The following is a 56,424-nucleotide window of genomic DNA, read 5'->3' as shown; positions in this document are numbered from 1 at the left end:
CGGGCCGATCCGTAGCGCCGGAAATCCGCCGGGTCCTCGGTGCGGCCGGCTGCGGCGAGCAGGCCGGCGAGCTCGTCGAGGTGTTCGGCGGTCATGGGCTTTTCGATGCAGTCCGCCCCCAGCGATGCAACGGTTCCCCTGACGTAGATCCGGGCCTCGTAGATGGAGTCACCGAGGGCTTCCCCGGCATGGCCGCAGACCACCAGCCGGCCGGCCTGGGCCATGAAGGCTGACATGTGGCCGATGTTCCCGCCGACCACGATGTCCACGCCCTTCATGGAGATGCCGCAGCGCGCTCCGGCGTTGCCGTCGATCACCACGAGACCGCCGTGGCCGGTGGCCGCCGCCGACTGGGAGGCGTCCCCGGTGACGTGCACTTTTCCGGACATGATGTTTTCGGCGAGCCCGACGCCGGCGTTCCCGTTGATGGTCACCTCGCCTTTTTGGTGCATGCCGGCGGCGTAGTAGCCGGCATGGCCGTCAATGGTCACGTCGATGTCGGCGTCGATCCCGACCGCGAGGCTGTGTTTCCCGCCCGGGGTTTTGACGGTCCAGGCCTGGCCGTCGGTGGCCTGGTGCAGGGCCTGGTTGAGGTCGCGGACGGAGCTTCCGGCCAGGTCGATCAGGGTGGCGCCGTCAATCAAGGTGGCGCCGGCGCTTGCGGTGCCTGCTGTGGCTGTCGAGGTGTGGGCGGTTTCGGGGGCTGTCAGAGTGACCATGTGTAGACCTTTCCGGGTTCCGGTTCAAAGATGCGGGCTGTTTCGATGCCGGGCAGGGCTGCCAGGGCGCGGTATTCGGAGGCCATGGCCACGTAGTCGTCTGTTTCGGCGATGATGGCGGGCTTGCAGGCGATCGGGTCCCGGACCACGGCCATGCTGTCGGCGGTGGTGACCACCAGGGTGTAGAAGCCGTCGAAGACCTTGCCGAGGTTGGTGAGCGCCGTTTCGAGGTCGTCGCCCTGCTGCAGGCGGGAGGCGATGTAGCGCGCGCCCACTTCGGTGTCGTTGTCGGAGTCGAAGACGACGCCGTCACGCACCAGGTTTCGCCGGATGGTGGCGTGGTTGGAGAAGGAGCCGTTGTGCACCAGGCACAGGTCATCCGCCACGGAGAAGGGGTGGGATCCTCCGGCGGTGACGGCGGATTCGGTGGCCATGCGGGTGTGCGAGAGACCCTGGCTGCCGGACATCGCTTCCAGCCCGTGCTCGGCGGCGATCTCCATGGGGTGGCCGACGCTCTTCATGACGGCCACGTGTTCGCCGCGGCCAATGATGGTGGCTTGCGGGAGCGTCTCGCTGACGGCCTTGACGAGCAGCCCGGTCCCGACGGCGGCACTCACGAGCGTGGTGTCACCCACCACCTTCACGGCTGCTGCGGCCGACGGGAGGAGGGCAGCCAGCGCTGCCGTGATGTCGGTGACGGGCAGGCCCTGGTCCTTGCCGAGCAGGCTGAGCGTGGCGGTTCCTTCGGAGACCAGGCCCGGGGTGTCGTAGACGGCCAGCCCGGCAGAGTCCGGCCCGCGGTCCACAATCTGGCACAGCATGGATGACAGGAGGCTCCCCATCTGGGGGTGCAGCGAAGGGTTGCGCAGCTGCAGCGCGGCTATTCCACACATTGGTGTGTCCTTTACTTGGTGGTTGGTCAGATCGACGACGGGCTAGATTGAAGTCAAATATGCGCGGATTTCCCAGTCACTGACCTGGTTGTGCCAGCTCAGGAACTCCTCTTCCTTGGCGTCCGCGTAGTACCTGCCGATTTCCTCATCGCCGCTGAGGCTGGCGAGGATGACCGGGTCACGGCGCAGGGCCTCGACGGCGTGCAGCAGCGTCGCGGGAAGAAGGTGGGCCTCCGGCTTCGCCTCGCCGGGGCCGGAGGGCGCTCCCGGGTCGGTGGCGTTCGCGACCCCGTCCAGCCCGGCTTCAATCGCCGTGGCGATGGCCAGGTAGGGGTTGGCGGAGCCGTCCCCGGAGCGGAGTTCGATCCGTTTTTCGTCCGGGACCCGGATCATGTGGGTTCGGTCGTTTCCGCCGAACGAGGCCTTCCGGGGCGACCAGGTGGCGCCGGAGGAACTTGTGGTCGCCCCGGAACGCTTGTAGGAGTTGACCGTCGGGGCCAGGAACGCCTGGAGCGCCGGCGCGTGGTTGAGGATGCCGCCAATGAACGAGTACGCAAGGCCTGACAGCCCGAGTCCCCGTCCGCCGTCGTCCCCGGGAAACAGCGCCTTGGCGCCGGACCACAGCGAGAGGTGGAAGTGCAGGCCGGTGCCGGTCCGGTCGGTGAAGGGCTTGGGCATGAACGTGGCGGTCATGCCGCGCTGCTCCGCAAGGATGTTCAGGATGTAGCGCAAAGTGACCACCCGGTCCGCCGTCGTGAGGGCGTCGGCGTAGTTGAAGTTCTGTTCAAACTGGCCGGCTGCGTCCTCGTGGTCGTTGGCGTAGTTGCCCCAGCCCAGGCCGTTCATCGCCTCCGAGATGGAGCTCAGGTGGTCGTACATGCGGGTGACGCCGCGGGCGTCGTAGCAGGGGCGGGGCGAGTCGTCACGGGCGTCGGCTGTGCTCAGGGAGCCGTCGGGGTTCTTGTTGACCAGGAAGTACTCCACTTCCGCGCCCACCTTGGCCTGCATTCCCTGCCCGGCAAGGCGGGAGAGCGTGTTCTTCAGAATGACGCGCGGGGCATAGGGCCACGGCTTGCCGTCCACGTGCGGATCGCAGTGCACGATCGCCAGGCCCTCGCGGATGAACGGCACGGGCGTGAAGGAGGCCAGATCGGGGACCGCAATGAGGTCGGAGTCCTGCGGCTTCTGGCCGATCAGTCCGGCCGCGTAGCCGGCAAACCCCATGGCTCCGCGCTCGAGCTCGTCCGCGGCCTCGACCGGAACCAGCTTGGCGCAGGGCTTGCCGGTCATGTCGACGAACGTGGCAAGAATGAAGCGGACGTCATGGGCCCTGGCGATGTCCGCCAGGGAAATGTCTCCGGCGTTCGTCGGGACCGCGGCGGTTGATAGCGCAGAGGCACTTGGTAGTGCAGGGGTTGCGAGACTTGTCATCGGAACTGTCCTGTTCAATCGTTGTTACCTGCTGGGAAACCTTGTTGAACCACAGTAGTCAAAATGATGTTACGGACGTGCTCCCTGTTTGTTAAATCCGGATGACGGCCCCGGCGCCCGATTGGAACGCGGAATTAACGCCACCGAAACCCATGGTCGTTCACTGGCGTGAATCATGGTTTCACCCCACTACTCGATTGTGGGGGCCGAAACCGCCCGGGCCCGCCGCACACCGCAGATACCGGGACTCGGTCGCCAGCGGGCTGAGGCTTACCCGCACCCGCTAAACTTCCCCGGCCATTCCGGCCGCCAGAACCCGTTCCCCGATTGGAGAGTTTCCATGAATTCTGGAGATGTCGCCTGGATCCTCGCCGCCAGCGCCTTGGTCTGCATGATGATCCCCGCCCTGGCCCTGTTTTACGGAGGCATGGTGGGGTCCCGCCGGATCCTGAACATGATGATGATGTGCTTCGGCGGCGTGAGCATCGTCGCCGTGCTGTGGGCCGTGTTCGGATACTCGATAGTCTTCGGCAACTCGGTCGGCGGCGCCGGCCTCATAGGCGACGTCACCGAGTATTTCGGCATGGAGCAGCTGCTCGCCGAAGACCCGGCCGCACCCATACCGGCGGCCCTGTTCGCGGCCTTCCAGCTGTTTTTCGCCGGTATCACCACCGCGATCATTGCCGGCGCCGCTGCGGGGCGCATGAAATTCGGCGCCTGGATGACGTTCGCAGCCCTCTGGGCAACGCTGGTCTACTTTCCGGTCGCTCACTGGGTTTTCGCCTTTACCTCGGCAGACGGCAGCGTCACCGGAGGGTGGATCGTCAACAGCCTCAAGGCCATCGACTTCGCCGGCGGAACCGCAGTGCACATGAACGCCGGCGTCGCCGCCCTCGCCCTTGCCCTGGTCCTGGGACGCAGCGCGGGCTGGCCGAAGAGCGAACACGCCAAACCCCACAGCCGGCCCCTCGTCCTGGTAGGCGCCGGGCTGCTCTGGGCCGGATGGTTCGGCTTCAACGCCGGGTCCGCCCTCACCGCGGGCCAGTCCGCATCCGTCGTATTCCTGAACACCGCGGTGGCCGGCGCCGCCGGCCTGCTCGCCTGGACACTGGTGGAACGGTTCAGGCTCGGCAGCGCCAGCAGCATGGGAGCCGCCTCCGGCCTGATCTCGGCCCTCGTCGCTATCACCCCGGCGTGCGGCGCGGTCAGCCCGCTCGGCGCCCTGGCCATCGGGGCCATCGCCGGCGCCGTATGCTCCCTGGCCATTGAACTGAAGTTCCGGCTGGGCTTCGATGACTCGCTCGACGTCGTCGGGGTGCACCTGATCGGCGGCATCATCGGAACGCTCCTGATCGGCCTCTTCGCTACCGACGCTGCCCCGAACAAGGTAAACGGGCTCTTCTACGGCGGGGGCCTGGACCTCCTCGGCATCCAGGCCGTGGCAACCGTGGCCGTGCTCGCCTACTCCTTTGCCGTGACGTGGATTATCGCCAAGGTCCTCAACGTCACCATGGGGCTCCGGATTCACGAGGCCGATGAACTGCTCGGTATCGACATCGCGGCCCACTCCGAGGCCGCCTACCTGATCGATGAAGAACCCGTCGAGCTCGGCTCCCCGCACCGTGCCTAGCCCTTCACAGCCAGCTACACCGCTCCACCAGCGTTCAATCGTTCATACGGACCGCCTGCCCCGAATGCCTTGGAAAAACGGGGCAGGCACCACCCGTGAAATTGCCGTCTTTCCGGCTCCGGGCGAGAACACCGAGATCCGGAGTACCGGGTTCTGGTGGCGCATCAGCGTGGCCGACATCGTTCAAGACGCCGCGTTCTCGACGTTCGACGACGCCGACCGGCAGTTCCTCGTGGCCACCCCCTCAGCCCTGATCCTGGACGTCGCAGGTGCCGAACGCGCGGTGTGTCAGGGCCGGCCCGTAGCCTTCTCCGGCGAGGACGAGGTGGCGGTCAAGGTTGTCACCGGACCCACATCCGTCATCAACCTCATCACGCGCCGGTCCGCGTGTTCGGGGGCGATTGACGTCCAGCTGCAGGACGGACGCGTTGCCATTTCTTCCACCGCCGTCGCCGTGGTCCTCCTGGCCGGATCTGCCCGGACCGGCGAGGGGCGGAAGCTGGTTCCAATGCAATTCCTCCTGCCCGGACCGGAGCCCGAGACCCTGGATTGTGAATCCGCAATAGTGGCCGTGATCCACGTGCACGCCGCGACGGAAGCCGGGTAGCGGAGAGGGATTTCACCCCCTGCGGGTGAGGCCCACGCCCGCATCGAGGCAGACGATGAACATGGCCCGCGATGCTCAGAGCCGACACCCCACTGGTAGAGGAGCTTCCAATGCCGAGACCTCACCCCATCATCTTGGGATCCATCGCGCTCGGGGCCGCCGTCGCACTGCTGACCGGGTGCAGCCCGGCCAGCCCGCCGGCAGCCACCCCCACTCCGACACTGACCGTCTCGAGCCCGCCGGCAAGCACGTCGCAGGTTTGCGCCGCGGCCGATGCCCATGCCGCGGCCCTGGCGAATTTCAAGGCCACGCTCAAGCCCGATGCCACGATCGAGGAGGTCCGCGCTGCCCGGGATGAAGTCACGAAGGCTTACGAAGATCTCGTCAAGGCGGGCGAGAACCTCGCCAAAGAGCGGGCCGATGCCGTCAAAGCGGCCGAGGCCAAGTTCAATGCGGCCGTCGCCGCGGTGCCCGACGACGCCACTTTGACTCAGGCAACCAATTCCCTCCGCGACGAGGCATCCAACGTCGAAGCCGCCATTCGTGACCTCCGGGCTGAGGTCAAGTGCTAGAACCCTGACGGATTTCGGCGCAGGGTTCACAACAGACCGGCCTAGGCTGCGGCGCCTTCCACAGCGAACCCGCCAAGCCGCCATTCCAGCATGCCTTCGTTCAGCCGACGAGCCCGACGGCCGGCGGAATGCAGCAGGTCAACGGCCTCGTAGGCCAGGACGCAGTAGGCACCGCGGCAGTAGGCGACGACCTCCCGGTCCTCGGGCAGCTCGGAGAGCCGGCCCCGGAGCTCCTCGAGCGGGATGGAAATCGCCCCGGGGATGTGAGCGGCCTCGAATTCCTCGCCCGGACGCACATCGAGGACGGTCACGGTACCGGCGCCGGCCCGGGCCAGCAGCTCTTCGCGCGTAATCTCCTCGCCGCCCGCCCGGCCCTGCCCGAGCCCCAGGTAGGCGGCCCGTTTGGCTTCGAGATCGGCCACGCGCTCCTGAGCAACTGACCGAAGCAGGCTGTAGAGCCGAAGGACGTCGGGGCCGGCGATGTCGTAGTAAATCCGGTTGCCGTCCCGTCGCGTGGTGACGAGTCCGGACTGGCGCAGGGCCTGCAGGTGGGCGGAAGCGGTGCTCAGCCCCAGCCCGGCGGCTGCGGCGAGGGTCTCCACGCTCCGCTCGCCCTGGCTGAGGAGGTCCAACAGCTCCAGCCGTTTCCCGTTGGCGAGGGCCTTGCCGACCCGGGCGAATTCCTCGAACAGCTCCGATTTCCTGGTCTTGTCTCCCACGCACTCCTCCAAAAATCCATGTAATACTGGAAAAGATACTATTCCATGTTTCTATGGAATACCACTGAGCCGCCGGAGCTTCACCCGGCGCGCAAGAAACGAAGGTCCTCGCCGCCTTGAATCTGGACAGCCGCACCGGAAAGATACGCGAAGGCACCGGGGACGCAATTGCCCTGGGCCTGCGTCAGAACATCGCCCAGTTCATGCTTCTCGTCGCCGTCAACGCCCTGGTCGGCGGGACCCTCGGCCAGGAACGCACAGTGCTGCCCCTGCTGGCCGGACAGGTATTCCACCTGGACCTCTACACCTCGGCCCTGACCTACATCCTGGCCTTCGGGGTCGCCAAGGCAGGGACCAACTACTTTGCCGGCACCCTCTCGGACCGCTACGGCCGCAAACCGGTGCTGGTCGCCGGCTGGCTGATTGCCCTCCCCGTCCCGCTGCTGCTGATTTTCGGACCGTCCTGGGCCTGGATCGTCGCCGCAAACGTGTTCCTGGGTATCAGCCAGGGCCTGACGTGGTCCACCACGGTGGTCATGAAAATGGACCTTGCCGGCCCGTCCCGCCGCGGCCTGGCGATGGGCCTGAACGAGGCCGCCGGGTACCTCGGCGTCGCCGGCACCGCCCTGGCCACCGGCTACATCGCCGCCCACTACGGGCTCCGGCCGGGGCCCTTCCTGCTCGGCGCCGCCTACATCGCGCTCGGCCTGGGCCTCTCGGTCTTCGCCGTCAAGGAAACCCGGGGCCACGCCCGGCTGGAGGCAGCCGGCCACACGTCCGCCCATGCCGGCGCGCACGGACAGTTGAACAACCGGGAGATTTTCACCCTCACCAGTTTCCGGGACAGGTCCCTCTCCTCGATCAGCCAGGCCGGCCTGGTCAACAACCTCAATGACGGCCTCGCCTGGGGACTGTTTCCCGTCCTCTTTGCCGCTGCGGGGCTGAGCATCGAAAAGATCGGCATTCTCGCCGCCGTCTACCCCGCCGTCTGGGGCGCCGCCCAACTTGTCACCGGCGCACTCTCGGACAAATACGGCCGGAAATGGCTGATCGTCGGCGGCATGCTCGTCCAGGCCGCGGCCCTCGGCATGATCGCACTGGGCACCGGCTTCGGCATCTGGCTCGCCGCCGCCGCTCTCCTCGGGCTCGGCACCGCCATGGTCTACCCCACCCTGCTGGCCGCCATCGGTGACGTCGCGCACCCGCAATGGCGTGCCCGCTCGGTGGGCATCTACCGCCTATGGCGCGACGGCGGATTCGCCGTCGGTGCACTGCTCGCCGGCATCCTCGCGGACGCCTACGGGATCCCGGCGGCCGTCGCCGCCGTCGGTGCCCTCACCGGGGCATCAGGCATCCTGGTCGCCGTCCGGATGCGCGCCACCGACCACCACCCCGCCGGATGAACCAGGGAAACCCGGGAAACCTATGCCTCACACAGAGCCGTCCCGAGCCCGGGCCCGGGCCCGCGGGCAGCTGAACCGGATCCCGACACACTCTCGCTACACGATTGCCTGAATACATCCGCGGCTGTACTTTGAAGTCATGGAGACACTCACGCACGCCCCGGTACTGGCGCGGTTCGGCTATGCCGTCTCGGACCCGACCAGGGCCAGGGTCCTGCTGGCACTGGCCCAGGCGCCGGCCTACCCTTCCGATCTCGCCGACTCGCTCGGGGTCTCGCGGCAGAGCATGTCCAACCATCTCACCTGCCTTCGCGGCTGCGGGCTCGTGGTGGCTGTTCCGGACGGCCGGCGGAACCGCTATGAGCTGGCCGATGCCCGGCTCGGCCACGCGATCGGCGACCTGCTCGGCGTCGTCCTGGCCGTGGATCCTGCCTGCTGCGCTCCCGACGGGACGTGCCTGGCATGACGGGCACCACGGCGGCACCCGATCCCGTCCGCCGCGCCGTGCTGAGCCGCCGCATCCGGCTGTTCGCAGCCGCGACCATCAGCTACAACATCGTTGAAGCCGCTGTCGCCCTCTGGGCCGGGGGCGTCGCCGACTCCTCCGCGCTGATCGGTTTCGGGCTGGACTCGGTGATCGAGGTTGCGTCCGCCGTCGCCCTGTCCTGGCAGTTTTCCGCCAACGATCCGGAGCGGCGCGAGCACCTGACGCTGCGCCTCATCGCCATCTCCTTCTTTGCCCTCGCCGCCTTCGTCACCTTCGACTCCGTGACCTCCCTGGCTGGCGGCGGCGAGGCGCGGCATTCGACGCCGGGCATCGCCATCGCCGCGCTGAGCCTTGTCATCATGCCCGTGCTGTCCTGGCTGCAGCGCAGGGCCGGCCGCGAGCTCGGATCCCGGACGGCGGTGGCAGATTCCAAACAGACCCTGCTGTGCACCTACCTCTCCGCCGTTCTGCTGCTCGGGCTGGTCCTGAACAGCGCGCTGGGCTGGTGGTGGGCGGACGCCGGCGCCGCGCTGGTCATCGCTGTCATCGCTGTCCGCGAAGGAATCAACGCCTGGAAAGGCGACGTCTGCTGCGCCGTCCCGCACCCGGCGGCGTCTCTCGGTGCCGAGGCGGGCGACTGCTGCGAGGGTTGCGGTTCCAACCCGGCACCAACCACCGTCAGCCTGGGTTTGGACCTGGGCCGCCGGGACACCTGAAACGCGTGATTCGATGGTGGCTGGCCCGCCGGCGGCCAGTGGCCGCTCACGAGATTGCTGAAGTCCGGACTTTGCGCGTTTCGCGGGGGCCGGCGGGGTAGCCGCCGCGGCGGCTGGCCAGGATGATCGCGAGGGCTGCCGCCGTCGGGATTGCTGCTGCCAGCGGCACGAACCGGGCGCCGACGGCGCCTAGGGCCACGGCGCCGTACCCGGCGCCGACGGCGATGCCCAGCTGGATGGTGACCACCGTCAGGCCGTTGGCAGCGTCCTTGTGCTCTCCGCCGGCGCGGAGGATCGCCGCCTGGTTGTAGATGCCGATGGCCCCGAACGCGGCTCCCCACAACGTCACCAGCGCAAGTTCCCCCGCCCAGGTGCCGCCCAGTACGGGCAAGAGGGCGAAGGCTCCCACGAGCACGGCCACCGCGGACAGCAGGGAGCGTCGCGGACGCGAATCCGCCGTCAGGCCCGCGATCCAGATCCCGAGAAGGCTGGCGACCCCCACCACGGACAGGGAGATGCCCGTGAAGGCGTCCGGCAGGCCGGAGCTTTGGAGGAAGGGGGCGATGTAGGTGAAGAGGGTGAAGTGCCCCAGAAGCAGGAGCGGCCAGGCCGTGGCCACGGCTATCACGCCCGGCAGCTTCAGGGCTCCGCGCAGCGACGGCGCTGTAGCGCCGCCCCCGTCCGGAGCAGCGGGGAGCACCCAGACCGCCAGCAAGGCGAGCAGGCCTCCGACTCCCGCCAGGACAAGGAAGGAGTCACGCCAGGTCAGCACCGATCCCATGAGCGTGCCGATCGGCGCGCCGACGGCCAGGGCGATGCTGTTGCCGCTGAAGACGATGGCCATGGCCTTACCGACCGAATGCGCCGGAACGATCCGTGCCACGTATGGGGCCATGCTGGACCACAGCATCCCGTGGGCCACGCCGCCCAGAAGCCTGGCGGCAATGGCCAGGCCGAGGACGGGGCTGAGTGCCAGCATCACGTTGCTGACCGCGAACGCGAGGACGGTGGCGATCAACAACGTCTTACGGGGAACCCGCCCGGCGAGCAGCCTTGAGAGTGGAAGCGCGGTGAAGACGATGACGGCCGCGTAGGCGGCCGTCAGGGAACCCACGGCTGATTCCTCCACCCCGAGGTCGCGGCTGATCTGCGGCAGCAGCCCCGACGGCAGGAGTTCGGTGGTGACCGCGGTGAAACCCGCCGCGGCGAGGATCAGCAGGCCGCCCCGCGGAAACCTCGGGGCGGGGACCGTTCCCTCGGGCAGCGACTGTGGTGATGCCGGGTGCGACTGTCGTGATGCGGCGGGCGCCGGTGTTTCGGCGATGGATGACTCTGGCGTCAAGGGTGCGTCCTCATGAGTTGGGTCCGGTGGGGTGCGGCCGTTTAGCGTGTCATGGAGCCGCTGTGGTGGAGTCGGGAATCAGCGCAGCCCTGTCGGGGCACGGCTCAAAACCCGGTTGCTTCGCATTCGCGATCGGACCTGTGGCCGGCATTGGCCGTGTCAGGCATCGTAGGCGAGGCTGCTGGAGAGATCGCGGTGGGCGTCGGCCTGGGCAAGCAGCTCCTTGGCCCGGGTCTCGAAGACCCCCACGGCGTCGGCGCCGGCGGCAAAGCGCAGCGGCGGCTCGTCCAGCTCGGTGAGTTGGATTAGGGCGTCGGCGAGCTTGGCCGGGTCACCGCCCTGCAGGCCGTTCATGCCTTTCCACGCGGTGACCGTCTGCTCGGTCCTCTCGGCATAGTCCTCGATGGTGGAAACGGCGTAGCTGGTGGATTCGGGGGTGAGAAGTTCGGTGCGGAAGAACCCTGGCTCCACAATCATGGTGCGGATGCTGAATGGGGCGACTTCCAGGGCCAGCGACTCCGCCCAGCCCTCCAGCCCGAACTTGGAGGCGGCGTAGGCGGAAAGGAACTCCCCGCCCGCGATGCCGGCGGTGGAGGAGATGGTGACGACCAGCCCGGAGCGCTGGGCCCGCAGGACCGGCAAGGCCTCGCGGGTGACGTTCATGGGCCCGAATATGGTGGTTTCGATCTGCGCCCGGAAGTCCTCCGGGTGATCTCTTCGAAGAATCCGGCGTAGAAGTTGCCGGCGTTGTTGACGAGAACATCAATCTTTCCGAACCGGTCGACGGCGGCCTGCACCGCCGCTCCCGCGGCGGCGGGGTCGGTGACGTCGAGCGTCACAGCCAGCAGATTTTCGTTCTCGCCTATGGCCCGGGCGACCTTTCCCGGGTTGCGGCCGGTGGCAACCACCCCGTGGCCGGCAGCCAGGGCCGCCTTCGCGATGTCGGTGCCCATGCCGCGGCCGGCACCGGTGATGAACCAGACCTTCTTCTCGGTCATGTTGTCCTCTTGCCCTCTCAGGTATTCCTGCCCAGCCATGTGCTCCTGTTCAGTCATGTGGTTCTGTCTTTCCTGGGTGACGTGTCCCCGGTTGCGCGTCGGAACGCAACTCAGGGCCGGTTGCTCCACCGGCGGGATTGCCGGCGACGGTTGTTTCGGGAGGCGAAGCCGCCCAGCTGGCGAGGAACGCCAACGCGTGTTCGGATGCAGAGCCGGGCTCCGCTGTGAAGGTGAACAGCACCTGTCCCTCATCGCCCGGAAGGTGCAACGTCTCGAACTGCAGGGACAAATCCCCGGCGACCGGGTGGTGGAAGCGCTTGGTCCCCGTGGTGTGGATCCGCACGTCGTGCCCGGCCCAAAGCGCGGCGAACATCCCGCTGCGCGTGGCCAGCTCCCCGACCAGTTCGTTGAGCGCCCGGTCACGCGGGTTCCTCCCCGATTCCAGGCGCAGCATCGCCACCGTAGTGGCGGCGACCGCGCGCCAATCGGGATAGAAATTCGCTGCGTGCGGATCCAGGAAGAGGTAGCGCGCCTGGTTGGGCAGCCGGGCCGGGGTGTCCGGGGCCGCCTGCGCGGCGGAGTTGAACACCTCCGCATAGAGCGCACGGCCCAGCAGGTTGGCGGCCAGCACGTCTGAACGGCCGTTCTGCACCAGGGCAACCACTCCGGTCATGGCATCCAGGAGGCGCAGCATGCCGGGGCGGACCCGCTGCTGCGGTGGCCGCCGCGGCGCCCGACGTGCCGGGGTGTTGGCCGTCCGCGCCAGGTCCATCAGGTGCGCCTGCTCGGCCTCATCTAGCTGGAGGGCCGAGGCGACCGCCTCGAGTACCCCGTCTGAGACGCCTCGTATGCTGCCGCGCTCCAGCCGCGTGTAGTAGTCCGTGCTCACCCCGGCGAGCTGCGCCACTTCCTCACGGCGAAGGCCCGGGACGCGGCGCAACTCCCCGTAGCTGGGGATACCGGCCCTGTCCGGGCTGACGTTCGCGCGCCGCGAGATCAGGAACTCACGGATTTCCTCTTTTCTGTCCACGTTCACCACGCTACGCAGGCCGGGCCTTCGGTGGCAGTGTCTGTCAGACACCCCCAAGCCCCCTGAAAGACCGGAGCCGGGCACCACGCCGGGTCTCCGGAACCGCGGGCGGGGCAACGGCGCGGGGCTGCCACAATTGCCACCAGACGGCCGGCCCGCGGACAATAGTCCCCATGACTGCCGTGACCCTGTTCGCCTTTGCCGGGCTGTGCCTGTTGCTCTCCGTCACCCCGGGCCCGGATACGTTCCTGGTGCTGCGGATCTCGCTGCAGAATGCCGGGGCCGGCATTGCCGCGGCGTTCGGCTCGGCTGTGGCATCCATGGTCTGGGCGGCGCTGGTGGGAGTGGGACTCGCCGCCGTGCTGGAGGACTCCGCCGAAGTGTTCCGCTGGCTAAAGATCGCAGGCGGGTTGTACCTGCTGTATCTGGGGATCTCGTCGCTGATCCGGGCCCGCCGTACCGCAACTCCTTCCGCAACGACCGGGCACGCTCCCCGCCGAAACTACAGCCGAAAGACGGGGTTCGGCGCCGGCGCGCTCTCCACGCTGCTCAACCCCAAGGTCGGCCTGTTCTACCTCGCCGTCGTGCCGCAATTCATTCCGCACGGCGGCAACACGCTGGACACCGCCCTGGTGCTGGGTGTCATCGAAAGCGTCATTGGTTTTCTCTATCTGGTGGCCGTGTCCATCGCGGCCGCGAAGGCCATGGCCTGGCTGCAGCGCCCCCGGGTGAGTGCCTGGCTCGAACGCGGCAGCAGCGGCATCATCGCCGCACTCGGCCTGGGCGTTCTGGCCTCCAGCACGACCTCCTAGCCGGCGGGTGCCCGCGCTGGTGTTGCGCGGGTGCCCCCGTCCGGCCGGGGACAATTCGAACATGCGGCGGTATCCCTCGACCGGGGGCCTGGTGGCTCACGGCGCTGACCCACCCGCTCGATGTCACCGTGCCGCGGTTGAAGAAGCGGACCGAAGCTGCGGGCGGCAGGCCGGGCCAGGACGAGGAGCCCAGCAAGGGACAGCAAGGCTCCGGCGATCATCAGTGCCGCCATGGGGACCGCGGTGTCCGAGCCGCCCAAGCCGGCGATCGGTGCGACGATGCCCGCGGTGGTCCATTGCACGAGCCCGAGCACCGCGGAACTGGTTCCCGGGTGCTCCGGCACCTCCGCCGACGCGAGAGCGCCCCCGTTGGTGTTGACGAGGCCCTGCGCGACCATGAGGGCGAAGAAGCTGGCCAAAGCCACCGGCAGCGGCGTGCCAAACCACAGGGCTCCCGCTAGCATGGCCACGCCCGCGGCCAGGGCGATGATCTGGCCGGTGAGGATTACCCGGCGCGTGGATACGCGGCCTGCCAGGCGCGCCGAGACGAGGGCGGCAACGGTCATGCCGCCAGCATTGGCGGCGAACACTATTGAGTACGCCACCGGCGACAGGCCGTTCATGTTTTGCAGGATGAACGAGGACGTGGCGACGTATGCGAACAGGGCGATGAACGCCGAGGATGCCACGACGACATAGCCGACGAATCGGCGGCTGGCCAGCACGGTGCGCGCAGCGTGGCCGAATTCGCGCAGGCCGCCTGCGTGCCGTTTCCCGGGCGGCAGGGACTCTGGAACGACGAACAGGGCGCACAAGGTCATGAGGATGCCGAGGGCCGCGAGTACCCAGAACGTCATCCGCCAGCCGGTCAGCTGCAAGATGACCGCCCCAAGCAGGGGGCTGATGATCGGGGCGACGCCGCCGATGCCCATGACGATGTTGAGCACCCGGACCAGTTGCGGGCCATGGGCGCGGTCGACGATCACGGCGCGGCCGACGACCATCGCCCAGCCGCCGCCGAAGCCCTGCAGGAACCGGGCGATAATCAAGATCCCGACGCCCGGGGCCAGGGCGCAGGCTACCGAGGCGGCCGTCATCAGAATCGTGCCCGCGACCAGGGGCATCCGCCGGCCGCGCTGGTCGCTGAACGGTCCGCCGACGAGCTGTCCGAGTCCCATCCCGGCGAAGAACGTCGTCAGCGTCAACTGCACCGCCGATGCCGTCGTGCCGAATTCCTCCGTCACGCGCGGGAACGCCGGGACGTACATATCGGTCGCCAGCGGCGCGACAGCGGTGAGGAAGATGACCGTGGCGACGACCGACGCCGGGACGATCCCCGACGACGGCGCCCGCGTTGAGATCGCCGACGGGCTCACGGGCCGGGGGCGTTCATGGTCGTTGCGTGCATATGCTTCTCCATCTCGTTGAATGCTGGGGGTTTTCTCCATCAAACAAACGATGGACGCGCCTAGCCACGGCCCTGATGAAACGGGTTACGGCAGACCCTCCCACGGCTTCGCGGTTTCGACGTAACGTTTCCCTATGGATAACAGAGCCGAGGTGCGCGCGTTCCTGGCCTCGCGCCGCGGACGCATCACCCCCGAGCAGGCTGGCCTCGAGCCCATCGGCGGCCGGCGGCGCGTGACGGGCCTTCGAAGAGAAGAAGTCGCCCGCCTCGCCGGCGTCAGCGTCGACTACTACACCCGCCTCGAACGCGGAAATCTCACCGGCGCCTCCGACAGCGTCCTCGACTCCATTGCGCGCGCCTTGGAGCTCGACCGCGCCGAACACGACCACCTCTACAACCTCGCCCGCACAGCGAATACCTCGAGCCGGAACCGCCCCACGACCTCCGCGGCGTCTGCCGTTCGCCCCGTGCTCCAGAACCTACTGGACGCCATCACCGCGGCGCCCGCGTTCATCGGGAACAACCGGATGGATATCGTCGCCGCCAACGCGCTCGGCTACGCCCTCTACTCCGACATGTACCGCGGCACGGCCCGTCCTGCGAACCACTCTCGTTTCATCTTCCTTGACCCGCGTGCCCGCGATTTCTACCCGGACTGGGAGCGTGCGGCCAACGTCAACGTCGCGATCCTGCGACGCGACGCCGGCCGCTTCCCGCACGACAAGCGCATCGCCGAACTCGTCGGCGAACTCTCCGTGCGCAGCGACGAATTCCGCTCACGCTGGGCAGCGCACAACGTCCGCCGCCACTACTCGGGAACGAAACAATTCCAGCACCCGGTCGTCGGACTCCTCGAGCTGAGCTACCAGGTGATGGAACTCGAAGAAGATCCCGGGCACACCCTGACGGTCTATCCCGCCATCCCCGGCAGCCCCTCCGATGAAGCGCTCAGACTCCTCGCCTCCTGGGCAGCGACGGAGGATGTCGCCCAGGCGGCGTCTCTCGACACGGCCTAGGTTCAACCACGCGGAGCAGCGGAGGCCAGGATGGACGCGAACCGACCAGAGATGAGCACTGCCGGGGCCGGTAACGGCCGTGTCAGCGCCGAGCTGGCAACCCAGCTCAGCGACCTCGCTCGGGAGCTGCAGCAGGAACACGACGTCCACGCCGTCCTCTCCGGCATCGTCCATGCCGCCCTGGACCTCATTCCCGGGACCGCGCAGGCATCCATCAGCCTTGTGACGGGCCGGAAGAAAGTTGACTCCGAAGTCGCCTCGGGAGACCTTCCACGCCGTGTCGATGCCCTGCAGAACTCCACCGGCCAGGGGCCCTGCCTGGACGCGGCCTACCAGGAACGGGTGGTTCGTGTCCCGGACCTCAGCCGGGAAGGCCGCTGGCCGGCGTTCTCCCGGGGTGCCGTGGAACTCGGGGCACGGAGCATGCTCTCAATCCAGCTATTCGTTGAAGGCGACCGCCTCGGTGCACTGAATCTTTACGGGAAAGGTCCCAATGCCTTCAACGACGAGTCCGAACAGGTCGGCTTGCTGGTCGCCGCGCACGCCGCCGTGGCTTTCGCCGACTCCCAGAAAATCAGTCAGCTGTCCGAAGCCCTGGTATCCCGGCAACTCATCGGCCAGGCAGAAGGCATCCTGATGGAACGATACAAGATCACCGCAGAGCAGGCCTTCCTCCTCCTCAGCCGTGTCAGTTCCAAATCCAACATCAAACTCCGGGACATCGCCGAGCATCTCGCCCGCAGCGGGGAAATAGTCCCTCCGCGACACACTCCTGCCGACGGCTGATTTCCGTCCTTCAGGACGATCCCACCCCGCCCACGGCTGGAAAGCACTGATTCTGTCCCCGGAGGGGCGGCCTCGCTAGACTTAATTTGCGCCGCAGAAGACGCAGAGTTCGTCTCGGGAAAGGCACGATCATGACCGGCAACAGCGGCTTCGAAGACACTGCGAATGAGGCAGGTTCGGACAAGAAGCCAGAAGAACCAGAACTGCGTGGACGGTACGTCGAAGGCAACTACGGCAAGGCGGGTGCGCAGAGCGGCCGCCATGCGGACGACGAGGAAGGCCAATACATCGAAGGGAATTACGGCGCGGCCGGCAGCGAAGGCGGCCTGCCCGAACCCCTGGGCGACAAGGCCAGGGAATCGGGACGCTATGTGGAGGCGAATTACGGCGATGCCGGGTCGGCACCTGGCCGCACCGCGGAATCCGAAGTCGGCCGGTACTCGGAAGGCGACTACGGCGCCGACGGAACCGTCGGACCCGTGCGGAAATCAGCAGAACGGCCGGCCCCGCCAAAGGCTGAAGGCTGACTCGCCGCCCCGGATGACGCAGGCCGTGGCCTGAGGGCCGAAGTTCCCTCCTGCATCGCGAACCGGGGTGTTGGCGTCTATTCCCGCTCGGCGATCGCCGTCGGGCCCGCCGCCAGGCTGTCCCACATGCCCTCCGGGCGCGTGGCTTCCTGGAAGGCTTTCCCGGTGCCCCGCTCAGCTATGGCCTCTTGCCTGCGGCAGTGCCAGTATGTTGGGAATCAGGCGCAATGCGGGCGCCCGGGTTCCGGGTAGGAAGGACGCACGGTCATGACCTACATCAACAACTTCGGCGATGTGGGACCAGGCGACGTCGCCGCGGCCGGCGGCAAGGGCGTGGGACTGGGCGGCCTCGTTCAGGCCGGCCTGCCGGTCCCTCCGGGGTTTGTACTGAACACCGCAGCTTATGCGGATTTCGTGAAGGCCAACCACCTCGAAGCCGGCATCCAGGAGCTCGCCGCCTTGTCACCGATGGCCGCGCCACAGGACTACGAGGACGCCTCGGAGCGGATCCGTGCCCTGTTCACCGGCGGAACCATGCCGGCCGCGATCGCGGCCGAACTCGACGCCGCCTACGGAGGTCTCGGTAGCGGGGACACGGCCGTGGCGGTGCGCTCCTCCGCCACGGCCGAGGACCTCGCCTCGGCCAGCTTCGCCGGGCAACAGGAAACGTACCTGAACGTCCGCGGGGCGGAGGCCCTAGCCACGGCCGTGATCGACTGCTGGGCCTCCCTATGGACGGCGCGCGCCATGGCCTACCGGGCTCGCGAAGGCATCGGACCGGACACGGTGCGCCTCGCCGTCGTGATCCAGCGGATGGTCGAAGCCGAAGCGGCCGGCGTGATGTTCACCGCCAATCCGGCCAACGGGCGCCGCGACCAGATTGTGATCAGTGCCGCGTGGGGCCTGGGCGAGTCCGTGGTCAGCGGAACGGTGACCACGGATGACGTCGTCGTCGAAGCGGGGACCGGCCGCGTGCTGTCCCGCCGGACAGCTGACAAGGAAGTCATGACCGTCTACGCGGAACACGGGACGCGGGAGCAGCCGGTGCCGGCGGTCCGCCGTCGTCAGCCCGTACTGGTCGACCGGGCGGCGGCCGAGCTGGCCGGCCACGGAACCCGGATTGCCGATCATTTCGGGACGCCACAGGACATTGAATGGGCACGGGCCGGCGGCGAGTTCTTCATCCTGCAATCCCGGCCCATCACCGCCCTGCCCGAACCGGAGGCCGACATCCCGGACACCTGGCCGGTGCCCTACCGGCACGGGCTCTACTTCCGGGCGAGCATCGTGGAACAGTTGCCCGACCCGCTCTCGCCGCTGTTCGCCGACCTCATTGACGGCTCGGTGTCCCGGTCGCTGAGGGCCTTGATGGCCGGCGCCGTCGGCAAGAACGTCATCCGCGAGGACGACGTCGGACTGCCCACCATCAACGGTTACGCCTATTACTATTACCGCAATTCGGGAATGTGGCGGGTGATGGGCAGGTCGCTGACCGCGGTCCGTGCGCTGGCCCGCGGCAAGGCGCACATGGGAGTTGCCGGCTGGCGGGAGTTCTCGCATCCCCGCTACGAGAAGGTGATCAAGGACTGGTCGGCGAAGCCCGTCGTGGAGCTCTCCGGAGAGGAACTGCTGGAGGGTGTGCAGACGCTGCTGGACGCCGGCACCGTCTACTACACGGCCGTGCAGTCCATCATTCCGATCGCCGCGACCAGCGAAATCTCCTTCCGGATGTATTACGACAAGTTCGTGCGGCGCGACGGGGATCCCCCCGCCCAGACGTTCCTCCTCGGCTACGACAGCGAACCCATCCGGGCCGAGAAGTCGCTCTACGACCTCGCCGTCTGGGCCCGGGAAGTTCCGGCGCTGGCGCCGGCGATCCTCAAGGAACCCACGGCGGCGCTGGTCGAGTCGCAGCGCACCGGCGCCCCGCCTGCCGGGATGGACCCGGCACTGTGGCAGCAATGGCATCCCCGCTTCCAGGAGCATCTTGGCCGGTTCGGCCATGCGGTCTACAACCTGGACTTCGTCAGCCCGGTGCCGGCCGACGATCCCTCGCCGCTGCTGGAGACGGTGAAGTTCTACCTGCGCGGACAGGGCAACGATCCGTATGAGCGGCAGCGGCTGTCGGCCGCCCGCCGGGAGGACGAAACCAGCCGAACGGCCGCCCGGCTCGGACCGAACCGCCGGGCCGCTTTCCTCCGCCTGCTCCGGTGGGCCCAGCATGCGGCCCCGATCCGCGAGGATGCCCTGGCCGACGTCGGCCTGGCCTGGCCGCTGCTGCGGCGGATGCTGTTCGAGCTCGGACGACGGCTGGTCGACTCCGCTGTCATCGCCGAGCCCGGCGACGTCTTCTGGCTGCGTCACGGGGAGCTGCGCAGCACCGTCGAGTTCGGCCTTGCCGGGCCGGGCACACCGGCCGCGGTGGCGATTACCGGGGCAGACCGGCCCGTCCGCGCCGGTGCCGTCGCAGAGCGCAAGATGCTATGGCGGGGACAGGCCAAGGCCGCCGCCCCGCAGCTGCTGCCGGAGAGCCGATGGATGGAGCGGGCCTTCGGGTCGATGATGCCGGCGGGCCCGCAGGATCAGCTCGGCGACGTCATCAAAGGCGCCGGCGCCAGCTCGGGCCAGGTCACGGCTCCCGCGCGCGTGCTGAGCGGGCCCCAGGACTTCGGCCGGATGATGCCCGGCGACGTTCTGGTGGCCCGCATCACCACTCCGGCCTGGACCTCACTGTTCGCGATGGCCTCCGCCGTGGTCACCGACGTCGGCGGCCCGCTGAGCCACAGCTCGATCGTGGCCCGCGAGTACGGCATCCCGGCCGTACTCGGCACGGGGGTGGCCACCCAAAGGCTGACCAGCGGGCAGCGGATCCACGTCGACGGCGACGCCGGCATCGTCACGATCGAGCAATCGGCCGCGACGCCGGCGGCGTGACCGAATCACCTCCGCGGTGCCGCGAATCGTTCGCGGCTTGAACGGCTGTCATGCTGTCCGTGTGAGTGCTCAGCCCGCGGTGGCGGCCTCGTGTGCGCGGACGTCCGCCAGGGTCCGAGTGATCTCATCGTCCGAGAGCCCGCGGATACGCAGACTGAAAATCAGGTCTCGTTCGTAGCTCACGGTTGTTCCTCGCGCATCTGTCGGATTCCTGTGAGGGCCTCGCTTCTTCGCCGCCCGGTGCCCTGGCTCGCCGTCGACTCAGCGCAATCAGGAACGCGAGACCCGATGATGAACAACAACCGGAACACGGCAAGGGCGCCGAGCACTGTACGTGTGCTAGTCCGCGGAACCGGTTCTGTCCGGCAGGCTGGCATCCGCCGGAAAGGTCATGAACGCCGGCGTCTCGTACGGATGCGCGGAAAGTGCGGCCTCGAGGACGGCATTGCGTCGGGAGCGAGGGTAGATTGCCTCGATCCGGGTTTCCGGCACCTCTTGGGGGGAATTGACGGTGCCGAAGACCGGGGTCGCACCCGGCAGCGGTGTGAAGCGCCCCGTGCCTTCGAGGCTGAACGAGCAGTGCGAGTAGTTGCCCAGGGTGCCCGCCCCGGCGTCGCCAATGGCCTGCCGGACAGCGTGCGCAGCTTCGGTGGGAACGTAGATGACCAGACAATCAATTGGCTCCATGGCAGAAAGTCTCCCACGGAGCAAAGCCGCACTCCTGCGCTAAGGGGCCGGCCAGGCGCACAGCCAGGACAAAGGTTCCTCTAAGCCCTCAGCAATTCCTCCGCGGGAGAGTGGTTAAAGGAACATCCGCGCCAAGGAGTACCCCCGATGATCATCTACCGCCCCATCGCCCCGCTGACCGCCGGCCGCACCGGACTTAAGTCGGCGCTGGCCGCCATGGCCTTGACCGCTGTGCTGGGCACCACCTGGCAACTCTCCGGCGAAACTCCGGGGACGCAGGAGGGCTGCGGAAACACCGGCAAACTAAACGGCCATCCAGTTGAATCGCCTCTTGACCGACGATATTCACCGATATATCGTTAACTATCGCCGGAAGATCGGCGGCCCTCAGGGACAACGCAACTTAAGTGGAAGGACGATGCCGTCATGAAAGGCATGCACGACGACAAATTCACCGACGGCGGACCCGCCTCGGGACGCTTCGGGCGCGGCAGGAGCCGCCGCGGACCCCACGGACACGGCGCATTCGGTCCGGGCCGCGGGTTTGGGCCGGGTTTTGGTCCGGGCTTCGGCCCTGGCTTCGGGCCGGGCTTCGGTCCCGGCGGTCCACGGCGGGCCAGCAGGGGCGACGTCCGTTCGGCGATTCTCTCCCTCTTGGCCGAATCACCCTCCAACGGCTACGGCCTGATCAAGACCATCGCCGAAAAGACGTCCGGCGCCTGGCGTCCCAGCCCGGGCTCCGTGTACCCGACGCTGCAGCAGCTCGTGGATGAAGAACTCATCGCTCCGCTCGGTGACGGCAAGCGCACCGAGTTCACCCTCACTGAGGCGGGCAGGGCATACGTGGCCGATCACGCCGAGGAGCTGGGGAACGCGTGGAACACAGACACTCAGGGATCCGGCCCGGCATTTCATGAGAGCGTGGGAAAACTCATGGGAGTCATCCACCAGTTCCGCTTCTCGGCGACCGAGGAACAGCGCCTCGCCGCGATGGAAAAAATCGATGAAACCCGCCGCGCGCTCTACCGCATCCTCGCCGACTAGCGACGTCGCCCCGCCCACCCGGGCAGTTTCCCCGACTACCTCGACAGCGAAATTTTTCCACCCTCCTGGCCACCAGCAGGTTCACTCCCCCAAAATGCGTCATTCACGAGATGCAACATGGTGGGGAACATCTTTTGTCGGCCCCTACCGCTACACTGAAAGAATCGAACATATATTCGAATAAAGGTGTGTTGTGGGCGTTGTTGTAGGTCCCCGCGTGATAGACGCGGGCATGTCGCTGTTGTCGGTGCTGATCTCTCCGGTCCCCGTTGCGGCCGGTTATCCCTCGCCGGCACAGGACTACTTCGATCGCCGCATTGACTTGAACGAGCACCTGATCAAGGACATCACCAGCACCTATGTGGTGCGGGTCTCCGGTGACTCGATGGAGGGCGCCGGCATCAGCGACGGCGATGAACTGATCGTAAACCGGGCCCTGGAACCGAAGGACGGGTCCGTGGTGATCGCCGTCCTGGACGGGGAACTGACCATCAAGCGGCTGCGGATCACGGCATCAGGCGTCGTGCTGCAGGCGGAGAACCCCGCGTACCCGGACATCCGGGTCCCCTCAGTCTCGAACCTGGTCATCTGGGGCGTCGCGACCCGCTGCCTACACCATGTTTGAGGCACGCCATGTCTAAGCCCGCCCCGATGCGGCACATGCCGCAGATCGCGCACGTGGACGTGAACTGCTTCTATGCCTCCGCCGAGCGCGCGTTCGACCCGTCCCTGGAGGGCCGGCCGGTGGTGGTCCTGTCCAACAACGACGGCTGCGCCGTCACCCGGTCCCCGGAAGCCAAGGCCCTCGGCATCCCCCTGGGTGAGCCGTGGTTCAAACTCGCCCCACGGGCCAAGGAGTGGGGACTCGTTGCCCTGTCCAGCAACTACGAGCTCTACGGCGACATCAGCGCCCGGGTCATGCAGTTGCTGGGGAGGTACTCGGCATGGCTGGAGGTCTACAGCATCGACGAGGCCTTCCTCGGCGTCAAAGGCACCCCGGAGGACCTGCTGGCCCAGGGCCGGACCATGAAGTCGGCGGTGCGGCGCAACGTCGGGGTACCGGTCTGCGTCGGGATCGCGCCCACGAAGACCCTGGCGAAACTGGCCAACAAGTGGGCCAAGCACAACCCGACGTTCGACGGGGTCTGCCATTGGGGCTCCGTGCCCGCCGCGGACAGGGAATCCCTGATGCGCCGCCTTTCAGTCATTGAGATCTGGGGTGTCGCCGCGCGACTGACCAAGCGGCTGAACGCAACCGGGATTCAGTCCATCCTTGACCTGTCCCGGGCCGACCCGGTCATGATCCGGGACCGCTTCTCCGTCGTCATGATGCGCACCGTCCTGGAACTTCAGGGCACCCCATGCATCCCGATGGAGGAAGAACGGGTCGGCCGGGACCAGCTGATCTTTTCCCGCTCCTTCGCGACCCCCATCACCACCGCGGCCGGGATGCGGCAGGTCCTCTCCGTCTACGGCCAGCAGGCCTCGGCGCGGCTCGCCAAGCACGGACTCCAGGCCAAGGTCCTCACCGCGTTCGCCGGCACCTCACACTTCAACCCGAAAGCCACCTCCTACCCTTCCGTGTGCGTGCCGCTGCCGATGCCCACCGCCGATCCCGTGCTTCTCACCAAGGCCGCCCACGCCCTCCTACCCCATATCCTCGAGGGCATCAGGTACGCCAGGGCTGGCATCATGGTCACCGACCTCCGGCCCACCGGAAACCAGGCACCCCTTGCCCTGTTCGAAAACCCGCACGAGGAACGCCGCGTCGGAACCCTCCTGGAGGATGTCACCCGCCGGTACGGGCGCGGCTCCATCGGCCTCGGCCACGCCGGAATACGCGGCGGCCCGGACTGGACCATGAAACGGGACATGCTCTCCCCCCGCTACACCACCCACTGGGACGAACTCCCCCTCGTCAAAGCCGCCTAGACCCCAACCCATCCGCACCCCGCAGCACGAAAGAACCCACGCATGACTCTCACACCCGAAGCCCCCTCCCAGACCCGCGGCCTGCAGGTCCGAACCGATGCGGCAGGCAAACCTCTTGCCATCCGGCACGACGGCCAAATCTGGCTCGTCGATCCCGGCACCGACCCCCAGCACTGGTTCGGAAGGAACCCTTGGCCGGATACCAGACCCGCAGCCGCCGCAGACGGCGGCGACCTGGGGAACGTCGAGCACTGGCAAGTGCGGGTCCTTGGCTCCAACTCTGCGCTGCGGACTTTCACGCTCCTCCGGGATCCGCACTCCACGCAGTGGCTCCTGGAAGACAACAGAGACGGCGACTAGGCAACGGTGGCAACAAACAGCCGGTCAATCAGCGGTCAGGTATGGGAAGCGATCAGGACCGAATTCACGCTGCCGACCCTCGGGCAGGTGCAACGACGGCTCTCCGAGCTCATGGAGGACCCCGAACCCGTGACGCGGCAACTCGTGCGCGTCTTCATCGACGACGGCACTTTCTGCCCGGGATTCCAGTTCCTTCCGGGCGGGCTGCTCCACCCGGCCGTCCTTGGACTTTTTCGCCGGGCGCTGGAGCTGCAGATCCCGCACAACTACTTCACGATCTGGATGGTCACTCCGTCGAGGGAACTTGCCGGAGCCCGCCCCGTTGACCATCTAAGAGGCAGCCCCGCTCCCTTGCTTCGCGCGCTGGAATCGTACCGCTGGCGCTAGCCTTGTTGCCGGCTCTCCAGTACCCCTCGAGGTGCCTTGCCCGGTTGCGCCCACCTCAATTCCAGGCGCGACGGCACAACCCGGCCAGAGGTCCCCCTCGGTGCTCGACGAGGTCACGTGAGGCACCCAGCAGTACGACCGACGCCGCCGTCACGCTGCAGAGAATATGCAACCGGACCGGGCCGTGGACCTCCTGCGGCAAAATTACGGTCCCGAATCGTCCGGGGCCTCCCCGAAGCTGATGCCCATCACCTGCCGCACAAGTTCGGAGTCTTCCTGGACGGCAGTTCCGACCATCCGCCCCTCGACTACGGCACCTACAGGCCGGTAAAGTTCCCGCAACTGTTCCGGACACTTCTTGGGAGCCATCGTGCTAAAAAGACTCAGCAGGATCTCAGGTGCTGTGGCGGGGCTTGTGCTTTCGCTTGGCATGATCGCACCGTCGGTGACGGCAGTCGCGGCGGTGGGCTACGACATCGATTCCGCCTCCAGCCTGCAGGTGGTGGTCAACAAGCACCGGCAGCTGAACCCGGCCACGTACGTGCCGGGGTCGCTGGTCAGGGTCCAGGGGGAACAGCTGCGGGCACCGGCCGCGGACGCCTACAAGCAGTTTGCCAAAGCCGCCAAGGCGGCCGGCGTGAACATCATACCGATCAGCGGCTACCGTTCCTTCAGCCAGCAGGCCAGCCTCTATGACAGCTACGTGCGCCAGTACGGACAGGCTACGGCGGATACTATTGCCGCCAGGCCCGGCTACAGCGAACACCAGACCGGCCTGGCCATGGACATCGGCAATGCCAGCGGAACCTGCGCCCTGCAGGCCTGTTTCGCAAACACCCCGGCGGGCCAGTGGGCGGCTAAGAACGGCCCGAAGTACGGATTCATCATCCGATACCCGGCCGGGGCCGAGGCCACTACCGGCTACACCTACGAGCCATGGCATCTGCGCTATGTGGGACCGGACCTCGCCCTTAGAGTCACCGCCACCCTTGAGGGTTACTTCGGCCTGGAAGCGGCTCCGGATTATCTCCAGTAAGTACTCAGTTGCCGGATTGGAGCATCATGCGTTCCCCGGAGGATGCCGCCGGTCAGCGGCGGGGTACGTCCATTTGGAAGCCGCACCTGCACCGCAGGACGCGTGTCCGGAGGTAGTCCCCCAGAAAGTCCGGGGTCCCGGCGTGATTGGAAACTGGCCCGTGCGCGCTCCGTCGCTCAGGGTCCACCACGGACATGGGCTCCTGGCAGTGGCGGTAGGCGTCATAGCGGTGCATGCCGCCGCCGCTGCTCCCATTCCGCCCCTGGAGGGTTGCGAGAAACTGCGCAGTCGTCGCCACCACATGAGCGTTGCCGCACATTGTGCAACTGATGGCAGCCGCGAGAGTTTCCTGCTGCAGGTTCATCACGGTGACGGAGTCCACGAGGAGGTGCCGGTCGGTGGCGCATGTCGCGCACCACGGACGACGGCCCCTAGGCTGGTGGGCATCCCGGGGCAGGTACGTGCTGGACGTGGTTGTCATCCGGGTCAAACCAGGCCCGGGTAGCTGGCCAGGATGTAGTCGGCTGCGGCCGGCCCTTTCATGCGGAGGCCCGTGCGCTTGGGATGGATCTGCTTCCTCTTCATGGCCGCCCAGAAGACATCCTCGGGACAGGGTGCAGCCTGGCTCAGGAAGCACCAGCTGGTATAGAGGCCGTAGAGCGGATCCCGGCCCAGGACGTGGTCGGATACAGGGTCACGAGTGGTGGCTTCCTGCAGGAATTGGTCATAGTGAGAAGTTGCCATGAGTGGCTCATTTCCTCGCGGTGCATTCTGTGCCGCCGTGTGGCTACAGCAGCTGTGCTTCAATGCCGTGCACGCGGCGTCGAAGCATGATCCCGGTTGCTGCGTCGCCGCAGACCCGGAGTAGAGCGTGATGCCGGGAATCCACGTGTCGCGGAAGCCAGTCAAAACGATGAATCTACAACGTAGACTCTAGGCGTAGACTACATAATAAGCAACCTGCCGAATATGCGGGAAGCGTGAATTTTCCGAACCGACCCGAACGGAACATGATGTTGCCCGAAGCGAACCCGGCGCCCCAAGCGGCCCCCGGCAAGAAGCAGCGCCTCACTCGGGAGCTTGTTCTGTCAGCGGCGCTTACCCTGGTGGATGCCGAAGGACTCGACGCCCTCACCATGCGCAGGCTCGGGCAGGAACTCGGACGGGATCCCATGGGCCTGTACCGCTACGCCGAGAACCGCGCTGCACTGCTGGACGGAGTCTCGGAACTCGTCCTGAATGAACTGGCCATCATTCCCAACGACCCCGACTGGCAGTCACAGCTCCGCCGCATTGCCCACGACCTGCGGCTTCTGGCGCTCCGGCATCCCAACGTTGTCCCCCTCCTCGTCACCCGCCCACTGTCAACACCCCTGGGGCTCCGCCCACTGGGGACGCTGCGGCCCCTGGAGCAGATCCTGGGCCTGCTGATCGACGCCGGATTCGCACCCGAAGACGCGTTGCACGTCTACCGCGCCTACTACGGATTCCTCTACGGGCACATCCTCAACGAGCTGCAGGAATTCATCGTTGACCCCGACGAAAACGAAGCCCTCCTCCGCCTGGGCCTGCATCGCCTTCCAGCCAAAGACTTCCCCCATCTGCGCACCCTCGCCCCTGTCCTGGCCGACTACGACGGGATGGCGGAACTTGATGAAGGAATCACCATCCTGCTTTCGGGCCTCGCAGCCCGCCTCTCGCTGCCGGGAGCCCCGACCGCACCCTGATCCTGCCCCGCGCACCTGCCCGTGCCCGTGCCCTGATAGGCGTAGGCTATCTGTGCTTGAGCGCCGCATCCATAAAGCCTCACCCATAAAGCCTCAGGGACATACCCACCAGCGCCGCGGAAGCCCAACAACCGGTGAAGGAGCTGGCGTGGACACACGAAAGCTAAAGTACTTTCTGGCCGTCGTCGACCACGACGGTTTCAGCCGCGCGGCGGAGCATCTGTTGATCGCCCAGCCATCCCTTTCCCCGCTCGACGGCTTGTATCCCGGCCCCGCTTACGTGGACGCGGTAGCTCTCGACGGGTACAACTGGGGCACCTCGGCGGCCTGGAGCAGTTGGATCGCGCCCCCGGAGCTCTTCGGGCCCGGCCTGTCCGAACTGAGACGGCTTGCCCCGGGCAAACAGGTGCTTGTGGCAGAGACATCTTCCGCGGAACAAGGCGGCTCCAAAGCTGACTGGAACACGTCCCTGATCAGCTATCTGGCCGCTCAGGCCGACGTCACCGCGGTGGTCTGGTTCAACTTCAACAAGGAAACAGACTGGCGGATCAACAGCAGCACGAGCTCGGCCACGGCACTGGCATCAGCCCTGGCCGCGCGGCCGAAATAGCCGCCGCGCACGGTGTGGGGCTGTTTCCGCCCGGCGGAAACGGCCCCACTTCCGGCAGTCTGTCCCTACAATTAATTGTTGCCCTCCAAGGCATTCACGTCGCGGGGGCGACCAAATAAGGAGGATCATCATGGGCCTGGGTGACAAGATCCACAACGCCGCCGAAAAGCTCCACGGCAAGGGCAAAGAAGCCGCCGGCGACGCCACCGGCAACGACCGGCTGAAGGCCGAGGGCAAAGGCCAACAGATCAAAGCCGACCTGAAGCAGGCCGGCGAAAAGGTCAAGGACGCCTTCAAGAAACACTGAAGTACGCCGCCGGCGGCCGGAGGTGCGGTCCCGTGGAACGCACCTCCGGCCAGGCCTCGCAGCACATCGCTTCCGCCAGCCGACGACCCTCGCCCCGAATCCCGCAAACCCCACGACCCCGGGCTGCGGGAAGCACGCCATCCAGGGATTTCCCTTCGTCAGCGACGCAGGTCGAGCGCCTCGAGGAGGCGCCGGACCGAACCGCCCAGATTCCACTCTGCGGCGAGACGCTCAAGGTCGGCCCGCGAACTGCCGACCACGGGGTGAAGTTGCGCGCCGGCCTCCTCGAGGGTCGGCAGGTCGAGGTCCCGCACGATCTTCACGACTGAAGGCGCAACCGCCAGGTAGTCGGAGGCCGCGGAGAGCTTCGACCGCACGGCAGCGGACAGCCCGCTTCCTGCATCCGCGGCGGCCGTGAGCAGCCGGTCGAGCGTGCCGTACTCTCCGAGCAGCGACGCCGCGGTCTTCTCGCCGATGCCGGCGACGCCCGAGAGCCCGTCGGAGGTATCACCGCGGAGGGTCGCGTAGTCGGCATACTGCGCCGGCAGGATGCGATACTTGCCGACGATGGCCGCGTCGGTCATGATTTCGAGGTTCTTCATGCCGCGCGCTGTGTAGATCACCCGCGCCTGACGGGCGTCGTCGACGACCTGGAAGAGGTCGCGGTCGCCCGTTACCACGTCAATCGGCAGCCGGGCGTGGCTGGCGTAGGTGCCGATGACGTCGTCGGCCTCATGTCCGGCTGCCCCGACGATGGCGATACCGGCGAGCCCGAGCACCCGGCGGATCATCGGAATCTGCGCCTCGAGCGCATCCGGCACGATCTCCACATCAGGGCCGCCGGCCACCACTTCTGCGACCCGATGCGATTTGTAGGTCGGGATGAGGGCGACCCGCCACTGCGGGCGCCAATCGTCGTCCCAGCATGCAATGAGATGCGTCGCGCCGTAGTCGGTCGTCAGCCGTGCAATCATGTCGAGCAGCCCTCGAACAGCGTTCACCGGCGTGCCGTCTGCCCGGCGGATCGAGTCGGGCACGCCGTAGAACGCGCGAAAGTACAGCGACGCGGTGTCGAGCAGCATCAGACGGTCGGCCATAACTGATCCTGACACGGATACGCCCGCTCGCGTTGCATTCCGCAGCAAGGTGGTCGCCGTGCCTGCCCGCCCGGGCCCGGGAGGGCGTTTGCTTTAAGAGAGAGCCGGAGGCCCCAGGGAAACGGCCGGTTACGGCGCGAGTGTGTGGGCGAGGCCGGCAAGAACTGGTTCACGGCCGAGCTCAATATGTGAATACGCCAGCGAATAGGCCAAATCCGGACGGCCCTTGAGGATGGCATTACAGAGTTCCACATGTTCGTCACGCTGCAGCTCATTGCTGCGGTTGTGGGCCAGGCCAAATATCCAGCGCATGCGGCCAAAGAGCGGTTTGACGGATTCGACCAGCAGACGGTTTCCAGAGAGCCGCACTATTTCGGCATGGAATTCGGCGCTGAGACTTGCAACCCTCGCCTCCGGACCGTCGTCGATGGCCCGCCGCGTCTCGTCCACGAGTTCCTGCAGCCTTGCGCCGTCCTGCCCCTCGGCGACCCGGACGGCCGCGGTCCGCGCAGCGAACGTTTCGAGGCAGAGGCGGACGTCGAAGAGTTCGTTGACGTCGGTGAGCGTTAGCCGCCGCACTGCCGCACCCCGGCGGGGAAAAGTCTCAACGAAGCCGTCCTGCTCGAGGCGCTGAATGGCTTCCCGTACGGGAATTCTGGACACGTTGTGAAGTTCTGACAGTTCCCGTTCGCGCAGCCGCATGCCCTGCTCATATTTGCCGGTTACGATCCCCTCAAGGACAAGCTGATACACGTGTTCGGCCCGGACCTCGTCGTCCCGCCCGTTCAGCGCATCCCCCTTCGGTTCAACCACACTCACACCGCCGTTCATCACTCACCCCGTGGCCCTGGCGGACGGTGCCGCTCAGCGTTCCACCTGAGCATACACGTGCCCGGCTGCCGGTTCCGGGCACATTCGATGGCCCCCGCACAGCCAGCCCGGGGTGCCTTCCGTAGAGCACGGCAGGCCGGCCAGCGGGCCGCAGAGCTCAAGCCACGCCGCTTCTGGTATTCCAGATATCATCATTTTGTGATTTACATCGCACAAATGGTGCTCTAATCTATGTTTGGTATACAAAACGATGGAGCTTGCTCCTTGGACCCTGAATCGAGCGTTCCCGATGACCCAGCTCCAGTCCGGTGCCACACCAACTGCTGCGAGTCCGTCGCCCGGCGACAACGGCAGCGACGGAAGAGGCGACGGCGTCAGCCGCCCCTCGTCCCCCGGCGGCCAAGCCGCCGTCAGTGCTGTTCCCGCCCAGGCGCGGTCGCTGCTGGCGACGGCCTGGCTCAGGATCCGCAGGAGCAAGATCGCCCTGCTGAGCCTCTGTGTCGTCGTCGCGATCGTGCTGTTTGCGGCTCTCGCGCCTTTCCTCAGTGCCTGGTCCGGAAATGATCCCTTCACCTCCAACACCAGCCCTGAGGTGCTCGATGATTTCGAAACCCCTGGACTGCCGCTTCCCGGCTACATGTACCCCTCTGAGCAGCACTGGCTTGGCGTAGAACCCGGTCTGGGGCGGGATCTGTTCGCCCGGCTCGCCTTCGGCGGTCAGGTTTCCCTCACCATCGCCCTGCTGTCGACGGCCGTCTCAGTTTTCCTTGGAACTGTGCTCGGGGCAGCGGCCGGCTACTTCGGAGGAAGGACGGACGCGATCATCAGCCGCATCATGGATCTCTTCCTCGCCTTCCCGCACCTCTTGCTGGTCCTCTCACTGACGCCCATCCTTCAGTCCCGGCTGCGCGGCACGCCTTTGGGCCAAGGCAGCTTCCTGCCCATGGCCTCGCTGGTGATCATCCTGGGGTTCTTCGGCTGGGCGTACCTTGCCCGGATCGTCCGGGGCCAGGTCCTCAGCCTCCGGGAGCGTGAATTCGTTGAGGCGGCCCGCTCCTTCGGCGCCTCCCACCTCAGCGTGCTGTTTCGGCAGATCATCCCCAACGTGATGGGCGTCGTGCTGGTCTATGCCACCATGCTCATCCCCACCAACATCTCCGCGGAGGCCGCACTGTCCTTCCTCGGCGTCGGCGTCAAAGACCCCACGCCGTCGTGGGGCCAGATGCTCAACGCCGCCCAGTCCGGCAACTGGTACCTCAGCGATCCGTGGTTCCTGGCCGTCCCCGGCGCCATGCTGATCGTCACCGTCCTGGCGTTCAACCTGCTCGGCGACGCCGTCCGCGATGCCCTGGACCCCAAGGCCTCACGCCACTAGAGCACCCATCACCATCACCGACCCCCATATGAGGAGAACCATGAAATACCCATCCAGAGTTCTGGCACTTGCCGTGCTGATCTCCGTGGCCGCCACCGGCTGTGCCGCGTCCCAGGGCCAGCCGGGCGCCACCAAAACCAGCGGTTCAGCAACGGAGCTGGCCGCGGCGGTCGTGAAGCCCGGCTTCACCGCCAAAGGCGGCAACATCAATGTCCTGATGTCCTCCGACTTCCAGACGCTGGACCCTGGAAACAGCAACTACGTCCAGACGGCCAACGTCGGACAGTTGTACTACCGGACGCTCACCATGGCCAAGGAAACCGCGGGCCAGCCGCCCACGATCGTCCCGGACCTCGCCACGGACACCGGGAAGGCTTCTGCCGACGGCCTCACCTGGACGTTCACGCTCCGGGACGGCGTGAAGTTCGAGGACGGCCGCCCGATCACCGCCGCGGACGTCAAATACGGCATCGAACGCACGTTCGCCCAGGACGTCTACACCCAGGCGCCCCAGGAGCTGAATTCCGCGCTCGACGCCGCCGGCTACAAGGGACCCTACAAAGATCCTGCCGCGGTGCTCCAGGCAGTTGAAACCCCTGACGGGCGCACTGTCGTATTCCATCTGAAGAAGCCGTTCGCTGAGTTTCCGGCGCTGGCCTCGCGGTCCAACACCGCGCCCGTGCCCCGGGACAGGGACAGCAAACTGGATTACACGAACCATCCGGTTTCATCCGGGCCCTACATGGTGGAGTCGTACAGCCGCGGCAAGTCGCTCAAGCTTGTCCGGAACCCGCATTGGGATGCCGCCACGGACCCCAACCGCACGGCGCTCCCGGACTCTTTCAGCTTCTCGCTGTCCACGTCGCAGGCCACCATCAGTCAGCAGCTGCTGGCCAATGCAGACCCCGACGCCATCACCCTGGACTCGAACGGTGCCTTGCAGACCTCGGATTCGGCCAAGCTGGCTGATGCCCAGGTCAAGGACCGGGTCGCCTCGGGACTGCTCGGCTGCAACGACGTGCTGAGCCTGAACACGCAGAAGATCCAGGACCCGGATGTCCGCAAGGCCATTGCGCTTGCCCTGGACCGCCAGTCGATCCTGGTCCAGTACGGCGGACGCCGCTTCGGCGAGCTCACCCAGACGCCGCTGAACGACAAGATGCGCGGATACGTGGCCCAGGAGCTGGAGATCGATCCCAGCGGAAAGCCCAAGCTGGACGAAGCCAAGAAACTCCTCGAAGGCAAGACGTACCCCAAGTCCCTCACCTTCGGCTACGCCAATAACCGGGACGCCTACAAGAACACCGGCACGGTGGTCCAGGAAAACCTCAAGGCCCTGGGCATCGACGTCCAGCTGGTGCCGATTCCGGCTCCGAACTACTACTCCGTCATGGCCAGTGAGCAGCTGCCGGACATCGGACGTTCAGGCTGGTGCGGGGGCGCGGATCCGGCTTCGATCCGGACCTCGGCGGACCCCATCCTTGGCCCGAACAACGATGGCACCAGCTACGGGTTCTCCAACACTTCCCGCTACTTCGACCCCCAGATATCCAAGGCCATGTTTGAGCTGAGGGACACCGCGGGGACCTCGGAGGAGCTGGGCAAGAAGTGGTCCGAGGCGTTCGGACAAGCCCTGAAGACCTACCCGATCATCCCTCTTGTCCGCAGCCACACGAACAGCGTCGTCGGTTCCAATGTCCGCAATGCCCAGGTGGGCTACTTCTTCGGCGGCATCGACCTTTCGATCGTCGGCGTCGAGCACTAACCGGTCCTCACAGAAGGAGGCGCGGGCCGCCCGGATTCAGGCGGGCGGCCCGCAACCACAATGATCAGATTCATACTTCGCCGGACAAGCTCCCTGGTCCTGCTGCTCATAGCCGTCAGCTTCATCACCTTCACGCTGTTCCAGCTGGGTCCGGCCGATCCGGCCTCGGCCGCCTGCGGCCAGGAATGCACGCCGGAACGTGTCGCCGAGGCACGTATCGCCCTCGGCATGGACCAGCCGTTCATCATCCAGTACGCCGATTACATGCGCGGCCTGGTCTCACCGCGCATGATCGGCGCCCCTGGGGCTGAGTCCGTCTGCCAGTGGCCCTGCCTCGGCAAATCGTTCCAGACGAATGAAAACGTCTCGGATATCATCAGCCGGTCCCTGCCCTACACGCTCTCGATGGCCGTCGGCGCCCTGGTCCTTTGGACGGTCTCGGGAGTGGGTCTCGGCCTGCTCGCAGCCCTCAGGAAAGGCAGTGCCACCGACAAATTCATCGTCGGCGCCGCGTCCATAGGCGTCTCGCTGCCGATCCCGGTCACCGGCCTGTTCCTGCTGCTGGTATTCGTCAATCAGCTCCATCTCCTGCCGTTCACCACCAATGAGATCAACAGCCCGTTCGGCTCCCTGGGGCCGTGGGCCTGGGTGCTGAACTATGTGCTGCCGTGGATTGCCCTCGCAGTGCTGTTCAGCGCCTCCTACATCCGGGTCACCCGCACCAACATGATTGAAACGTTCGGCGAGGACTTCATCCGCACGGCGCGGGCCAAAGGACTGGCCCCGCGGACCGTGACGTTCAAGCACGGAGTCCGGGCCGGAATCAGCCCGATTGTGACCATGCTCGGCATGGACATCGGGCTGCTGCTTGGCGGCGCCGTCCTCACCGAGCAGATCTTCTCCGTGCCGGGGCTTGGTTTCACCGCCGTCCGGGCCGCGATCTCCGGCGACCTGCCTGTCACCATGGCCATCACCATGCTGGCCGCCTTCTTCGTGATCGTCGCCAATGTCGCCGTCGACCTCGCCTATGCCGCCATCGATCCCCGAGTGAGGCTCCAATGACCCAGACCTACCCCGGCGCGCCGGCGGCATTGCCGTCCTCCGCCCCAACCCATGGCGCGGACGATGGCGGGGCCGTCGCCTTCCTGGACGTCCGGAACCTGTCAGTCGGGTTCCCCACCGACGACGGCCTGGTCTCGGCCGTCAACGGCATGGATTTCACCCTTGAGCGCGGCCAGACGCTTGGCATCGTTGGCGAATCCGGATCCGGAAAATCGGTGACGAGCCAGGCACTGATGGGCCTGCTGAAAGGCACCTCGGCCCAGGTCTCCGGCCAGGCCCTGTTCCAGGGCAAGGACCTCATCACGCTGTCCGAGTCAGGGATGCGCCAGCTGCGGGGGCGGAACATCGGCATGATCTTCCAGGACCCGCTGTCGGCACTGCACCCGTTTTACACGGTCGGGCACCAGATAGCTGAGGCCTACCTCGTCCACCACGAGGCGAGCAGGAAGCAGGCCCGGGCCGCGGCCATCAACATGCTTGGCCGGGTGGGGATTCCCAGCCCCGAGCAGCGCTACGACGAGTACCCGCACCATTTCTCCGGCGGCATGCGGCAGCGGGCCATGATCGCCATGGCCCTGATCTGCGAACCGGAACTGCTCATCGCGGACGAGCCCACCACGGCCCTGGACGTGACGGTCCAGGCGCAGATCCTGGACCTCATGGCCGAACTCCAGGCGGAAACCAACTCTGCACTGATCCTCATCACCCACGATCTGGGCGTCGTGGCCGAGGTCTGCGATTCCGTCCTTGTCATGTACGGCGGCCAATGCGTCGAGTCCGGACCGGTGGACGAGATCTTCTACGACACCCGGCATCCGTACACCCTTGGCCTCCTCAATTCCATGCCGACGCTCGCCGGAACCTCCGGCCCGCTCAACCCGATCCCGGGCCAGCCGCCGTCGCTGCTGGACCTGCCGTCAGGGTGCATCTTCAGCTCCCGGTGCGACTACGCCGCGCTGGCCGGGGCCGGCGTCTGCCGGGAGCAGCGCCCCGAGCTCCTGGTGGAGGACGGCCATGGCAAGCGCTGCCATCTCAGCAGTCCCCAGCTCATCTCTATCCGGACTTCGCGTTAGGACCCCGCCATGGACAGGCAGCCAATTCTCCAGGTGGAGAACCTTCAGAAGCATTTCCCCGTCAAGGGCGGGCTCTTCTCGTCCGGCGGCGGCCGCGCAGCCAAAACCGTCAAAGCCGTCGACGGCGTCTCGTTCAGTCTCGACCGAGGCCAGACGCTCGGGCTTGTGGGCGAGTCCGGGTGCGGAAAATCCACGACGGGCCGCATGGTGGCCCGCCTGCTGGACCCCACCGGCGGGCGGATCGTCGTCGACGGCGTCGACATCAGCCAGTTGCGCGGTCAGGATCTGTACAACTTCCGGCGCAAGGTCCAGATGATCTTCCAGGACCCGTTCGCGTCACTGAACCCGAGGCAGACGGTCGGCACCGCGATCGCCGCACCGATGGTGGCGCAGAAAATCAATCCGCCCGCAGGACTGAAAACCCGCGTCAAAGAACTGATGGAACAGGTCGGCCTCAAACCCGAACACTACAACCGCTTTCCGCATGAGTTCTCCGGCGGCCAGCGCCAGCGCGTGGGAATCGCCCGCGCCATTTCGTTGAGCCCCTCGGTGATCGTGTGCGACGAACCGGTGTCCGCCCTGGACGTCTCCGTCCAGGCGCAGGTGGTCAACCTTCTGCAGGAGATCCAGCGCGACACCGGCGTCGCGTACATCTTCATCGCCCACGATCTCTCCGTCGTCCGGCATATCTCCCACCACGTGGCCGTCATGTACCTCGGCAAGATTGCCGAACAGGGCCCCCGGGAGGAACTGTTCCGCCTTCCCCGGCACCCGTACACGCAGGCGCTCCTGTCCGCGGTGCCGCTGCCCGATCCGCGCGCAGCCCGGCAACAGGTGAAGATCCGGCTCCGCGGAGATCTACCGTCACCGGCCAACCCACCCAGCGGTTGTGTATTCCGCACCCGCTGCCCGCTGTTCAGCACGCTGCCCGAAAGCCGGCAGCAGCTCTGCATCAGCGACATTCCCTCGCCGGCCGGCCCAGCCGCGCCGGCATGCCACCACGCGGGTCTGGCAGCCGCCTCCCCCGCCGGTGTCCAATAGTCCCAACACAAAGGAGCATTACATTGACTACCCTGATCCGCGCCGTCCGTCCCTGGGGACAGGCGCTGAGCGACGTCCTGCTCAAGGACGGCACGATCGCCGGCGTCGAAGCGCATAACCCGGCTCGAACGCCGTCGGAGTCGTCCGGCACCCCGGGCGAGGCAGCCACAATCGTGGAGGGCCGCGGCCGGCTGCTGCTCCCGTCCTTCTCGGATGTCCATGTTCACCTGGATTCGACCCGCATCGGCCTGCCGTTCCGCGAGCACACCGGCGGTCCGGGCGTCTGGACCATGATGATGAACGACCGGCAGAACTGGCGCAACGCCGAGGTCGCGCTGCAGGAACGCGTCAACAACACCCTGGGCCGGATGATCGCGCGCGGCACCACACGGGTCCGCTCCTACGCCCAGGTCGACGTGGACTGCCGGCTGGAACGGTTCGAAGCCGTCCTGGCGGCCAAGGAACAGTTCAAGGACCGGGCCGACGTCGACATCATCGCCTTCCCGCAGGCAGGCCTCCTGCTCGAGGACGGCACCGTGCCGCTCATGGAGGAGGCCCTCAGGGCCGGGGCAAATGTCATGGGTGGCATTGATCCGTGCAGCCTGGACCGTGACCCCGCACGGCATTTGGATATCGTTTTTGGCTTGGCCGAGAAGTACCAGGTCCCCATCGACATCCACCTCCACGAGCCCGGTGAGCTCGGCGTGTTCAGCACGGACCTGGTGCTGGAGCGGACCCGCGCCCTGGGAATGCAGGGCAAAGTCACCATGTCCCACGCCTACCAGCTGGGAAGTGTCTCCGAGGCCACGACGCGTCGTCTGATCGAGGAGTTCGCGGAGCTGGACGTTTCGATGGCCTCCGTGGCTCCGGCAGTAGCCGGCCAGCTCCCGCTCCCGCTGCTGGCCGAGGCCGGAGTCCGCGTCGGTCTTGGCGAAGACGGCCAGCGCGACTACTGGTCCCCCTACGGCAACACCGACATGCTGGACCGTACCTGGCAGCTCGCCTTCACGCACGGTTTCCGCAGGGATGAGCTGATCGAGCACTGCCTGGCGATCGCCACCGTGGGCGGCGCCAGCGTGCTGGATCCGGCTGCCACGCGGCTGAAGGGCACAGCCCACCGGCCGGGCCTCGAGGCCGGCGATCCCGCCGAGCTGCTGCTGGTCGACGGCGAAACGGTGGCCTCCGCGGTCATGGACCGAGGCACCGACCGCACCGTGATCCACCGCGGACGCGTCGTGGCGGACCAGTTGCAGCTACTTCCTTAGCCCCTGCGACAAAGCGGCAGGTCCCTCTGTGGAGGGACCTGCCGCTTTTTCTGCCTGTTCTCTGATTTAGCTTCCGACGCCGGCCGGCCGGGCCTGCCCGGCAGGCACGGTTGCTTCTTCGACGGACACCACGGGCCCGTTCACCGCGAGGTACCCCGCCAGCGCCAGGAGCATGGCGACTCCCGCCAAAGCCCAGAACGCTGCCTCCCAGCCGCCGGTCACGTCATGAAGCAGTGCGGCTCCCACGGGCCCCAAGGAGGCGAGGGCGAAGCCCAGGCCCTGGCTCATCGCCGAAAGTTTCCCGGCGGTTTGGGGTCCCGTCGATCGGAGCACCACTAGCGCAACGGCCAGCCCGAATCCCGCGCTCTGGACAATCCCCAAGACACCCACCAGGAGGAACTGCAGCTCGGCCGGGCCCGCCAGCACCCCGAGCAACGCGGCCGCCACGAGCACCCCCAATCCGGGCGCCATGATCTTGAGAACCGCCGGCCGGCTGGCCAGCACTGGTGCCAGCAGGCTGGCGGGAAGGCCGGCCACGCTGAACCAGGCAAGGAGCGCCGCAGCGTCGCCGGCGGTGATGCCCTTCGACACGAGGAAGACCGTCAGCCATGAAGTTACGGCGAAATACAGCATCGCCTGGAGACCAAAGAATGCCGCCACCGCCCAGGCAGTTGCCTGCTGCGGCAGTGCGCGTGCGGCGCGGGACCGCGCCTGGGCGTCAGCAGTCGTTCTGCCGGCAACGACGGCGCGGTCGGCGAGAACGGAGGTTCCCGGAGCCGCGGGTTCTGTCCGCCGGCCGCCATGCCTGAGGATCAGTACGGCCCCCAGCACAGCAGGAACAGCCCACACGGCCAAGGCACCCTGCAGACTCCCGCCCAATACGTACTGCAGCGGCTGGATCAGCCCTGCTCCCAGTGCCGCTCCGAGGCCGAAGCCCATGCTGCACAGCCCCGTCCACCAGCCCGAGCCCCCGTTGGCCTTGACGATCTGGGGCAACAGCACACTTGCCGTCATGATGGCCGTCCCGGCCAGGAAAGTCCCGGGGAGCAGAAGGACCGGCAGCAGCACGCGGGCAGTCAGTGCCACGGCCAGCACCAGCATCGACAGGGCGACGGTCCTCCCTGCACCCAGACGCCGGGCGAGCCACGGTCCGCACGGGGCGGAAATCCCGAAGGCGAGCACCGGAAGCGCCGCAAGGAGGGGAATCGTCCGGGCATCTATCCCGAGCCCCCGGTCCAGCTGGCCCATGGACCCGGCGACGGTCGTGATGGCAGGCCGAAGGTTTATGGAAACGAGGCTCAAGGCAATAAGGGTCCATGCGATCTTTGAAGCCGCAGGTGTCCGGGGCCGATTCCAGGGCGCTTGGGGGATTTCTTCCACGGTCGTCTCCTGACAATTATTTGGTATACCAAGAATAGCGCGAGATCTCGCCAGCTACGGCTGGGCAAGGAAATTGGCCCCATCGCATGGTGACAGTGAGCCTTTGGAATACCAAACTGTCGATGCGGCAGAAGACAGGGGCGACGGCATTTTCCGCCGTCGCCCCTCTCGCCTCACTGTCCCGTCATTTCCGGCGTTCAACGCCGGCTCCCTACCTCCCGAGGGCCATCTGCCCCAGTGCGGCCGCCGCAATGAAGGATGCACTGTAGGTCACGAGGGCAACCACGATGATCTTCCAGCTCAGGGACTTCAGCGCCTTGATGTCCCGCCCAACGGTGAGCCCGATCAGGGTCAGCGCCGGCAGCCCTATGAGAATCACGTCCAAGTGTTCGGTCAGTGCCGCGAGGAGCCCTGCAGTGGGCAGGAACGGTGCCGAGAGCACCGTTGTGATGGTCAGTACCCACACGCTTGAAGGGACGGACGGCAGCAACCGGGCCAGGCGGAATGACAGGCCCGTCAGCAGCAGGAGAACGATCACGCCCGCCGCGTCATTCCACGAGAAGTTCTTTGTCCCGACGACGTTCATGACAAGGGCCGAGGCTCCGGCGATGGCAAAGGCGAGAATGGTGATTCGCGGCGTCGCTTTGAGCGTGGGATCCACCTCCACAGCCACCGGGACGGCAGGCCGCGCGGCGGCGGGCACCGCCGGTTTGCTCCGTGCCCCGCGGGTGGGCCGGCCGTCGTCGTCCCTTCCGAAAAGACGGCTCCAGAACGCGTAGAGCCGCCGGCACAGAGGCAGTGACAGGAAGACGCCCGCATAGAAGCCAACGATGTTCGTGACGAGGTTGGACAGTGCGGCCAGCGCCATGATTTCGCCGGCCTGATCCGGGTAAAGCAGGGACAGCGCCCCGACGCCCCCAAGCATCATCGACGCTGAGCCGAGTCCCAGCCCCAGGGCCAAAGCGCGGGGGTCGAAGATATTCAGTCCACCGAGGAATCCGGCGAGCAGGGAGATGAACACAGCACCAAAGAGGCTGCCGAGCAACCACACAGAGAAGACGCCCCTGTACTCTCCGGAACGGACCCCGAAGCGCTGTATGGCGAAGGCGAGGAATGACTCGCGATCGATTGACCAGGTGGCTCCGATCGCAACCCGGCCCAGTCCCATCGCCACGGCGATCGGCAGCGCGAGTATGACGGTGCCGAAGATGTGCCCTGCTTCCTGCAGAAGGATGGCGGGACCGATCTCAGTGACTTTTGCCAGGGACGGCCCGATCTGGGTGCCGAGCCGGGCGAGGAAGAGGATGATCCCAATCTCTAGGAGCAGCGTTGCAACGGCCCGGCTGGCCCCGGAGACTCGGCGGATGCGCTGGGTTCCGAGGATTCCGCCGATGACGACGGCCCAGATGATGGGGAAGAGGACCACGGGTGCCGGGCCCAATTGGAACTTGTAGGTGCCAATCAGTACGGCCACCACTGAGACGAGCATTGACACGGTAACTACCGTCCACCAGTGTCGGCGCGTGATCTGCTGGTCCGCGACCGCAGTGGGGGATGGATTGACTAGCTGGGCTTCTGAAGCCATGGGAGTAACTGTCCTTTGGGGAAAGACCTGCCACCCGTACTAGGCGGTTGCTGGGTCGGGGGTATGGTGTCTAGCTCACAAACCAGTTTGTATACCAAAATAGAATAGGGCAGGGCTGGCGAGATGTAAATCACTTTCAAACCCCCAGTTTTAGGGTCGGAGCAGAGGGTGAACTCCACCAGTTCTTCTAAGCCCCTAGATTCGGTATACCAAAATCGCTATTGTTTGATCTGTGCCGCCCGCTTGGATGGCCGTCCCATCATCGAATCGGAGGTTGGTTTGCGCACCATATACAGCGCTGAATTTGTGCTCGGGCACGAGGCCGGTCAGCACGTGCTCATCCACGACGGCCACGTTGTCTATGAGGACAGCCGCATTGTGTACGTCGGGGCGCACTACGAGGGTCCGGCGGACGAGTCATTCGATCTTGGCCGGTCCCTCATCACGCCGGGTCTGATCGATCTTGACGCCCTCACCGATATCGATCACCTGCTAGTCGACTCGTGGGCGTCCGCGGACCGGGCCAGTGGCATGCAATGGTCCGAGGACTATTTCCGCAACCGACGCGCGGACGTCTTCACCGCGGAGGAGCGCCAGACCATCAGGAAATACGCTTTGGTGCAGCTGGCCTTGCACGGTGTCACTACCTACATGCCCATAGCATCGGAAATCCATTCCGCCTGGGCAGAGGGCTTTGACGAGCTTGCCGGCATGGCCGAGACGTCCCGCCAGATCGGGCTGCGGGGCTACCTGGGCCCGGCCTACCGTTCCGGGGTAAATGTTCTCAGGGCCGATGGGCAACGCGACGTCGCATTCGACGAGGAAGAGGGGCGTGCCGGGCTTGCCGATGCCGTTCGTTTCCTGGACTACGCGGACGAGCTGGCAGATCCCCTGGTCAACGGGGTCTTGCTGCCGTGCAGGATTGAAACGCTTACCGCTGAACTTCTGCGCGCCACGGCTAAAATCGCCCGGGAACGGCATTCGCTGGTGCGGTTACACTGCCTTCAGGGAGCTTTGGAACGGGAGTTACTGCAGCGCTGGCACGGACTGACTCCCCTCGAGCTCCTGGAACAGACAGGGCTCCTGGCCGAGCGTCTTCTCATCCCGCACGGGATCTTCGTGGACCGCAATCCGCTCGTGGACGGAACCGACCTGGGCGATCTTCAGACCTTGGCGGCGGCCAACATCTCCATCGTCCATTGTCCGCTCACATCCTTCAGATACGGCATGGCCCTCGACTCGTTCGCGGCCTTCCGGGAGGCCGGCGTCAATCTGTGCCTCGGAACGGACTCCTTCCCGCCGGATCTCATCCGGGGCATGGACACGGGCGTGCACCTGGCCAAGCTTCTTGACCACAGGCAGGACTCAGCCCCGGCGGAGCACTACTTTGAAGCGGCAACCCTCGGCGGAGCCCGCGCCCTGGACCGCCCGGACCTGGGAAGGCTGGAAGCGGGGGCCCAGGCCGACTTCGTTGCGTTCTCCCTTGACGACATCAGGGACGGGGTCCTGGACGATCCGATTCGAACCCTCCTGCTCAACGGAACGGCACGGCAGGCCACTCATTCCGTCGTCGCGGGGCGCCTCGTCATGCGGGACGGCATGATCCCGGGAATTGATATCCCGGGTCTGACGGCGGAGGCCCAGCGGCTTTTCGAGCAGATGAGGGAAGCGTATTCGGAGCGGGACAGTGAACGCCGAGCGCCCAGGGAGCTGTTCCCTCCCACCTTTCCCCACGTGCGCGAACAGTTGAGGAGATAATCGCAGCAGAAATGATCTGGCAGGAGTCGAGGCCGGAAACGTTCTCGGGTTGCAATGCGGAAAGCCGGCCAGCGCGCCTGCCCTCCGCGCAGGCCCCAACGGGCCGGTTCGCCCGGCGGAACCGGCCCCTTCGCTCGCGCGAACACCGGAAGGAAGCTAGCCGATCAGGGCCAGGACCGCTCCGGCCGTGACAACCCCGCCCGCTTCCGTGCGGACGTCGGTGACGGTCCCCGCCCGGTGCGCGGAGACCTGGGTTTCCATCTTCATGGCTTCGAGGACCACCACCGGGTCCCCGGCCGAGACCTCGACGCCAGGTTCCACGAGCCACTTCACCACGGTTCCGGCCATGTCGGCCCGCAACTCCCCCGGATCGATGGCGGCTGAACCGCCGTCGGACACCGAAGCCGCCCCCGCGGGCAGTATCCCGCCCGAGCGTGCCCAGCCGTCGAGCAGATCTGCCGGCAGTCCGACGGCCAGGCGCCGGCCGTCCACCTCGACGGTGATGGTGCGGCGTGCGCCGCCGGGGGCGGTGGTGCTGTAGCCGGGATCGGCTGAGATGGAGACGGTGTCCGCGAAGTCGGTCTCGATCCAGCGGGTATGGATGCCCAGCCCGGCCTCGGAGGTGAAGTCCGGGGACTCCAGCACGGCCCGGTGGAACGGCAGCACGGTGGCGACCCCGGTGATGCGCATCTCGGCGAGGGCCCGGCGGGCGCGGCGCAGGGCTTGCTGGCGGTCCGCGCCGGTGACGATCAGCTTCGCGAGCAGGGAGTCGAACTGCGGAGCGACGAAGGAGCCGGAGCGGACCCCGGTGTCGAGCCTGATGCCCGGGCCGGTGGGGACGGCGAACTCGCCGATGGTGCCGGGCGAGGGCAGGAAGCCGCGGCCCACGTCCTCGGCGTTGAGCCGGAATTCGAAGGCGTGCCCGCGCGGCGCCGGGTCCTCGGTGAGGCGCAGCGGCTCCCCCGCGGCGATCCGGAACTGTTCCTGGACGAGGTCGATACCGGTGGTTTCCTCGGTGATGGGGTGCTCCACCTGCAGGCGGGTGTTGACCTCGAGGAACGCCACGGTGCCGTCCGCGGCGACCAGGAACTCCACCGTGCCGGCGCCGGAGTAGCCGGCTTCCCGGCAGACGGCCTTGGCGGCGTCGTAAATCAGCGTGGTCTGCTCTTCGCTGAGGAACGGGGCGGGCGCCTCCTCGAGGAGCTTCTGGTGCCGGCGCTGCAGCGAGCAGTCGCGGGTTCCGACGACGACGACGTTGCCGTGCGTGTCCGCGAGGACCTGCGCCTCGACGTGGCGGGGGCGGTCCAGATAGCGCTCCACGAAGCACTCACCGCGGCCGAAGGCGGCGATAGCTTCGCGGACGGCGGAGTCGAAGGCTTCCTCGACCTCGTCCAGGACCCGGACCACCTTCATGCCGCGCCCGCCGCCGCCGAAGGCGGCCTTGATGGCGATGGGCAGGCCGTGCTGTTCGGCGAACGCGCGGGCCTCGGCGGCCGTGTCCACGGGGCCGTCGCTGCCGGCGACCAGCGGCGCGCCGGCCCGGACGGCGGCGTCGCGGGCGGTGATCTTGTTGCCGAGCAGCCGGATGGCGTCCGGGCTGGGGCCGATCCAGGTCAGTCCGGCGTCCAGGACGGCCTGGGCGAAGTCTGCGTTCTCGGAGAGGAAGCCATAGCCCGGGTGGACGGCGTCCGCTCCCGACTCGGCGGCCACGGCGAGCAGCTTGGGGATGTTCAGGTAGGTGTCCGCGGGCGAGTTGCCGTTGAGGCTGAAGGCTTCGTCCGCGGCGGAGACGTGCAGGGCGTCGGCGTCGATGTCGGCGTACACGGCGGCGGAGGCCAGCTGCGCGTCGTCGCAGGCCCGGGCTATGCGGACCGCGATTTCTCCACGGTTGGCGATCAGGACCTTGCGCATCAGTTACTCACTTCTTCTTCGGTGGTGGCTTCTTCAGGGGTGGCGTGTTCGGTGGCCGGGGGCGCCGTGTGCAGTTCGTCTTTGGCCCAGCGGAAGCGGATCTTGCCGCCGATGGGGACCTGCGCGGCCAGATCAAGCTGGGAGTCGACCACCACGGCGATCACCGGGTAGCCGCCCGTGATCGGATGGTCGGCCAGGAAGAGCACGGGCAGGCCCTCCGGCGGGACCTGCAGGGCGCCGGCCACGGTGCCTTCGCTGGGCAGTTCGCCCTGGCGGGTGCGCTGCAGCGGGGTTCCGTCCAGCCGCATGCCGACGCGGTTGGACTGCGGCAGCACGGACCAGTCCTGGCCGGTGAAAGCATCCAGCGCCGACCGGTCAAACCAGTCGGCGCGGGGGCCGGGGACGACGTCGAGGACGGTCACCCCGGTGCCCGGATAGTCCGGCTGCAGTTCGGGATGCCCGACGACGCCGGACTCGGCCTCGCCGCCCGCGGCAAGGACCTGCCCGGCGGCCAGGGGCGCGGGACCGATCCCCGACATGGTGTCCGTGGAACGGCTGCCCAGCACGGGGGCGGCATCCACGCCGCCGCGGACCGCGAGGTAGCTGCGGAAGCCGCTGCGCGGCGCGCCGAGGCTGAGCGTTTCGCCGTCGAGCAGCGCAAACGGGGTGGCCACCGGCACGGTGCGGAGCCAGGTGTCGCCGGCGCCGTCCGGCGCCGACTCGATGCTCAGTTCCGACGGTGCCCCGGCGACCGCGAGGACCTGGTCCCGCACGGCCCGGACCTTGAGTCCGCCGGCGACGGTCTCAATCGCCGCGGCCGACGGCGCGTTCCCGACCAGGCGGTTGGCCCGGCGCAGCGAGGCCCGGTCCAGCGCGCCGGCGGTGGAGACGCCGAGGCCGGAGTGGCCGTGCCGGCCGAGGTCCTGGACGAGGCTCAGCAGGCCCGGCGAAACGATCCGGAGGCCCGACGTGACGTCCTGCCCGGAGCTGGTGTCCCGAGCGGCCGGCTCCGGCACCGTTCCGGGATTCGCCGTGCCGGGATTCACTGTGCCGGAGCCCGCGGCGGCAGGCTCGGCGACTTGCTCTGTGACTGGCACTACGAGTGACCCAGCCAATGACTCAGCGGCTAGCGCGACCGCGTCGCGGACGGGACGGAACTGCACGCGGTGGCCGGGGGCGGCCAGGGCGGGCTGTTCCCGGTCCAGGTCCCACATCTTGGCGTCGGTGCGCCCGATCAGCTGCCACCCGCCCGGGGAACGGCGCGGGTAAACAGCCGAGTAGTTGCCGGCCAGCGCCACGGAACCCGCGGGGACGGCGGTGCGCGGCGAGCTGCGGCGGGGCACTTCCAGCTGCTGGTTCTCCCCCACCATGTAGCCGAATCCGGGTGCGAAGCCGGCGAAGGCCACGGTCCAGACCTGGCCGGAATGGGCGGCGATCACGCCCTCGGTTCCAAGGCCGGTGAGCCGGCCGACTTCGGCGAGGTCCTCGCCGTCGTACACGGTGTCGATCACCACCAGCTCGCCGTCGCGCTGCACGGGCGCGGTGAGGTCGAGCTGCAGCAGACGGGCGGCGATGCGCCGGGCCGAGGCCGGGGAGTCGGCCCTGACCAGGACGGTCTCGGCCGCGGCCAGGATGTCCTGCTGGCCCGGCAGCGGCTTCTCGAGGAGCAGCGCCTGCAGGGCAAGCACGTCCTGGGTGCCGGCGAGCTCGGCGAGGACCGCGCGCGTTCCCACGGCCCGCACGGAGCGGACCTTGCGGGTGGTGTCCTGCCGTGCCGCGCCGTTGTGGGCCGTGTCCTGCTGAACTGCCAGGGTTTCCATTGCTGTCTCCATGATTGCCGCCGTTATCTGGGAAGAGTCCGCGCCGCTCAGGCGTGGGCTTCCTGCAGGAGCCGCTCTTCTTCCTCGGTATGCGGGTTCCGGCCGATGACCAGGCCGATCACCGTCACGACGGCGGCGACGGCCAGGTAGCCGGCGATGATGTACCAGTTGCCGGTCGCGGCGTAGAGGGCCGTGAAGATCAGCGGTGCCACGGCGCCGCCGATCACACCGGCGAGGGTGTAGGCCAGCGAGCTGCCGGCGTAGCGCAGGCGGGCGGGGAACTGCTCGGTGATGAAGGCCGCCTGCGGGCCGTACATGAAGGCGTGGAATGCGAGCCCGATCACGACGCCGATGGTCAGCATGAGCACGGACTTGCCCTGGATCATGAGGAAGAACAGCGGGATGTACAGGGCGGTTCCGACCGTGGCGATGCCGTAGACGAGGCGGCGGTTGAAGCGGTCCGTGAGGGCGCCGGCCGCGGGGATCAGCACCAGCTGGAAGGCGGAACCGATCAGGATGGCGCCGAGGACGTTGCCCGTGGTCATGCCCAGCTGCTTGGTGGCGTAGAGGGCCACGAACACCGTGAAGAGGGAGTAGAGCACGTCGGGGCAGATGCGTGACAGGGCGGCGGCCACGAGGGCGCGGGGTTCCTTGGTGAAGACCTCCTTGATGGGGGCCTTGGGGGCCTCGCCGTGGGCCTGGATGGCCTTGAAAACCGGGGTTTCCTCGAGCTTGAGCCGGATCAGCAGCCCGAAGACCACCAGCAGGGCCGAGGCGAGGAAGGCCACGCGCCAGCCCCACGACAGGAAGGCCTCGGTGCTCAGGGATGCCGCGAGGAGGGCCAGGACGCCGTTGGCCATCAGGTTGCCGGCTGGCGGGCCGATCTGGGCAGCCGAGGACCAGAAGCCGCGCTTGCGTGCATCGCCGAATTCGCTGGAGAGCAGGACGGCTCCGCCCCACTCACCGCCGACGCCGATACCCTGCGCCAGGCGCAGCAGGACCAGGATCGCCGGGGCGGCGACGCCGATGGCCGAGTAGTCGGGCAGCACGCCGATGAGCACGGTGGCGACGCCGATCAGCATCAGGGTGACCACCAGGACGTGCTTGCGGCCGATCTTGTCGCCGAGCCGGCCGAAGATCACGCCGCCGATGGGGCGGGCGAGGTAGCCGACAGCGAAGGTGGAGAAGGACAGCAGCAGGCCGACCAGCTCATCGCCCACGGGGAAGAAGATCTTGGGGAAGATCAGCGCCGACGCGACGGAGTAGATCGCGAAGTCGTAGTATTCCAGCGACGTGCCGGTAAGGCTGGCGATGTACGCCTTGAGGGCGCCGGGCGGCAGCTTCCTCTTGCTGGCGGCCGGAACGGCCTGCTGCGGTGTGGTCATGATTTTCCTCCAGGTGTGCGGGGTGCTGCCTGTTGCTTGGTGTGTGAAGTAGTGCGGTGTGCTGCGGACTGGCTTAGACGAACGCGGCGGTTCCGATCCCGGCGGCGTTGAGCGCCGCGCGGACGGCGGCGGCCATGGTGACGGCTCCCGGGGAGTCGCCGTGCACGCAGATGCTCTCTGCGCGGATCCTCAGGATGGAGCCGTCGATCGTGCGGACGGCGGAGTCGGTGGCCATCCGGAGGACATGCTCCGTGACCTCCGCGTGGTCGTGCAGCACGGCTCCCGGAAGCGTGCGGGAGACGAGGGTTCCGTCCGGGTTGTACGCCCGGTCCGCGAAGGCCTCGGTGACGGCCCGGAGCCCGGCGGCCTCGGCCAGGCGCAGGACCTCCGAGCCCGGGAGGCCCAGTATCGGCAGGTTCGGATCCACCGATTTCACGGCCTCGACGACGGCCCGCGCCTGCGCGGTGTGCGAGACGATCGCGTTGTAGAGCCCGCCGTGCGGCTTGACGTAGGTGACCTTGCCGCCTTCTGCGGCGGCCAGCGCCTGCAGCGCGCCGATCTGGTAGACGACGTCGTCCGCCAGTTCGCCGGGATCGATATCCAGGAAGCGGCGGCCGAAACCGGCGAGGTCGCGGTAGCCGACGTGCGCGCCGATCATGACGCCGGCAGCCACCGCTTCGCGGCAGGTCCGGCGGATCACGCTGGGGTCGCCGGCGTGGAATCCGCACGCCACGTTGGCGCTGGAGACGGAGCGGAACATCGCCAGATCGTCGCCCAGCGTCCAGCGTCCGTACGACTCGCCGACGTCGCTGTTCAGGTCGATCGTTGCCATTGTGATCCTCATCTCATGGTTGTGCCTCTTCTAGGATGCACCAAAAGTTCAGATTGTTCAACGATTCTTCAATCCAACGATGTGACGATCGTGTAAATTCTGGAGTATGACCAGCTCCCAAGCAGGATCCCGAACCCTTTCCGCCAGGCAGCACACCGCGGCGCCCGGAGCCGGGGCGGGGAGCAAGCGCGGCGCCGCAGCGGGTGCCGCGCTGGGCGCGGCGGCGCGGCTGCGGGTGGCGGTCCCGTCGGTGGCGGACCGGGTGGCGGCGGAGCTGCGCCTCCAGCTGGCGGAAGGCCTGCTGCTGCCGGGAGCCCGGCTCACGGAATCGACCATCGCGGAGGACCTGGGCGTCTCCCGGAACACGGTCCGGGAGGCCTTCGCCGAGCTGGCGGCCGAGCGCCTGGTGGTCCGCCACCCGAACCGGGGCGTCTTCGTGGCCAGCCTGGAGCCCGGCGACATCCACGACGTCTACGCGGTGCGCCGCGCCATTGAGGTGAGCGCGATCCGCGGCGGCGGCAGCCCCGAGCGCGTGGCGGCGGTCCGCGCGGCAGTGGAGGAAGGCAAAGCCGCGGCCGCCGCCGACGACGAGGAGGGCCTGGGCAACGCCAACCAGCATTTCCACGGCGCGATCGTGGCCCTGGCCGACAGCCGGCGGCTGGACACCATCATGGCCCAGGTCCTGGCCGAGATGCGGCTCTTTTTCCACAAGGCCACCCTGGACGCACACTTCTACCGGGGCTGGCTGGCGGACAACGAGGAAATCTGCGCGGCCTTGGAAGCCGGAGACCTGGACCGCGCCGGAGACCTTCTGCTGGCCTATCTGGACCGCTCAGAGGAACGCCAGTCCGCCGTCCACGGGGAGTGACGCACGCCCGGCCAGGGCAAGCCCGGCGACGGCGTCGGAGTTTCCCCACCTTCGTGAGCTCCGACTGGCGTGTTGCGCCGAATCGCCGGTGTTTGGCGGCGTCGCGGCGTTGAAGGTGGGGAAACTCCGCAGGCGCGGGCCTACCCGGCGGGCCTAGCCGACGGGCCTACCCGGCAGGCGCGGCGGGCACGGGCACGCAGCCGCAGGACGCGCGCAGGACCAGGTCCACGGGGAAGGTCCTGTTCCGGGTGGGAGACACGCCGTCGAAGTTGATGAGCGCTTCGACGGCGGCCTCGGCCATGGCCTCCACGGGCTGCGCGACCGTGCTCAGCGGCGGCCAGCTGTACTCCGCCTCGGCCGAGCCGTCGAAGGAGAAGACCGCCAGGTCCTCCGGGACCCGCAGTCCGGCCTCGTGCACCGCGCGGAGCAGGCCAACAGCCTGCAGGTCGGAGCTGACAAACACGGCGGTGGGACGGTCGGCGGCCAGGAGCAGCCGCTGCCCGGCCCGGTAGCCGCCCTGGCGGTCGAAGTCGCAGCGCACAATCGGCCCTTCCGGAAGCCCGGCGTCCGCGAGCCCCTCCTGCCACCCGATCTCGCGCCCGTCCAGATCATTGCCCACATTCATGCCCATGACCAGCGCGATCTTGCGGTGGCCGTGGCCCACCAGGTGCTCGACGGCGCGCCGGGAGCCTTCCTGCAGCTCCACACCGACCGAGTTGAAGCCGGGCACCTCGCTGCTGTGGTTGAGCAGCACGGCGGGGATCTCCGAATGCTCCAGCTCGGTCAGGTCGGGTTCGAACAATACGCTGGAGAGGAAGACGCCGTCGACGCGGCGGCTCGCGAGGTTCCTGACCTGGCGGCGTTCATTGGCCGCCGATCCCCCCGAGTTGGCCAGCAGCAGCGCGTAGCCCCGCGCCGCCGCAGCCTCCTCCACGGCGCGGGCCAGGGCGGCGAAGAAAGGGTTGGTGGTGTCCGCGACCACCATGCCGAGCATCTCGCTGGAGCCCAGTTTCAGTGCCCTCGCCGCGGCATTCGGCCGGTACCCGAGGGCGCTGATGGCCTCGCGCACTTTTGCGGCCGTCACCGGGGAGACCCGCTTGGGGCCGTCGTTCACCACATAACTGACGACGGCGGTGCTGACGCCCGCCAGCCGGGCCACGTCTTTGCGGGTGATCGTGGGCCTGGCGGAGGCTGGCGAGTGTGGCACAGTGACCATGCTACCGCCGGGCTTCCCCGTCAGATCCTTCCCCGCCAGATACCTGTGCGGGCAGCCGGGCCGGCGCGTCGCCGTGGTCCGGCACGGGAAGCCGCTCGCCGCCGCGGAGGGCGGACTCGTGCGCCACGATCCCCGGGAGTGTGTAGCGGGCGGCCTCCCAGGCGTTGACGGGCGGGAGCGTGCCGGTGGCGACGGCCGTGGCGAAGTCATCCACCAGGAAGTGGTGGCTGCCCTCGTGCCCGTTGTGAAGTCCGCGGAACTCGGCGGGAAGCCGCCCGGCGTCGTGGACCGGGGCCAGCCCGGAGCTGAAGGCGTCCCGCAGGGCGGGTGCGACGCCGGCCAGCGCCGGATCGTCGGCGTCGAGCGTGGCCCGGGTGGCGAGTTCGGCGCTGACATCGGTCACGGATGCCTTGTCCTGCCACACACTGACCAGGGCCAGCTGCTCGAAGCTGGCTTCCGTGCCGAAGTACCGGAACCGGCTTTCGCGCAGGTGGGAGGGGTAGCCGACGCGGCGCATCTCGTTGATGCGCATGGATCCGCCGGTGGAGAGTTCGAACAGCGCGGTGGCGTTGGAGAAGTCGTTGCCGAACATGCTGACGTCCTTGTCGAACACGCCGTCGCCGCGCTCGTCGGAAACGCCAATGCAGCTGACGCTGACGGCATGGCCGCCGATGGCGCCCAGCACGCCGCCGGTGGAGTGGGTCGGGTACAGCATGGGCGGGTAGCTGGCGGTGCGCTTCCAGTCCTCCCCGCCGCTGTACTGGTAGGCCTCGTAGAAGCCGAGATCCATGTCGTGGACGTAGTCGCCCTCGGCGTAGAAGATGCGGCCGAACGCGCCTTCGGCGTGGCGCTTGCGGGCGTAGACCGTGGCGGGATTGTAGTAGCTTGTCTCGCCCATCATGTAGGTCAGGCCGGTCTCCCGGACGGCCTCGATGATCCGGGCGATCTCGTCCTCGCTGATGGCCATCGGCACTGCCGAATACACATGCTTGCCCGCCCGGAGCGCCTGCAGCACCAGCGGGCCGTGCGTCCAGCGCTGGGTGAAGATCGCCACGGCGTCGAGGCCGCCGTCGAGCATCGCCTCGAAGCTGGGATAGGTCCCCGCCAGGCCGAGCCGCTCCCGGAGGGCCTCGGCCCGTTCCGGCAGGACGTCGGTGACATGGACTTCTGAAATCGCGGGGTGGGCGTCGAAGAGTTTGGCGAAGGCGCCGGCGAACTGCCCGGCGCCGACGATGCCTAGTGAGAACGTCATGCCCGCAAGTTTCACATCAGTTTCTACTCGAGTCAATAGCTGATGATGAGCGAAAAGATTCCTCCCTGAAACATAGGGGAAACGGTTGCGCATTAGAAAGTTACTCGTGTAGATTCAAGCCTCAGTTGTAATCCACGTCACAGCATTCATGTAACAGCGGAGGAATCACCAATGACCACCACAACTGCCCGCGGCGCCGTTCCGGCCCGCAAGGCGGCCGGCACGGGAACGGGCAATGCTGCCCCCCGCGCCCGGCGCCGGACCCGAAGCGACCTGAGGGTTGCCCTCTTCTTCATCGCCCCGGCCATGCTCGGCTTCGTTGTCTTTTACCTGGTGCCGAGCATCCGGGGCCTCTACCTGAGCTTCACCGAATACAACATCCTCGGCACGCCGAAGTGGATCGGCGGCGCCAACTACGCGGCCATCGCCAAGGACCCCCTGTTCTGGAACGCGCTGGGCGTCACCACCCAGTACGTCCTGATCAACATCGTGCTCCAGACCGTCCTGGCCCTCGGCCTGGCCCTCCTGATGCACCGGGTCGCCAAGTCGACTTTCATCCGCGGCAGCCTGCTGCTGCCCTACCTGGTGGCCAACGTGATCGCCGCGCTCCTGTGGTTCTGGCTGCTGGACTACCAGATCGGCATCGTCAACAACCTCATCGACGCCATCGGGCTGCCCCGCATCGCCTTCTTCGGCAGCGAGGAATGGGCCATCCCCACCCAGGCCCTGATCAACACCTGGCGCCACATGGGCTACACGGCCCTGCTGATCTTTGCCGGCCTCCAGGCCATCCCGCAGCACCTGTATGAGGTCGCCAACCTGGACGGCGCCTCACCGTTCCAGACCTTCTGGAAGATCACCATGCCGCTGCTCCGGCCCGTCGTCGTGCTGGTCCTGGTGGTCACCGTCATCGGTTCGTTCCAGGTCTTCGACACCGTCGCCGTCACCACGCAAGGCGGCCCGATCAACGCCAGCCGCGTCCTGCAGTACTACATCTATCAGCGTGCCTTCACGGAGTCTGACTTCGGTTACGGCTCCGCCCTCGCTGTCATCCTCTTCGTCATCCTCGCCCTGGTGGCCTTCATTCAGATGAAGTTCCTCAGGGGCAACGAGTCGGACCTGGACTAAGGAGTCCCAGCATGACTACTGCCACATCAGCCATTCGCGCCAGGTCACGCCGCCTCAACTGGCGCCGCGCCGGAGCCTGGGCCCTCGTGGTCCTTGCGGTCGCGGTCTCGATACTGCCCTTCTACTGGGTGCTGCGGACCTCGCTGTCCTCCAACAGCGCACTGGCTTCCAACGCCTCCAACCTGTTGCCAGCCGACTTCAACCTCGGCGCGTACAAGCGGGTCTTCGGCCTCCAGACCGCCCAGGAGGCCATGGCGGAGGGCGGTTCCGGGGCCAAGATCGATTTTTGGATCTACCTGCGCAACACCGTGATCTTCTCCGCGGTCACCACGGCCGGCGCGGTCTTCTTCAGCTCCATGGCCGCCTATGCCTTCTCCCGGCTGCGCTGGCGGGGCCGGAACGCCGTCTTCGGCCTCTTCCTGGCCACCATGATGGTGCCGCCGATCTTTACCGCCCTGCCCAACTTCCTGCTCATCAAGAACCTCGGCCTCCTGAACACCATGCTCGGGATGGTGCTGCCGTACCTCTTCATGACCCCGTTCGCGATCTTCTTCCTCCGCCAGTTCTTCCTGAACATGTCCCGCGAAGTCGAGGAAGCGGCCATGCTCGACGGCGCCAAGCACCTGCGCATCTTCTTCCAGATTGTGCTGCCCAACGCCGCGGCGCCGATCGCCACCCTGGCCCTGCTGACATTCATCGGGCAGTGGAACGAATACTTCTGGCCGCTGCTGGTCGGCAACCAGGACAACGTCCGCGTGCTCACTGTCGGCCTGGGCGTCTTCAAGTCCCAGTCACCCCAGGGTGCGCCCGACTGGTCCGGCCTCATGGCCGCCACCCTCGTCTCTGCCCTGCCGGTCCTGCTGCTTTTCGTCGCCTTCGGCAAGAGGATCGTCAACTCCATCGGCTTCTCCGGAATCAAGTAACCCCGACCCAGAAACCCGTGCTGGACGTTCCAGCCGCACCCCCATGCCCAAAACACCGTCCCGAAAACACCGTTCCCAAATCACAGTCCCGAAAGGACCCCCCATGAACAAGAAAGCAACCGGCAAGAAAGCAGTCGGCGCCCTCGCCGCCGCGGCCGCCGCTGTCCTGGCCCTCTCCGCCTGCGGAAGCGGTGGAGGCGCCTCGGGCGGCTCCGGCGAGGAAGCCAAGGGCGAGATCAGCTACTGGCTCTGGGACGCCAACCAGCTCCCTGCGTACCAGCAGTGCGCCGATGACTTCCACACGGCCAACCCGGACATCACCGTCAAAATCACCCAGCGCGGCTGGGACGACTACTGGAGCACCCTGACGAACGGTTTCGTCGCCGGCACCGCCCCGGACGTCTTCACCGACCACCTCGCCAAGTACCCCGAATTCGCCAAGACCGGCCAGCTCCTGGCCCTGGACGACGCCGTCGCCAATGACCACGTCGACGTCACCCAGTACAACAAGGGCCTCGCCGACCTCTGGGTGGGCGAGGACGGCAAGCGCTACGGCCTCCCCAAGGACTGGGACACGATCTCCCTGTTCTACAACAAGAAGCTCACCGCCGACGCCGGCGTCAGCGATGACCAAATGAAGGCCCTGAGCTGGAACCCGCAGGACGGCGGCACTTATGAAAAGGCGATCGCGCACCTGACCGTCGACAAGAACGGCAAGCGCGGAGACGAGCCCGGCTTCGATAAGACGAAGGTGGCCGTCTACGGCATCGGCCTGAACAACTCCGGCTCCGGTCAGGGCCAGACCGAGTGGAGCTACCTGACCGGCACCACCGGATGGACCCACACGGACAAGAATCCGTGGGGCACGCACTTCAACTACGACGATCCCAAGTTCCAGGAGTCCATCGCCTGGTTCGCCAGCCTGTCGGAGAAGGGCTACATGCCCAAGCTGGAGACCACCGTCGGCGCGAGCATGGCGGACACCTTCGCCGCCGGGAAGTCGGTCATCAACGCCCACGGCTCCTGGATGATCGGCCAGTACACCGGCTACAAGGGCGTCGACGTCGGAATCGCCCCGACCCCCACCGGCCCCGACGGCAAGCGCGCCTCCATGTTCAACGGCCTGGCCGACTCCGTGTGGGCCGGCACGAAGAAGCCCGCCACTGCCGTGAAGTTCGCCGAGTACCTGGGCTCCGCCGCCTGCCAGGACGTCGTGGCCTCCAAGGCCGTGGTGTTCCCCGCCATCAAGTCCTCCTCGGACAAGGCCGAGGCCGCCTTCAAGGCCAAGGGCGTGGACGTCACCCCCTTCACCCAGCAGGTCAAGGAGGACACCACCTTCCTGTTCCCGATCGCGGACAAGGCGGCCAAGGTGGACGGCATCATGAAGCCGGCCATGGATGCCGTGGTCTCCGGCAAGCAGCCGGCCAGTTCCCTCTCGCAGGCCAACGACCAGGTCAACTCCCTCTTCAACAAATAAGCCTGTTCAACAAGTAAGCCTCTGAAGCCACATGCCGCTACGGCGGCGCCCGGTGCGCGGGGTCCCCACCCCGGATCCCGCGCACCAGCACCTGACTTCCGCACTACTGAAAGCGAATCCCCATGCACCCCGTGCACCTGCGTTCTGCCGGCACCAGCCTCCTGCTGGCCTTCGACTCCGGCGAAGCCGAGATCGTCCATTGGGGCGCCGACCTCGGCGACCACCTCCCCGATCTGGCGATCCTCCGCGGGCCGGTCACCCACTCCGCCCTCGACATCCCCGTCACCGCAGGGCTGCTCCCGCAGGCCTCCTCCGGCTGGGCCGGGCGGCCGGGACTGCGCGGGCACCGCAGCGCCGACGGCGCCCCCGGCCGGGACTTCTCCCCGGCCCTGCGGGTGGTTTCCGCCGAAATGCAGGACGGCGGCCGCGGGGTCCTCATCATCCACCGGGACGCCGACGCCGGACTCGAGGTCCGCTCCGAGCTCACCCTTCACCCGGGCGGCCTCCTGGAACTGGCGCACACCCTCACCAACAGCGGCACGGCCGCGTACCAGCTAGAGGAACTGGCCTCGGTGCTGCCGGTTCCGCGGGACGCCACCGAACTGCTCGACCTCACCGGACGCTGGTGCCGTGAAAAGCACCCGCAGCGGCACGCCCTCCAGCAGGGCACCTGGGTCCGCACCGGCCGGCACGGCCGCACCGGCCACGATTCCTCGCTGCTGGTCGCCGCCGGGACCGCCGGCTTCTCCAACCGCAGCGGCCAGGTCTGGGCCACGCATTTCGGCTGGAGCGGCAACCACGAGCAATACCTCGACAGCCTCGCCGACGGCCGGCGCATGCTCGGCGCCGCGGAGCTGCTCGGCTCCGGCGAAGTGGTGCTCCACCCCGGCACCTGCTACCGGACGCCGTCGCTCTTCGCCGCCTACTCCGGCCGCGGCCTGGACGGCATCACCGAGGCCTTCTACGACTGGTTCCGGGCCCGGCCGCAGCACGTGGACACCACGTCCGGGCGCGTCCGCCCGGTGGTGCTCAACACGTGGGAGGCCGTGTACTTCGACCACCGCCTCGAACCCCTGCTCGAACTCGCCGATGCGGCCGCCGAGCTCGGCGTGGAACGCTTTGTCCTGGACGACGGCTGGTTCCGCGGCCGCCGCGACGACCACGCGGGCCTCGGCGACTGGTACGTCGACGAGGGCCTGTGGCCCGGGGGCCTCACCCCGCTGATCGACGCCGTCACCGGCCACGGCATGGAATTCGGCC

At 67.2% G+C, this 56,424-nt stretch carries 51 protein-coding genes and 2 pseudogenes (2 of these 53 cut by a window edge); 33 read left to right on the top strand and 20 right to left on the bottom strand.

The features are described from left to right. The 3 genes in view from LDO15_RS00550 to glnT are tightly spaced (at most 42 nt apart) and all read right to left on the bottom strand, a layout consistent with a single transcriptional unit that may run on beyond the window. Positions 1-719, bottom strand: partial view of a protein glxC gene (locus LDO15_RS00550; RefSeq protein WP_223982781.1) — the 5' portion only. It extends 43 nt beyond the left edge of the window; 719 of the gene's 762 nt are visible here — the first part of the coding sequence; its start codon is at positions 717-719; the stop codon falls past the left edge of the window. Next, complete coding sequence (locus LDO15_RS00545; RefSeq protein WP_223982779.1) at positions 707-1,612, bottom strand: glutamine amidotransferase; 906 nt, start codon at positions 1,610-1,612, stop codon at positions 707-709. The genes LDO15_RS00550 and LDO15_RS00545 overlap by 13 nt, the downstream gene beginning before the upstream one ends. A 42-nt stretch (positions 1,613-1,654) precedes the next feature. Then, positions 1,655-3,043: a type III glutamate--ammonia ligase gene (glnT, locus tag LDO15_RS00540; RefSeq protein WP_223982777.1), complete on the bottom strand. Its 1,389-nt coding sequence runs from the start codon at positions 3,041-3,043 to the stop codon at positions 1,655-1,657. Between the two features lie 340 nt (positions 3,044-3,383). Here glnT and LDO15_RS00535 point away from each other — a divergent pair, with 340 nt between their 5' ends. From LDO15_RS00535 to LDO15_RS00525, 3 genes are all read left to right on the top strand, one after another. After that, a complete protein-coding gene (locus LDO15_RS00535; RefSeq protein ID WP_223982775.1) occupies positions 3,384-4,673 on the top strand; it encodes an ammonium transporter in 1,290 nt (429 codons plus the stop codon). A gap of 64 nt (positions 4,674-4,737) precedes the next feature. Further along, on the top strand, positions 4,738-5,280 hold the full coding sequence (locus LDO15_RS00530) for a HutD family protein (RefSeq protein WP_263428336.1): 543 nt from the start codon (positions 4,738-4,740) through the stop codon (positions 5,278-5,280). A 110-nt stretch (positions 5,281-5,390) separates the two neighbouring features. Continuing rightward, a complete protein-coding gene (locus LDO15_RS00525) occupies positions 5,391-5,852 on the top strand; it encodes a hypothetical protein (protein ID WP_223982771.1) in 462 nt (153 codons plus the stop codon). A gap of 41 nt (positions 5,853-5,893) precedes the next feature. Here the strand turns inward: LDO15_RS00525 and LDO15_RS00520 are convergent, their stop codons facing one another. Beyond that, positions 5,894-6,571: a metalloregulator ArsR/SmtB family transcription factor gene (locus LDO15_RS00520; RefSeq protein ID WP_223982768.1), complete on the bottom strand. Its 678-nt coding sequence runs from the start codon at positions 6,569-6,571 to the stop codon at positions 5,894-5,896. A 203-nt stretch (positions 6,572-6,774) separates the two neighbouring features. On the opposite strand from LDO15_RS00520, the gene LDO15_RS00515 reads away from it, so the two are divergent. From LDO15_RS00515 to LDO15_RS00505, 3 genes are all read left to right on the top strand, one after another. Then, positions 6,775-7,974 (top strand): MFS transporter, encoded by a 1,200-nt coding sequence (locus LDO15_RS00515; protein WP_223987650.1) that lies wholly within the window; start codon positions 6,775-6,777, stop codon positions 7,972-7,974. A gap of 139 nt (positions 7,975-8,113) precedes the next feature. After that, positions 8,114-8,440 (top strand): winged helix-turn-helix domain-containing protein, encoded by a 327-nt coding sequence (locus tag LDO15_RS00510; RefSeq protein WP_223982765.1) that lies wholly within the window; start codon positions 8,114-8,116, stop codon positions 8,438-8,440. Then, on the top strand, positions 8,437-9,177 hold the full coding sequence (locus tag LDO15_RS00505) for a cation transporter (protein ID WP_223982762.1): 741 nt from the start codon (positions 8,437-8,439) through the stop codon (positions 9,175-9,177). Before LDO15_RS00510 ends, LDO15_RS00505 begins: the two co-directional genes overlap by 4 nt. Positions 9,178-9,223: 46 nt before the next feature. On the opposite strand, the gene LDO15_RS00500 is transcribed toward LDO15_RS00505, so the two are convergent. From LDO15_RS00500 to LDO15_RS00490, 3 genes and pseudogenes are all read right to left on the bottom strand, one after another. After that, positions 9,224-10,519, bottom strand: a complete 1,296-nt coding sequence (locus LDO15_RS00500; protein WP_223982759.1) for an MFS transporter — start codon at positions 10,517-10,519, stop codon at positions 9,224-9,226. 159 nt (positions 10,520-10,678) lie between these two features. Beyond that, positions 10,679-11,472 (bottom strand): annotated as a pseudogene (locus LDO15_RS00495) (SDR family oxidoreductase). 94 nt (positions 11,473-11,566) lie between these two features. Then, a complete protein-coding gene (locus LDO15_RS00490) occupies positions 11,567-12,547 on the bottom strand; it encodes a helix-turn-helix transcriptional regulator (protein WP_223982756.1) in 981 nt (326 codons plus the stop codon). A 173-nt stretch (positions 12,548-12,720) separates the two neighbouring features. On the opposite strand from LDO15_RS00490, the gene LDO15_RS00485 reads away from it, so the two are divergent. After that, complete coding sequence (locus LDO15_RS00485; protein ID WP_223982754.1) at positions 12,721-13,359, top strand: LysE family translocator; 639 nt, start codon at positions 12,721-12,723, stop codon at positions 13,357-13,359. On the opposite strand, the gene LDO15_RS00480 is transcribed toward LDO15_RS00485, so the two are convergent. Beyond that, positions 13,356-14,735 (bottom strand): multidrug effflux MFS transporter, encoded by a 1,380-nt coding sequence (locus tag LDO15_RS00480; RefSeq protein ID WP_223982751.1) that lies wholly within the window; start codon positions 14,733-14,735, stop codon positions 13,356-13,358. The two genes, LDO15_RS00485 and LDO15_RS00480, sit on opposite strands and share 4 nt — an antisense overlap. A gap of 166 nt (positions 14,736-14,901) precedes the next feature. Between LDO15_RS00480 and LDO15_RS00475 the strand changes: the two genes are divergently transcribed. The 4 genes from LDO15_RS00475 to LDO15_RS00460 all read left to right on the top strand — a co-directional run bounded on the left by LDO15_RS00475 (position 14,902) and on the right by LDO15_RS00460 (position 20,030). Continuing rightward, on the top strand, positions 14,902-15,783 hold the full coding sequence (locus LDO15_RS00475) for a helix-turn-helix transcriptional regulator (RefSeq protein ID WP_223982748.1): 882 nt from the start codon (positions 14,902-14,904) through the stop codon (positions 15,781-15,783). A gap of 51 nt (positions 15,784-15,834) precedes the next feature. Then, on the top strand, positions 15,835-16,569 hold the full coding sequence (locus tag LDO15_RS00470) for a GAF and ANTAR domain-containing protein (RefSeq protein ID WP_223982745.1): 735 nt from the start codon (positions 15,835-15,837) through the stop codon (positions 16,567-16,569). A 131-nt stretch (positions 16,570-16,700) separates the two neighbouring features. Further along, positions 16,701-17,096, top strand: a complete 396-nt coding sequence (locus LDO15_RS00465) for a hypothetical protein (protein WP_223982742.1) — start codon at positions 16,701-16,703, stop codon at positions 17,094-17,096. A gap of 267 nt (positions 17,097-17,363) precedes the next feature. Further along, a complete protein-coding gene (locus LDO15_RS00460; RefSeq protein WP_223982740.1) occupies positions 17,364-20,030 on the top strand; it encodes a PEP/pyruvate-binding domain-containing protein in 2,667 nt (888 codons plus the stop codon). Positions 20,031-20,369: 339 nt separating this feature from the next. Here the strand turns inward: LDO15_RS00460 and LDO15_RS00455 are convergent, their stop codons facing one another. Further along, complete coding sequence (locus tag LDO15_RS00455) at positions 20,370-20,717, bottom strand: hypothetical protein (RefSeq protein ID WP_223982738.1); 348 nt, start codon at positions 20,715-20,717, stop codon at positions 20,370-20,372. A 147-nt stretch (positions 20,718-20,864) separates the two neighbouring features. Between LDO15_RS00455 and LDO15_RS00450 the strand changes: the two genes are divergently transcribed. The 7 genes from LDO15_RS00450 to LDO15_RS00420 all read left to right on the top strand — a co-directional run bounded on the left by LDO15_RS00450 (position 20,865) and on the right by LDO15_RS00420 (position 25,476). After that, a complete protein-coding gene (locus LDO15_RS00450; RefSeq protein WP_223982736.1) occupies positions 20,865-21,080 on the top strand; it encodes a hypothetical protein in 216 nt (71 codons plus the stop codon). Positions 21,081-21,143: 63 nt separating this feature from the next. After that, positions 21,144-21,761, top strand: coding sequence for a PadR family transcriptional regulator (locus LDO15_RS00445; protein WP_223982735.1), 618 nt, complete (start codon positions 21,144-21,146; stop codon positions 21,759-21,761). 193 nt (positions 21,762-21,954) lie between these two features. After that, positions 21,955-22,386: a translesion error-prone DNA polymerase V autoproteolytic subunit gene (gene umuD, locus LDO15_RS00440; protein WP_223982733.1), complete on the top strand. Its 432-nt coding sequence runs from the start codon at positions 21,955-21,957 to the stop codon at positions 22,384-22,386. Positions 22,387-22,394: 8 nt separating this feature from the next. Continuing rightward, the gene (locus LDO15_RS00435) at positions 22,395-23,693 is read left to right on the top strand and encodes a Y-family DNA polymerase (RefSeq protein ID WP_223982731.1); all 1,299 of its coding nucleotides are present in this window, start codon (positions 22,395-22,397) and stop codon (positions 23,691-23,693) included. 42 nt (positions 23,694-23,735) lie between these two features. Then, positions 23,736-24,053, top strand: coding sequence for a hypothetical protein (locus LDO15_RS00430; protein WP_223982729.1), 318 nt, complete (start codon positions 23,736-23,738; stop codon positions 24,051-24,053). A 6-nt stretch (positions 24,054-24,059) separates the two neighbouring features. Further along, positions 24,060-24,440: a hypothetical protein gene (locus tag LDO15_RS00425; protein WP_223982727.1), complete on the top strand. Its 381-nt coding sequence runs from the start codon at positions 24,060-24,062 to the stop codon at positions 24,438-24,440. A 403-nt stretch (positions 24,441-24,843) separates the two neighbouring features. Next, positions 24,844-25,476 carry a M15 family metallopeptidase gene (locus LDO15_RS00420; RefSeq protein ID WP_223982725.1) on the top strand — a complete coding sequence of 211 codons (633 nt, stop codon included), beginning with the start codon at positions 24,844-24,846 and terminating at the stop codon, positions 25,474-25,476. Between the two features lie 486 nt (positions 25,477-25,962). Here LDO15_RS00420 and LDO15_RS00415 read toward each other — a convergent pair whose 3' ends face one another. Further along, positions 25,963-26,220 carry a hypothetical protein gene (locus LDO15_RS00415; protein ID WP_223982723.1) on the bottom strand — a complete coding sequence of 86 codons (258 nt, stop codon included), beginning with the start codon at positions 26,218-26,220 and terminating at the stop codon, positions 25,963-25,965. A gap of 269 nt (positions 26,221-26,489) precedes the next feature. On the opposite strand from LDO15_RS00415, the gene LDO15_RS00410 reads away from it, so the two are divergent. The 3 genes and pseudogenes from LDO15_RS00410 to LDO15_RS00400 all read left to right on the top strand — a co-directional run bounded on the left by LDO15_RS00410 (position 26,490) and on the right by LDO15_RS00400 (position 28,120). Then, the gene (locus LDO15_RS00410; protein WP_223987648.1) at positions 26,490-27,203 is read left to right on the top strand and encodes a TetR/AcrR family transcriptional regulator C-terminal domain-containing protein; all 714 of its coding nucleotides are present in this window, start codon (positions 26,490-26,492) and stop codon (positions 27,201-27,203) included. Positions 27,204-27,351: 148 nt separating this feature from the next. Further along, positions 27,352-27,450 (top strand): annotated as a pseudogene (locus tag LDO15_RS23490) (LysR family transcriptional regulator); the annotation flags it as partial. A gap of 493 nt (positions 27,451-27,943) precedes the next feature. Continuing rightward, the gene (locus tag LDO15_RS00400) at positions 27,944-28,120 is read left to right on the top strand and encodes a CsbD family protein (RefSeq protein ID WP_223982721.1); all 177 of its coding nucleotides are present in this window, start codon (positions 27,944-27,946) and stop codon (positions 28,118-28,120) included. A gap of 158 nt (positions 28,121-28,278) precedes the next feature. On the opposite strand, the gene LDO15_RS00395 is transcribed toward LDO15_RS00400, so the two are convergent. Next, positions 28,279-29,217 carry a 5'-3' exonuclease gene (locus tag LDO15_RS00395; RefSeq protein WP_223982719.1) on the bottom strand — a complete coding sequence of 313 codons (939 nt, stop codon included), beginning with the start codon at positions 29,215-29,217 and terminating at the stop codon, positions 28,279-28,281. A 129-nt stretch (positions 29,218-29,346) separates the two neighbouring features. Continuing rightward, entirely contained in the window at positions 29,347-30,030 is a 684-nt protein-coding gene (locus LDO15_RS00390; RefSeq protein ID WP_223982717.1) for a GntR family transcriptional regulator, read from the bottom strand. A 307-nt stretch (positions 30,031-30,337) separates the two neighbouring features. On the opposite strand from LDO15_RS00390, the gene LDO15_RS00385 reads away from it, so the two are divergent. Genes LDO15_RS00385 through LDO15_RS00360 form a run of 6 tightly spaced genes read left to right on the top strand, consistent with a single transcriptional unit; the run spans position 30,338 to position 37,629 of the window. Continuing rightward, positions 30,338-31,423 carry an ABC transporter permease gene (locus LDO15_RS00385; protein ID WP_223982715.1) on the top strand — a complete coding sequence of 362 codons (1,086 nt, stop codon included), beginning with the start codon at positions 30,338-30,340 and terminating at the stop codon, positions 31,421-31,423. A 40-nt stretch (positions 31,424-31,463) separates the two neighbouring features. Further along, on the top strand, positions 31,464-33,188 hold the full coding sequence (locus LDO15_RS00380) for an ABC transporter substrate-binding protein (protein ID WP_223982713.1): 1,725 nt from the start codon (positions 31,464-31,466) through the stop codon (positions 33,186-33,188). 60 nt (positions 33,189-33,248) lie between these two features. Beyond that, positions 33,249-34,250 carry an ABC transporter permease gene (locus LDO15_RS00375; RefSeq protein ID WP_223982711.1) on the top strand — a complete coding sequence of 334 codons (1,002 nt, stop codon included), beginning with the start codon at positions 33,249-33,251 and terminating at the stop codon, positions 34,248-34,250. Beyond that, a complete protein-coding gene (locus tag LDO15_RS00370; protein WP_223982708.1) occupies positions 34,247-35,323 on the top strand; it encodes an ABC transporter ATP-binding protein in 1,077 nt (358 codons plus the stop codon). Before LDO15_RS00375 ends, LDO15_RS00370 begins: the two co-directional genes overlap by 4 nt. Before the next feature lie 9 nt (positions 35,324-35,332). Continuing rightward, on the top strand, positions 35,333-36,364 hold the full coding sequence (locus LDO15_RS00365) for an oligopeptide/dipeptide ABC transporter ATP-binding protein (RefSeq protein WP_223982705.1): 1,032 nt from the start codon (positions 35,333-35,335) through the stop codon (positions 36,362-36,364). 23 nt (positions 36,365-36,387) lie between these two features. Further along, complete coding sequence (locus LDO15_RS00360) at positions 36,388-37,629, top strand: amidohydrolase family protein (protein WP_223982702.1); 1,242 nt, start codon at positions 36,388-36,390, stop codon at positions 37,627-37,629. Between the two features lie 66 nt (positions 37,630-37,695). Here the strand turns inward: LDO15_RS00360 and LDO15_RS00355 are convergent, their stop codons facing one another. Then, positions 37,696-38,931 (bottom strand): MFS transporter, encoded by a 1,236-nt coding sequence (locus LDO15_RS00355; RefSeq protein ID WP_223982700.1) that lies wholly within the window; start codon positions 38,929-38,931, stop codon positions 37,696-37,698. A gap of 289 nt (positions 38,932-39,220) precedes the next feature. Further along, on the bottom strand, positions 39,221-40,594 hold the full coding sequence (locus LDO15_RS00350) for a DUF3100 domain-containing protein (RefSeq protein ID WP_223982697.1): 1,374 nt from the start codon (positions 40,592-40,594) through the stop codon (positions 39,221-39,223). A gap of 279 nt (positions 40,595-40,873) precedes the next feature. Between LDO15_RS00350 and LDO15_RS00345 the strand changes: the two genes are divergently transcribed. Beyond that, a complete protein-coding gene (locus LDO15_RS00345) occupies positions 40,874-42,352 on the top strand; it encodes a chlorohydrolase family protein (RefSeq protein WP_223982695.1) in 1,479 nt (492 codons plus the stop codon). 156 nt (positions 42,353-42,508) lie between these two features. On the opposite strand, the gene LDO15_RS00340 is transcribed toward LDO15_RS00345, so the two are convergent. The 4 genes from LDO15_RS00340 to LDO15_RS00325 all read right to left on the bottom strand — a co-directional run bounded on the left by LDO15_RS00340 (position 42,509) and on the right by LDO15_RS00325 (position 48,300). Beyond that, the gene (locus LDO15_RS00340; protein WP_223982693.1) at positions 42,509-44,263 is read right to left on the bottom strand and encodes a biotin carboxylase N-terminal domain-containing protein; all 1,755 of its coding nucleotides are present in this window, start codon (positions 44,261-44,263) and stop codon (positions 42,509-42,511) included. Next, positions 44,263-46,083, bottom strand: coding sequence for a 5-oxoprolinase/urea amidolyase family protein (locus tag LDO15_RS00335; RefSeq protein WP_223982690.1), 1,821 nt, complete (start codon positions 46,081-46,083; stop codon positions 44,263-44,265). The genes LDO15_RS00340 and LDO15_RS00335 overlap by 1 nt, the downstream gene beginning before the upstream one ends. Positions 46,084-46,130: 47 nt before the next feature. Next, on the bottom strand, positions 46,131-47,468 hold the full coding sequence (locus LDO15_RS00330; protein ID WP_223982688.1) for an MFS transporter: 1,338 nt from the start codon (positions 47,466-47,468) through the stop codon (positions 46,131-46,133). A 73-nt stretch (positions 47,469-47,541) separates the two neighbouring features. Further along, positions 47,542-48,300, bottom strand: coding sequence for a 5-oxoprolinase subunit PxpA (locus LDO15_RS00325; RefSeq protein ID WP_223982686.1), 759 nt, complete (start codon positions 48,298-48,300; stop codon positions 47,542-47,544). Positions 48,301-48,406: 106 nt separating this feature from the next. Between LDO15_RS00325 and LDO15_RS00320 the strand changes: the two genes are divergently transcribed. Next, the gene (locus tag LDO15_RS00320) at positions 48,407-49,168 is read left to right on the top strand and encodes a GntR family transcriptional regulator (RefSeq protein WP_223982684.1); all 762 of its coding nucleotides are present in this window, start codon (positions 48,407-48,409) and stop codon (positions 49,166-49,168) included. A 166-nt stretch (positions 49,169-49,334) separates the two neighbouring features. On the opposite strand, the gene LDO15_RS00315 is transcribed toward LDO15_RS00320, so the two are convergent. Together LDO15_RS00315 and LDO15_RS00310 are read right to left on the bottom strand one after the other, a co-directional pair. Then, entirely contained in the window at positions 49,335-50,384 is a 1,050-nt protein-coding gene (locus LDO15_RS00315) for a LacI family DNA-binding transcriptional regulator (RefSeq protein ID WP_223982681.1), read from the bottom strand. Position 50,385: 1 nt separating this feature from the next. After that, on the bottom strand, positions 50,386-51,636 hold the full coding sequence (locus LDO15_RS00310) for a Gfo/Idh/MocA family oxidoreductase (RefSeq protein WP_223982679.1): 1,251 nt from the start codon (positions 51,634-51,636) through the stop codon (positions 50,386-50,388). Positions 51,637-51,942: 306 nt separating this feature from the next. Between LDO15_RS00310 and LDO15_RS00305 the strand changes: the two genes are divergently transcribed. From LDO15_RS00305 to LDO15_RS00290, 4 genes are all read left to right on the top strand, one after another. Continuing rightward, positions 51,943-52,764: a sugar ABC transporter permease gene (locus LDO15_RS00305; protein WP_223987645.1), complete on the top strand. Its 822-nt coding sequence runs from the start codon at positions 51,943-51,945 to the stop codon at positions 52,762-52,764. 11 nt (positions 52,765-52,775) lie between these two features. Further along, on the top strand, positions 52,776-53,687 hold the full coding sequence (locus LDO15_RS00300; protein WP_223982676.1) for a carbohydrate ABC transporter permease: 912 nt from the start codon (positions 52,776-52,778) through the stop codon (positions 53,685-53,687). Between the two features lie 103 nt (positions 53,688-53,790). Further along, positions 53,791-55,164 (top strand): sugar ABC transporter substrate-binding protein, encoded by a 1,374-nt coding sequence (locus LDO15_RS00295; protein ID WP_223982673.1) that lies wholly within the window; start codon positions 53,791-53,793, stop codon positions 55,162-55,164. Between the two features lie 122 nt (positions 55,165-55,286). Continuing rightward, on the top strand, positions 55,287-56,424 hold the 5' portion of the coding sequence (locus LDO15_RS00290) for an alpha-galactosidase (RefSeq protein ID WP_223982669.1). 1,028 nt of this gene lie beyond the right edge of the window; 1,138 of the gene's 2,166 nt are visible here — the first part of the coding sequence; its start codon is at positions 55,287-55,289; the stop codon falls past the right edge of the window.

This window comes from Arthrobacter sp. NicSoilB8, assembly GCF_019977355.1.
In the GTDB taxonomy this organism is placed as follows: Bacteria; Actinomycetota; Actinomycetes; order Actinomycetales; family Micrococcaceae; genus Arthrobacter.
This window is presented reverse-complemented; position numbering and strand designations above follow the sequence as displayed.

What these genes read in the sequence shown, in the direction of transcription:
- LDO15_RS00330 (WP_223982688.1), bottom strand. Translation starts at nt 47,468, where the DNA reads ATGACCACACCGCAGCAGGCCGTTCCGGCCGCCAGCAAGAGGAAGCTG.
- LDO15_RS00310 (WP_223982679.1), bottom strand. Translation starts at nt 51,636, where the DNA reads ATGACGTTCTCACTAGGCATCGTCGGCGCCGGGCAGTTCGCCGGCGCC.
- LDO15_RS00395 (WP_223982719.1), bottom strand. Translation starts at nt 29,217, where the DNA reads ATGGCCGACCGTCTGATGCTGCTCGACACCGCGTCGCTGTACTTTCGC.
- LDO15_RS00400 (WP_223982721.1), top strand. Translation starts at nt 27,944, where the DNA reads ATGGGCCTGGGTGACAAGATCCACAACGCCGCCGAAAAGCTCCACGGC.
- LDO15_RS00380 (WP_223982713.1), top strand. Translation starts at nt 31,464, where the DNA reads ATGAAATACCCATCCAGAGTTCTGGCACTTGCCGTGCTGATCTCCGTG.
- LDO15_RS00445 (WP_223982735.1), top strand. Translation starts at nt 21,144, where the DNA reads ATGAAAGGCATGCACGACGACAAATTCACCGACGGCGGACCCGCCTCG.
- LDO15_RS00515 (WP_223987650.1), top strand. Translation starts at nt 6,775, where the DNA reads ATGCTTCTCGTCGCCGTCAACGCCCTGGTCGGCGGGACCCTCGGCCAG.
- LDO15_RS00370 (WP_223982708.1), top strand. Translation starts at nt 34,247, where the DNA reads ATGACCCAGACCTACCCCGGCGCGCCGGCGGCATTGCCGTCCTCCGCC.
- LDO15_RS00335 (WP_223982690.1), bottom strand. Translation starts at nt 46,083, where the DNA reads ATGGAAACCCTGGCAGTTCAGCAGGACACGGCCCACAACGGCGCGGCA.
- LDO15_RS00510 (WP_223982765.1), top strand. Translation starts at nt 8,114, where the DNA reads ATGGAGACACTCACGCACGCCCCGGTACTGGCGCGGTTCGGCTATGCC.
- LDO15_RS00300 (WP_223982676.1), top strand. Translation starts at nt 52,776, where the DNA reads ATGACTACTGCCACATCAGCCATTCGCGCCAGGTCACGCCGCCTCAAC.
- LDO15_RS00350 (WP_223982697.1), bottom strand. Translation starts at nt 40,594, where the DNA reads ATGGCTTCAGAAGCCCAGCTAGTCAATCCATCCCCCACTGCGGTCGCG.
- LDO15_RS00545 (WP_223982779.1), bottom strand. Translation starts at nt 1,612, where the DNA reads ATGTGTGGAATAGCCGCGCTGCAGCTGCGCAACCCTTCGCTGCACCCC.
- LDO15_RS00485 (WP_223982754.1), top strand. Translation starts at nt 12,721, where the DNA reads ATGACTGCCGTGACCCTGTTCGCCTTTGCCGGGCTGTGCCTGTTGCTC.
- LDO15_RS00450 (WP_223982736.1), top strand. Translation starts at nt 20,865, where the DNA reads ATGATCATCTACCGCCCCATCGCCCCGCTGACCGCCGGCCGCACCGGA.
- LDO15_RS00430 (WP_223982729.1), top strand. Translation starts at nt 23,736, where the DNA reads ATGACTCTCACACCCGAAGCCCCCTCCCAGACCCGCGGCCTGCAGGTC.
- LDO15_RS00365 (WP_223982705.1), top strand. Translation starts at nt 35,333, where the DNA reads ATGGACAGGCAGCCAATTCTCCAGGTGGAGAACCTTCAGAAGCATTTC.
- LDO15_RS00340 (WP_223982693.1), bottom strand. Translation starts at nt 44,263, where the DNA reads ATGCGCAAGGTCCTGATCGCCAACCGTGGAGAAATCGCGGTCCGCATA.
- LDO15_RS00410 (WP_223987648.1), top strand. Translation starts at nt 26,490, where the DNA reads ATGTTGCCCGAAGCGAACCCGGCGCCCCAAGCGGCCCCCGGCAAGAAG.
- LDO15_RS00460 (WP_223982740.1), top strand. Translation starts at nt 17,364, where the DNA reads ATGACCTACATCAACAACTTCGGCGATGTGGGACCAGGCGACGTCGCC.
- LDO15_RS00295 (WP_223982673.1), top strand. Translation starts at nt 53,791, where the DNA reads ATGAACAAGAAAGCAACCGGCAAGAAAGCAGTCGGCGCCCTCGCCGCC.
- LDO15_RS00470 (WP_223982745.1), top strand. Translation starts at nt 15,835, where the DNA reads ATGAGCACTGCCGGGGCCGGTAACGGCCGTGTCAGCGCCGAGCTGGCA.
- LDO15_RS00415 (WP_223982723.1), bottom strand. Translation starts at nt 26,220, where the DNA reads ATGGCAACTTCTCACTATGACCAATTCCTGCAGGAAGCCACCACTCGT.
- LDO15_RS00385 (WP_223982715.1), top strand. Translation starts at nt 30,338, where the DNA reads ATGACCCAGCTCCAGTCCGGTGCCACACCAACTGCTGCGAGTCCGTCG.
- LDO15_RS00315 (WP_223982681.1), bottom strand. Translation starts at nt 50,384, where the DNA reads ATGGTCACTGTGCCACACTCGCCAGCCTCCGCCAGGCCCACGATCACC.
- LDO15_RS00530 (WP_263428336.1), top strand. Translation starts at nt 4,738, where the DNA reads ATGCCTTGGAAAAACGGGGCAGGCACCACCCGTGAAATTGCCGTCTTT.
- LDO15_RS00435 (WP_223982731.1), top strand. Translation starts at nt 22,395, where the DNA reads ATGTCTAAGCCCGCCCCGATGCGGCACATGCCGCAGATCGCGCACGTG.
- LDO15_RS00535 (WP_223982775.1), top strand. Translation starts at nt 3,384, where the DNA reads ATGAATTCTGGAGATGTCGCCTGGATCCTCGCCGCCAGCGCCTTGGTC.
- LDO15_RS00320 (WP_223982684.1), top strand. Translation starts at nt 48,407, where the DNA reads ATGACCAGCTCCCAAGCAGGATCCCGAACCCTTTCCGCCAGGCAGCAC.
- LDO15_RS00465 (WP_223982742.1), top strand. Translation starts at nt 16,701, where the DNA reads ATGACCGGCAACAGCGGCTTCGAAGACACTGCGAATGAGGCAGGTTCG.
- LDO15_RS00375 (WP_223982711.1), top strand. Translation starts at nt 33,249, where the DNA reads ATGATCAGATTCATACTTCGCCGGACAAGCTCCCTGGTCCTGCTGCTC.
- glnT (WP_223982777.1), bottom strand. Translation starts at nt 3,043, where the DNA reads ATGACAAGTCTCGCAACCCCTGCACTACCAAGTGCCTCTGCGCTATCA.
- LDO15_RS00325 (WP_223982686.1), bottom strand. Translation starts at nt 48,300, where the DNA reads ATGGCAACGATCGACCTGAACAGCGACGTCGGCGAGTCGTACGGACGC.
- LDO15_RS00505 (WP_223982762.1), top strand. Translation starts at nt 8,437, where the DNA reads ATGACGGGCACCACGGCGGCACCCGATCCCGTCCGCCGCGCCGTGCTG.
- LDO15_RS00455 (WP_223982738.1), bottom strand. Translation starts at nt 20,717, where the DNA reads ATGGAGCCAATTGATTGTCTGGTCATCTACGTTCCCACCGAAGCTGCG.
- LDO15_RS00525 (WP_223982771.1), top strand. Translation starts at nt 5,391, where the DNA reads ATGCCGAGACCTCACCCCATCATCTTGGGATCCATCGCGCTCGGGGCC.
- LDO15_RS00305 (WP_223987645.1), top strand. Translation starts at nt 51,943, where the DNA reads ATGCTCGGCTTCGTTGTCTTTTACCTGGTGCCGAGCATCCGGGGCCTC.
- LDO15_RS00475 (WP_223982748.1), top strand. Translation starts at nt 14,902, where the DNA reads ATGGATAACAGAGCCGAGGTGCGCGCGTTCCTGGCCTCGCGCCGCGGA.